A 56,686-nucleotide genomic window follows, 5' to 3' on the forward strand; every position below is an offset into this window, starting at 1 on the left:
CGTGATGCAGTTGTGAAAGCAGTAACTGACGCCGCTTCCGCTGCGAGCAGCGCTAATGTATCGTTCAGCGACGTCGGCAACCATTGGGGCAGCAGTTTCATTCAGAAAGCCGTCAAATTGGGCATCGTTACAGGCTACGACAACAATACGTTTAAACCAAATGCAGCTGTCTCAAGAGCAGAGTTCGCTGCACTGATCGCTCGTGCGTTCGCACTTTCGCCAGATGCAGCTTCTGCTAACTTCAACGATACAAGCTCGAACTGGGCTGCGGGCTACATCGGCACGCTGGCTGCAAAAGGCATCATTACGGGTTATCAAGATGGCAGCTTTAAGCCGAATGCACCGATCTCCCGTGCCGAAATGGTCGTCATCATCTCCCGTTTGATGAATCTTGACGTGTTGGCAGCTGGCGAACCAACCAACTTCACGGACGTAAGCAGCAGCAACTGGGCATCGAATGCAATTAAACAAGCTTCTTCGGCTAACCTGGTACAAGGCGTGTCCTCCTCCGAATTCGCACCAAACGGTACGACTACTCGTGCAGAAGCCGTGACGCTCATTATTCGCGCGCTGGAGAGCGACAGCTCGATCCAATCGCTGATTGAAGGTTTGTAAGAAGGAAACGAAAGGACTTCAAGTTCCACTGTACAGTGAAACTTGAAGTCCTTTTTGCCGAGAGAGATGTCTTATGGATAGTTTCCCATTCGGAGGGAGATATTCCGTAGAAACGCAGGAATACCTGCGATTATGCATCTTTTTCGAGTGAAAATGAAACTGAACGAACCTAAGCCTGCAAAATATGCAGGTTTCAAAGCGTAATAGACTACAACACTCTATCTTTGGTCGAAATACCTGCACATTCGCAGGTTTATTCCAACTAGTACGCAACCGCTCTGTCATTCCTGCATATTTGCAGGTTTCAACAGCAGATGTGAATTTAGACAGCGCTCCAGCAGCTCCGCGACACGTTTGGAACCACCTTTCCCTTACTCATCCATAAAAAGAGCAATACTACTTTTTCCTACATATTTACAAATCCTTCGGGATGCCATGACGATTCCATAATAATGTTCTGTTCTAATAGGCAAGTAACCACAATCATTCAGACAAGTTAGGAGGAACATTAAGGAGAGGAGAGGTATGTTCGGAAAGCTAATCAATCTTATTATTGGAGGAGAGAAATTAATGAACAAGCGCAAATTCGTGTGGACCCGTACTGTAGGCACTTATCTATTAGCGTGTTCGATTCTTGTTAGTATCTTCAGTATTCCGGGGTCTGTATTTGGCGAAGGGCCTGCCGATACTGCTCCTGTCTTGCAGCCGACTGTAACAGCCAATGGGAAGAAAATTTTGTTCGACAATACGCATGGTCAAACGGCTGGTTCTGCAGACTGGGTCATCGACGGCGGTTTCTCCGACTACGCGACAGCTTTGGCTGGACAAGGGTATTATGTCAAAGAGCTGCGCAAAACGACTCCGATCACGCTAAGCGATCTGTCCGGATACAACGTCCTCATCATTGGCGAAGCAAACATTCCTTATAAGTCGTCCGAGCAAGCCGCGATGCTGCAATACGTTCAGAACGGCGGCAGCATCTTCTTCATCGGTGACCATTACAATGCGGACCGGAATAAGAATCGTTGGGATGCTTCGGAAGTATTCAATGGATACCGCCGTGGAGCATGGACAAACCCTGCCAAAGGGATGAGCACAGAAGAAGCCAATTCAGACGCTATGCAAGGTGTCGTCAGCTCGGATTGGCTCGGTACGAACTTCGGCGTTCGGTTCCGCTATAACGCCATCGGCGATGTAACAGCGAACAATATTGTTTCCTCTTCGCAAGCATTCGGCATTACGCAAGGTGTATCGACAGTTGCTATGCATGCTGGCTCTACGCTTGCCATTATGGATCCGACCAAAGCAAAAGGAATCGTCTACCTTCCTTCCACGACGACCAAATGGTCGAGTGCCGTTGACCAAGGCGTCTATGCAGGCGGCGGCGTAAGTGAAGGACCGTTCGTCGCCGTTGCGAAGGTTGGCCTCGGCAAAGCAGCTTTCATCGGAGACTCTTCCCCTGTTGAAGACGCTACGCCGAAGTATAAACGTGAAGAAGACGGCTCCACGAAGACGACTTACGACGGCTTCAAGGAGCAAAATGATGGTACGCTGCTCGTCAATCTCGCCAACTGGTTGTCCACGCAAGAATCTTACACTTCTTTAAGCCAAGTAAGCGGCCTGACGCTGGATACAGCAACCTCCCTGCTTGCAATGGAAGATCCGGCTGCTTCGACAGAACCGCAATCCGAACCATGGGCAACACCAGCGGCTGGCTACAAATGGTGGGATCGCTGCACGTTCAAGACGGGCTCTTATGGCGGCGACTCTTGCACTGCGACGACCCCATCCACAACGATAAATGAAACCTTTGAGACTGGCACGAAAGCTGCATATACAGCTGCGAGCGTTACGCTCAGCTCCGGCTCCTGGACATTCGACAACGCCCTGATCGGCGACTTGAGCACCGACAAGAAGGTTGGAACGCAATCCGCACGCATTAAATCAGCTGGTTCCATCTACATGAACTTCGACGTCGCAACAGCGACAACCGTTAAGCTGAGTGTTGCCAACTTCAGCACCGATACGGGCGCGACTTGGAAATTGCAGAAGTCGACCAATGCAGGCTCGACCTGGACCGATGTTACGACTGCAGCAACTGCGACAACAACGCTGACCGAGCAGACCATTACCGTCAATTCGACGGTAGCTGTACGATTCAAGGTCGTCGTAGCCGGCACGTCCAGCAGCCGCATTAACATCGACAATTTCACGGTGAATTAATTGCTCAACCATTACGAAAGGCAAGCTTCCGATATTTATCGGGGCTTGCCTTTTTCATTTCATTTCCACTAGTACTGTAACTTGCGCTTCAGCTCTACATTCATGATTAGCAGCAAGTGTAGATTTGCCTGCCCCGCTTCCCCCATCCAAGGACACTACTATAGGATATTTATCTATCATGTGGTAATTTATTGCAGAGACAATGGACTGAACGGCTATTAGTGAATGATGTGACAAATGGTTCTTTTCCAGATTTAACACTTCCAAACTTTACACGATTTTTGAGCTATACTAACTGCTTATCCTTGCCGTCTGCAAATTAAAACGCACTTCATGATTTAGCCTGTCCACCAAGTAGATTTAAGTAATTTTTCAATCTCTTCAGCATTTTGTTGGTTTTCAGGGAAACTATGGCGCTGTGCAATTTCCAAAGGTGTGCCAAGTGCAGACTCTACTGAAGGACCAGCACCATTTTCGCATTTGTCTGGTCGGTGAGATTCTAGATGAAGTAAACACGTCAAAATAATTTTCAAATATTAGGATATTCCGATGTGGTTATTCGTGTTTATAAACGGAGGTGAAGAAATGGATGAAATGCCCCATTACGAATGGGAAGAGATCTATCGCCGCTACGTGAATACGGTCTATCGACTTTGTTTCATGTATTTACGTAATGTCGAAGATACAGAAGATGCCGTTCAATCCATATTTTTTAAACTAATTAGTCGTGAAAAGTCGTTCTCTGATTATGAGCATGTTAAGAGTTGGCTCATTGTCGCAACAAGAAATCATTGTAAGGATATATTGAAGAGCTGGTGGAGATCTCGCCGTGTTAGACTTGAGACACTGCCGGAACTTAAATTTCGAGTTGCAGTAGAGACAACTTCCAATGTGCTAGATAACCTGCTTTTGCTCCCAGAAAAGTACAAAACCGTACTATACCTTTATTACTATGAAGACTTCAATGTCAGAGAAATCGCTACCATGCTAGGACGAAAGGAAAGCACTATACAAACTCATTTGGCCACGGGGCGAAAACGGCTAAAACTTAATTTGGAGGATCAATATGCCACATTACCAAATAAATGATGCCATTGAGACATTAACGCCGAGTGAGACTCAAAAAAATAAAATGTTACAAGGAATCCAAGAACAATTAAATAAACAGCGCACTCGACCTGCCCAGGTACGTGGTCGCAGGATTATAACTTCAATAGCTGTATGTCTCCTTGCGCTTGTGCTATCAACATCCGTTTATGCCGCTACAAATAACCAAATCATGATCGCCATTAAAGAAGAAGTGATTCGGATCTTTTGGGCCGATGGCAACTCTACCCTTGTTGAAAAAACTGATGATAACAAAATCACTGTAGGGATCACGGGTAATCAAAGTGAATGGCTTGTAAAAGAAAAAGACAGTGAGCTACTGTTGACTGTAAATGGAAACACATTGGACATAACAAAGGAGCTATCAGATCAAGGCTACTATTTCTATGATTATCGAGATCAATCACAAAAACTACACAGGGTCTATATTGTAAAAAATGCAAGCGGGAAAAGCGATTCGCGGGAGCGCTGGTACGCTCAAATGGAGTGGTTCCCGGAATTGGGTATAGGCGGGAGCAATCGTGGCTTGAGTGGACCGCTCGCAGTAGCAATTATGGATGCTGAACAAAAGGCAAAAGAAGGCGGTAATCTTGCCGCAGAGCTGCAACTCTCCCTAGATCAATATTGGGAGAAGTACGGAAAATGAGCATAGCTCAATGATTCAGGTAGAGGCGATTGCCTTTACCTGTTATAGTCTAGTCATCAATTTTTTCTAATGGTTTTCCAGTGAAAAGATACCCGAGTCATCACGAATGGCTTGGCGTTATGCATTCGGACAGGTCTCGCCGACGCCCGAGAAGTTGATGCGCGTTAGAAAGGCCTCCGTATCAAGGAAGGTATGGTGTTCACGATTGAACTATCACGGCTGAAGGTCCACAAATTTTGACCGCGCAATAAAATAAAAAGAAGTCGATCAACGAATGGATCGACTTCTTTTGTCGTACTTGGCATTCATCATCGTATTTTCATAATGATAACGTACCCTTCGTAGACGGAATAACATCGCTTGTTATGCTGATTGCTTTCTTCAACGCATCGCCGAACGCCACGAAAATTGCCTCATTGATATGGTGTGTATTGTTGCCGTATTCCAAATTAATGTGTATGGTTATCCCGCTATTATTCGCTACAGCGTGAAAAAACTCTTCGGTAAATTCCGTTTCGTACTCGCCTACTCGTGTTGACGGCATCTCTACGTTAAACACTAAGAAAGAACGATTAGATATACTCAAATCTACTAATGCCAAGCTCTCATCCATAGGTATACGCGAACTGCCATAACGGTTAATGCCTCTTTTATCCCCTACAGCTTTTTTGATTGCTTGCCCTAAGCATATTCCAATGTCCTCAACCGTGTGATGCCCATCGATCTCTAAATCACCTTTGCAATCCACATTTAGTTTTATGCCTGCCCTGAAAGCAAACAGCGTGAGCATGTGGTTAAAAAATCCGATTCCCGTGTTGATGCTGCCTTCGCTGTATTCATCGAGATTTAGCTCCAGTTTAATAGCTGTTTCATTTGTTTTTCTGCTAATCAATGCCTCTCGCACCCTAACAAACTCCCTTCTTAACTGAGGTATTGCCTTCTGGTATTGATAGACGAATGAATTCAATTAAGACTATATCCTTTATTGCTTTAATTCTCTAATATATTATCGCAGTAAAGTGTTGATGTAAAGTTATGTAAGTCACCCGCACAAAACTGCCTGTTACCTTAACAGGTAAAGCAACACTAAGCGTTAACAAATCCTTTCAAAAAAAAATCCATCCCCCCATTCTTCCCTGACACACAGCTGTCAACAACGAAACCTTATGATGGTCTCAGATGATTGTTCAGCAATCAATTCAGGTACAAGAAGGGAATGGAAATGATATGACTAACAAATTACCAGCGATCGTTGGGGGACTGCTGCTTGCGATACTGATGGCGTCCATGGACAACACGATTGTGTCGACTGCAATGGGGACGATCGTCGGAGAGATGGGCGGACTCGACAAGTTCGTTTGGGTTACTACAGCTTATATGGTGGCAGAGATGGCCTGCATGCCGATCTTCGGCAAGCTGTCCGATATGTATGGGCGCAAACGCTTCTTCGTCTTCGGCATCATCATGTTTATGATCGGTTCCGCATTATGCGGATTCGCGCAATCGATCGTCGAGTTAAGCATCTTCAGAGCTGTGCAAGGGGTCGGAGCCGGAGCAATGGTTTCCATTGCATTCACGATTCTATTCGATGTCGTGTCGCCGAAGGATCGCGGGAAAATGATGGGGGCATTTGGAGCCGTGTTCGGTTTGTCGAGCGTAGTTGGCCCACTTCTAGGCGGGTATATAACCGATCATATTAACTGGCATTGGATCTTCTACATCAACCTGCCGTTAGGCTGCATTGCTTTGCTGATGATTGTCTTGTTCTATAAGGAGTCGGCTGCGCATTCGCGGCAGCAAATCGACTGGGCGGGTTCTATTCTTCTCGTAGGTGCTGTTATTTGCTTTATATTCGCGCTTGAACTGGGCGGCAAAACGTACGCCTGGGATTCGCCGCAAATTCTCGGGTTGTTCGCCGGATTCGTGGTGCTAGCTTTCTTGCTTGTCGTGGTCGAAAAAAGGGCTTCCGAACCGATCATCTCATTCGGCTTGTTCCGCAGCAGATTGTACACGACGAGTAACCTTGTCGCTATGCTGAGCGGTGCGGCATACATGACAGCGGCGATCTTTATTCCGATCTACGTGCAAGGCGTGTTTGGCGGCTCCGCCTCCAATTCAGGGTTGACCTTATTGCCGATGATGTTCGGTTCGGTCATTACCGCGACGCTTGGCGGGTTTCTGATGACGAAGCTGCAATATCGGACCATTATGATCGGGACGCTGGCAACGCTGCTGACAGGTCTTGCCCTTCTCTCGCAGATTACGGTAGAATCTTCTCGTCTTTCGATTACGGGAATTATGGTTCTAATCGGACTTGGAATCGGCGCTTCCTTCTCGGTATTAAGCACTTCTGTGCTTCATTCGTTCCCTCCGGCACAACGCGGAGCAGCGAACTCGACGCTCAATTTCAACCGTTCGCTTGGCATGGCGCTTGGCATTACGATCTTCGGCATTATCCAAAGCCACAGCATGCTCTCGAAGCTTACCGAATCGCTCGGCAAAGGCGACATAGCCGTACCGGCCGACTTGAACTTAAGCGATCCTCATTCGCTGCTGAACCCAGCGTTCCGTCAGTCTATCGATCCTCAGCTTCTGGATACCGTTACGGCTGGGCTGTCGGGATCGATTGAAGCAACGTTTGCTTGGAGCCTTATCCCTGCTGTTCTGGCGCTGATGGCAGCCTTCCTGATGACGAAGGATAAAATGGAACCCGTTGTCGAAGGCGAGGAAGTAGCAACCGCACATTAAATCATATAACGGCGAGCCGCGGCATGCCGAGCTAGGAGACATGAACATGAAGCTTGAACGATTAATGACCATTACGATATTGCTGCTCAATCGCAAACGGGTGCAGGCGCAGGAATTGGCAGATCAGCTTGAAGTATCTCTGCGCACCATTTATCGCGATCTCGATTCGCTTGGTCAAGCAGGCATTCCCATCGTCTCCTATACCGGCATGGAGGGCGGTTATGAGATTATGGACAGCTTCCGGCTGGACCGTCAGTTGTTGTCCTTCGACGAGCTGACCGCTCTCTCCACTGCACTTCGTGGACTTGAGTCTACGAAAGCTTATGATTCTTCAAATATGGATCTCCTCCTCAGCAAAGTTGGCGCGATGGTCGCGCAAGCTGAGCAAGGACGAGCAGGAGAAGGGCACCGCATTCATGTTGATTTCACCCCTTGGAAGAATAGCGAGGAAGATCAAACCCGGTACGATGCCCTTCGTCAAGCTGTAAATGAACACAAGCTCATCCGATTCAACTACACGAGCCGAACAGGCGATGAACAAGAACGAGAGGTAGAGCCGATGGCGCTCGTGCTCAAGAACTATGCCTGGTACCTACACGGCTATTGCCGCTTACGTGACGATTATCGGATTTTCAAGCTGACACGTATACGGGAATTGAATATACGGTCCGAGACTTTCATTCGTCGTGCGGAGTCGCTTGCGCAGCTGAATGACAGGTGGATGACACCCGAGCGGAACGAGGAGTTCTCAGTCGTTCTTCGATTTAAAGCATCCGCTGCCGTGAACGTCATGGACCATTTTGACCATAAAGATATTGAACGGCTGCCGGATGGACAGCTCATTGTGCGAACGACCTATTCAAGCGAACGTTGGTTGATACGGATGGTGCTCCACTATATGGCCGATGTCATGGTGCTTGAGCCTGCCGATCTGGCTGCGAAAGTGAAGACAACTGCGTTAGATATTGCAAGGCAATATGGCGGATTGGATACAGAGTAAGTTCAGGGAAGGCGGATTGCTTATGATGTCTTTGCATGGAAAAGTTGCCATTGTAACCGGGGCCGCTCAGGGGATTGGGAGGGCAGCAAGTATACAATTGGCTTCATTGGGTGCCAAGGTTGTTGTCACCGACGCCGGGAATGAACGGACCCTCCAAGCCATCGTCTCCGAGATTGCTGCCGCAGGCGGCGAGGCACTTGCAATTCCGGCGGATGCTCGCAGCAGGGAACAAATGGAACTGCTCGTGGATACCGCAAAGAACGCGTTCGGTCGAATCGATGTTCTCGTCTGCCACTCGACGCACGGCGCTAAAGCAGCGACCTTCGCGGAGCTCGCTTGGGAACATTTCGAACAGCGGCTGACAGATGAATTGAAGGCGGCATTCGAGTCAACGAAGGCCGTCATCCCTACCATGCAGGCACAGCATTTCGGTAGGATCATCTACCTTTCCAGCACAGAGGGCAAAGATCCTACCCCTCAATATATCGCATTCGGTACGGCCAAAGGCGGGCTCGATACGTTTGCACGCTATATTGCGCAGGAGTTTGGTCCTTATGGCATTACGGCAAACATCGTCGCTCCCGGCTTCGTTAGAGCCGATGCGTCATGTGGGATCTCAGAGGAGGAAGGCCGCGTGATCGGCAGCTTTACGCCGCTGGGCCGGATCGCCGGGCCGGAAGATGTGGCGGGAGTTATTTCATTCCTCGCAAGCGATAGCGCTGGCTTCCTGACGGGAACCTACACGCCGGTTACCGGCGGACTTGTTATGGAGTAATTACGTGGGTACAACAGCAACTGCCTGCTCCATCGTTACCTCAAGGTGCTTATATGACTTCAAAGTGCGTACTTCTCAGCTCCTCTTCCCTGCTGCACAATTAGGAACAAGAAGAAGAGGAGGAATGCAGGATGAATCGAAATGAAAATCAAGCACGCAAAACAGCACTTGTCATTGGAGCCAACGGGGTAATCGGACGGAATCTAATCGAGCATCTGTCGACGCTCGAAGAATGGGGAATTATCGGGGTCTCACGGCGCGGAGGAGAAGACACGAGCCGAATACGTTATTTGACAGTGGATTTGCTTAATAGAGAAGATACCCGAGCGAAGCTAAGTCATTTAACGACCGTTACCCATATTTTCTACGCAGCTTATCAGGATCGTCCTACATGGGCTGAGCTCGTCGCCCCCAACCTGGCTATGCTTGTGAACGTCGTCGATGCAATCGAGCCCATCGCTGTGAATCTGCAGCATATTAGTCTAATGCAAGGCTATAAGGTGTATGGCGCGCATCTGGGTCCCTTCAAGACGCCCGCACGAGAAACAGACGCTCATCATATGCCGCCCGAATTCAACATCGATCAGCAGCAATTTCTCGAAAGACGCCAGCCGGGCAGCAGCTGGACGTGGTCTGCCCTTCGCCCTTCCGTCGTCTGCGGTTTTGCATTAGGCAATCCGATGAACTTGGCGATGGTTATCGCCATCTATGCTTCCATATCGAAGGAACTGGGCTTGCCGCTTCGTTTCCCAGGAAAGCCAGGGGCTTACAACAGCTTGCTGGAGATGACCGACGCCAACCTGCTCGCGCAGGCGACGGTCTGGGCAGCTACCGATGAACGTTGTGCCAATCAGGCATTTAACATCACCAATGGCGACCTCTTCCGCTGGAACGAGCTGTGGCCGAAGATCGGCGCGTTCTTCGGGCTTGAGACCGCCCCTCCATTACAAATGTCATTAGATGTCGTCATGGCGGATAAAGAACCGCTCTGGAATAGCATGGTTGAGAACTATGGTTTGGAGAACAATAGTTACGCAGACGTGTCGTCTTGGCGTTTCGGGGATTTCGTATTTTCATGGGATTATGACTTCTTCGCGGATGGGACGAAAGCCCGTCGATTCGGATTCCATCATTTTATCGATACAGAGAACATGTTTATCGACATATTCCAAGACTTGCGCCGCCGCAAAGTCATTCCTTAATGGTTTAATTGGATAACGGCGGCGGCTCAAAGAGGATCTTGCCTCTCTCGCCATATACTTTATCAACATGAACATCTCCCCATCTGCACATCAGATGAAGGATCTCTTTCAAGCTCCACCCATACTCCGTCAACTCGTATTCCACTTTCGGAGGCACTTGGTTATAGGCGATACGGTTCACGATTCCATCCCTCGTCAATTCGGACAACTGCTGAGTCAGCACCTTTTGCGACATCGTCGGAATCAGGTGCATGAGTTCACCGTTGCGTTTCTTGCCGAATGTCAGATGGAACAGAATGACCGGCTTCCATTTGCCTCCGATCACTTCGAGCGTCGCTTCAACCGCCGTATTATACACTTTCTCTTCATTCTGCATCACTTTGAATCGCCTCCCATGACTTACTTTACCAAGTGAGGCCCAATACTACAATCCGGAAGGATACAGAGTATAATAGGTAATGAATAATGGGTAGGTATACCATTCAAATATCGTGTAGATGAGGTTAGAAATGAGTACGAAGCATTTCACAGATTATCAACTAAGCGAAGAGATCGTAAGGGCTCTAAGCAGCTTAGGCTATGAGACGCCAACAGAGGTTCAGACGGAAGTTATTCCTGTTGCGCTCGGGAAGAAGGATCTCGTTGTCAAATCGCAGACCGGCAGCGGCAAAACAGCCGCTTATGGGATTCCGCTCTGCGAGCTAGTCGACTGGAACGAGAATAAACCGCAGGCTTTAATTCTTACGCCAACCCGTGAGCTCGCCCTGCAGGTCAACGAAGACATCATGAATATTGGCCGCTACAAGCGAATCAAGGCGACGCCTCTCTTCGGCAGACATCCTTTTCATATGCAAAAAGCGGAGTTAAAGCAGAGAACGCATGTGGTCGTAGGTACGCCGGGCCGTGTGTTAGACCATATTGAGCGAGGCACGCTGCCGTTGAATCGGATTGCCTATCTCGTTATTGACGAAGCCGATGAGATGCTGAATATGGGCTTTATCGAGCAAGTGCAATCGATCATTCAAGCATTGCCTGGCGAGAGAGTTACCATGTTATTCTCCGCTACGTTTCCTGAGGATGTGGCCAAGCTTTCACGTAAGTATATGGACCATCCTGTTGAAATCGAAATCAAAGCGAGCGGCTTGACGACAGCAACGATCGAACACTCCCTCATTCAGGTGACGGAAGCGGACAAGCTCGCTGTGCTGCAAGATGTACTCATCGTTGAGAATCCGGACAGCTGCATTATTTTCTGCCGTACGCAGGAGCATGTCGATAAACTCTTCCGGGCAATGGCTGATCTCGACTATCCGTGTGATCGTATTCATGGCGGTCTGGAGCAGGAAGAACGGTTCGAGGTGATGAATGCTTTCAGAAGAGGGCAATTCCGTTACTTGATAGCGACAGATGTTGCCGCACGGGGTATTGATATCACGAATATCACCCATGTCATTAACTATGATATTCCTCTTGAGAAGGAAAGCTATGTGCATCGCACAGGACGTACGGGACGCGCTGGCAAGACGGGCAAAGCGATTACCCTCGTTACATCCAAGGACGGACATCGATTAGCCGATATTGAAGCATATATTGGTTTTGCCATTCCGAGAGTCAAGGCTCCCGCTGAAGAGGCTGTTGATCAGCGCAGAGAGGCATTCGAGCGCAAATTAAACATCGTGCCTGAGTTGAAGAAAGATAAACGCGAGCAATTAAATAAGCAGATTATGAAGCTCAACTTCAACGGCGGCAAGAAGAAGAAATTTAGAGCCGTAGACTTTGTCGGAACGATCGCTAAGCTTGATGGCGTGTCCGCGGACGATATCGGCATTATTACGATTCTCGATCATGTAACCGATGTTGAGATTCTTAACGGCAAAGGTCCGCTTGTGCTTGCATTGATGCAGGATACGACGATTAAAGGCAAGCTGTTAAAGGTGCGCAAAGGAAACAAATAACCGAAGCTATCAGACCACAGAAGCGTCAAGGACATGGAATTGTTCTTGATGCTTCTCTTTGAGATGAGCTTTATGTGTACTTATGGTGCGGCTCAAGGCAAGCTATGATCAAGCAATTTTATTTTAGCAGAAACTGAACAATTTCATTATTAATGACATCCGGCTGTTCATGGTTGATGCCATGCCCTGCGTTAGGTATCACTTTGTATTGAAAGCCGCCGTTGTCCAGAATCATGATGAAATCCTTCTTGTGATTAATTCCATGTTCTCCTATGAGGAAGTACAGTTTATCTCTTACAGAGGCTGCTTTTTCACTATCATACTTCTCGATTTTGTGAGCAAACATCGCTTGTTGATTATGATTTTTCATTAAAAGAACTAAGTGTTCCGCAAGTGAGGGGTGTTTTTGAAAAACATCGGAGTTAGGCGAACTTAGCTTCTTAATGACTTTTAATAGGTTTTGATGCGTTGGAATCAGTATTTCAGGAAACATCAATAGCAGGGTCTGTATCATAGTTTTGAGGGGTTTGGTAACCATTCCACCCTCCATACAAACCACTTTATTAACCCTTTCACTATTAACGGTCGTAAAGTTGTAAGCCATATATGCACCATTAGATACGCCCGCGATATTAAAATTATTAATTTTAAAATGATTAACAATTTCATTAATCCATTCAACTTGGTTAAATGATTTCTTCTTGTAATTTACGTTTGGAATACTTTTTCCAGGCCCACCCAAAGTATCAACGGCTATGCAATAAAAAGACCTAGATAACTCCTTCATATTTAAGATCCACATGATGGCAGAGTTATCTCCAACTCCATGAAATAAAAGAAGGGGCGGATTCTCCCTACTTCCTGAAGTTATACAGTGGGTCGTTCCAAACCTTCCAATAACATCGTGTTCTTGAAAATCTACGGACCACTTTTCAAGGATCCGATTATAGGAGTCCAGCACTTGAGTTTTTCGAATCTCATTCTTAAAAACTTTCACCATGATTCTTCCCCCAGACTTTAATTGATTTGCCTATTTCCTTATCATAACTTGCAAAACCATCTTCATTTGAGCCTTCCAGCCTCTCGATAAGATTAACGAGCCGGAATTTGCAATAGACCGTTCATTTCTTTCCAATGATAAATCATGACTTTGTCGGATTGATGATTTACGGCATTGCGCATTGCTCGAGCGATGTTTCTGGCATCCATACCTTTGTAGCGGCTCATTCCCGCCACGAACAATGGGTTTAACAACTGCCAGATCGTCAAAATCGTTTTTTCTATCAGACGAACTCCCTTTCGCTTTCCCATGATCATGCAAGGACGAAAGATATGCGTATGTTCAAAATCCAACGCAATCAACTTCTGCTCTATTTCGCCCTTGACTCTTAAATAGGACAAACGCGAACGAAGGCTAGCGCCGACCGCGGTAATCACACATACTGACTTGGCTCCCTTTTCTTTGGCGGTTTGGGCAGCCAGAACGGGATAGGCTAGATCAATCTTTGGCGTAGTTCCTCCTAACGCAATGAACACATCATCCGCCGCTATCTGATCTTTCAAATCAGGCAAAGCATAATAATCCCCTACCAGCATGGTTAGCTTCGGATGCTGGATAGACAAAGGTTTCCGGACTATGACCGTTACTTGTTCATAAGAGGAATGGTTGAGCAACTCGTCTAAGAGATTTGATCCAACAAACCCGCTTGCTCCGAAAATGACTGCTTTCTTCATAATGAATGACCCCTTTCTTTACTCCCCGCCGGCGCAGCACCGCTAGTTTTTTCTTCAAAAAAATTGTATCACAGGATACAGCCCCCTACGCTAGTCGTAATTGCAAGTATTGTCTAAAACAGAACAGGGCGCTCTTTTGAGCGCCCTCAGCCTAATCAGCTTTAAAACATTACTTCACTTTTGGGAGTCCAAGAATGGTAACCCCTCCTTATTAGAAACGCGTGGCAGCTTCTTTAGCATGCGCAATTGCTTTTTCTTTAATGGCTGGAGCTCGCTCTGAAGATGCCGTTCCTTCAGCAAAAATAGCCTCCAAAGATTGAATCCCATAGAACTGCAAAATCTTTCTCAGATAGCTGTAGCCCATTTCTATTTCAGCAAGAGGACCTTCCGAATAAACAGAACCGCTAGCTTGAATGTGCAAGGCTTTCTTGCCGGACAACAGACCTATCGGACCATCCTTCGTATACTTGAACGTCTTGCCTGGAATTGAAGTCGCATCCGTGTATGCTTTCAAAACCGGCGGGACCGAGAAATTCCACATGGGGGAAACATACACGTACTTATCGGCAGCCACGTATTGATCGACAATTGCGTCAAGACGAGCTACTTTTGATTGCTCGGCTTCGGACAGTTGATCGAAAGACGAACCCGACCGCAGCTTTTCCCAACCACGCAAAACATCTGCATCGAATGGCGGAATGTTCTCTTTGTACAGATCCAAATGAACAACTTCATCTGTTGGATTAGCTTCGCGGTACGCTTCAATAAATTCTTTACCTACCGCGAGGCTAAACGATTCCTGAGGATCAAGGGGATGTGCGGTGATGTACAGTACAGTTGCCATAAATCAAAACTTCCTTTCTGTAATTCGATTAAGTTCACTTTCTAAACTGATCATATATTATGAACTTACTTATTTAAAGTAGGCACAATAATGTGGTATAGTATTAAAAAAGGTACTGTAACGGGAGGCCAACGTATGCAAAAGAGCCCTGTCCAATGTCAATTCGTTGCGGCGCTGGATTCGATCGTCGGCAAGTGGAAGCCGATTATCCTTTATCATTTGCTTCAAGGTAATCCTCTGCGGTTCAATGAGCTAAGAAGATTGATACCCGATATCACGCAAAGGATGCTTACGCTCCATCTGCGCGAATTGGAGGAGGAAGAGCTCGTTCAACGAGTTATTTATCCGCAGATCCCGCCGAAAGTGGAATACTCCATCACGGAATACGGCATGAGCCTGTCCCCGATTCTGGAAACCTTACATCAATGGGGAAAGGCCCATGTCGAGCGAAAGCAGCTCAAAAAAGAGAATAATGAACAAACAGAAACGGACTAGCGTTCGAAATAACGCTAGTCCGTTTCATTCACCTAATCATAAACTTATCTTCCTAGATCGGAAAACCCGGAATCCATCGTAATATACCTCATACCGAAGCAGATCGATAACCGAGAAGTGAGGCGACAGGATCTCCGTTCCGTTGTCCAGATGGAACCTCTCCATTACATCGTCCAGCACACGCAGATCCGGGGCGAAATCCCTCGCGAGCTGCTCCATTTCCTGAAGGTGGGCCTTGCTCATCGTAGAGGTATAGAACAAGCCGTCATGTTTGAGAACCCTATTTCGTGATCTGTCCTGTCGTCCAATATTCGTTATCTTCCATTCTACAGACGCTCCTATACGATTCGAGGAATATCCTTTAGCTTGCTATAGACGATCTTCCCCATTCCTTGCGCGACTCTCACCATTTCATCAGCGCCTTGGGAAGGTCCTCCGATCCGCAGAACCGCATCGCAATGCTTCAAGAGTCGAATAGAGGATGGGTGAAAAATGTGATTGAAAATATCGTCTCCAATATTCAGCGACCCGGCCTTCCTTATGAGTGGAAGTGCATACCACTCGCCTAACACAGGCATATGGCCCGCCTCGTATACCTGAAGCGCGGTTTTTTCCGTCTTTGATCTCTCCTGTTTTAATCATCTCGAGCGCCTGCTCAAGGGATATTCCAGCACTTCGAAGTGCCGCCGATTTTTTGTATTTTGTCTACCTTATATCCGGTTTCCTCTTCGGCCTCTCGATCAATGAAGGAGCTTCCATATCGGAAAGTTTTAAAGCCAAGAATCTCCTTCTGCAATAATAGAACAAATCGTATCTGCCATCCGTTCTCTTGAAATGGTTAACGGTTCTTGACTCCATTGTAAGGCTGTCCCGAATATCGCCCAGCTGATTACGCGGGCCGACGTCTCCAACATGTCAGAGTCCTGAGCATGTTCGCGTCTTTTTAACCAGGTTATTAGGAGAAGAGTCATTTCATCTTGAACCGAACCTTCGAGGAGGGTTGACGGGATACGGGAGGATGGGTGCCTGTGTTGATACTTGCTCTCGAATCGTTCTAATACGGCCAAGACAAGCAACCTTAACGTGTATCGATCCCATCTAGGCTCAGCGGGAAGGACTTCCGCGAGCTGCCGTCCGAAATGACTTCGAACTACTGCATCCAATAGGGCGTATTTATCGGCATAGTGAAAATAAAAAGTTCCCCGGTTTACGTTTGCCCGATCGGTGATATTTTGAATGCGCGTCGCCTCGAAACCTTTTTCCCGAACAACTTCAATGAATGCCTGTTGGAGCAGCTGACGCGTACGCTGAACTTGCCGGTCCTTTCCTTTCTCCAAGTCATTCATCGACTTCCTCCTAAGCATATACAACCGTTTTCTCATATCGTTCGATATTCAACATTATGGTAAATTTGTTCATTGCTTGTCGGGCTAACCGTTCGTAGTATTTATTGTATATATGAATTGTATAAACAGGAAGGAGCACTTTGAAATGTCTTTACCGGAACATCCCGAAACTCTGTCTCACAATTACGCGACTGCGATACTCGCACTCTGCGACATCACCGCAGCACACCACCTGAAAGGAGAAACGGAAGAAGCACATCGTATAGCTCGTGTTTGCCTGCAATTGTCGGAGACAAACGAAGTGCGTCCCCTCGATCGTCTTAAATCATATCTTCAATATGCGAGAGTCCTCGTAGAGGATTACCTTCTAACGAATGAACATTCAGAATTTATGTTCTCTATTTTGCAGCAAGCAAAGGAGCTGGCTGAGTCCGAGTCCGAGTTGCACAGTCTTGCCGATACATTAAGTTTGCTTGGGCAGGGACGCTATTTTGAGATGTTGAACAAGGGGCAGTCGTTGGAAGCTTCGGAATCGTTGGCTATCATTCTCGGTTTGCAGCACAAGGCTCTTAAAATTCGGGAGGATATTCAAGATACGAGAGGAATTAGCGAGTCGCGCTTCTATATCGGCCAAATATACGAGCGTTTGCAGGACCTAGATCAGGCGCTAGAGCAACATGCAGCTTCTCTTAAGGTAGCAGAACTGCACGGACACCGATATGAACGAACCGAGCCATTGCGTCATTTGGCCGTTGTTTCTATTTCAAACGGTGATTTGGATCAGGCACTCGTCTATGCTCTTCAAGCCTTGTCTAATCGCGAAGAATGCGGGTTAAAATCTTACCTGCCTTTAGATCATCGGTTGGTTTGTGATATCTACCTAAAGAAAGGAAACGTAGAAACGGCCTTCCACCATGCAAGAGAAGCCGTCTCCATTTCTGAACAATTGGGGTCAAAAGGAGCCCTCGCTTCTGCCCTCTTAGGTGTCGGCGATGTTTGCTTAGCCAGAAAAGAGGAAAACGAAGCGCGCGTTTATTATGAGCGTTCCCTAGCGCTTGCACAACAACTTCATCATGCTATGTTCACCGCACTGGCGAATGGACGTATCAAGAGGCTGACCATGCACTAAGTAAGAGACATTAGTCAGGCCCCTTACATGCTGGAGCTTGCACACAAGAAAAAAGCATCACCACGGGCTCCCCGTGTAAGGGGACATGCCTCATGATAATGCCTCTAACGAATCACTTCGCACTCGCTTATTTATCGTTCTCAGCCAAATATTGCTCCAGTTGATCGAACGTACCTCCGAAGCCCTGCTGCATCGAATCAAACATGCCCTCGAAGAAGCTTCGCTCCTCATCGGAGGCGTTGAACGGTTGGCTGCGAAGGGTCATGTTGGTTGTACCGTCAGAATTGTCCGTGAAGATGACCTCGTTGCGGATCGCCAACGGAATCAACTCGCTGAATGGCGAGCGGACGATATCGCCTGCCTCATTCGAGAAGCAATTATGCCAAACAATCTTCTCGGGAGCGTGGATTTCCTGGTACACAAACTTTCCCCACATTTGCGTGCCGTCAGGCGCATTCATGCTGTAGTGAAAATAACCGCCCGGACGGAAATCCATCCCCTTCACATGGATCTCGAACCCTTTGGGTCCCCACCAGTGCTTCAGATGCTCGGCCTCGGACCAAACTTTAAACACAAGCTCGCGCGGCGCTTGAAGCACACGCGTAATGACTAAATCCTTGCCCTCTGCGTTGATCGTCATAGCGTTACTTACTTTCCATCACAGCGAAGTAGTTCTCTTCGTCGTCTGCGAAGTTGAACACGCGGCCTGATGGAAGATTAACGATGTCGCCAACCTTCACGTTCTTATTCTTCAAATCGCTGTACAGGTTATCGAAGCTGTCCGTGAAGAACATGAGGGACGGCGTTCCGAGGTTCATGCCCGGGTTCATCTTCGCAACGGCTTCCTTGTTATGAAGAATGATCGTGGTTGCAGCCCCCTTCGGTGCAATCTCGATCCAACGCATCTCGCCCATGTTGACTTCGGATACCACCTCGAAACCAGCTTTCTCCGTCCAGAAATCGCGGCAAGCGTCTTGGTTATTGACATACAGCATAATTTGACCGACTTTATTGATCATTGTTCGATACACTCCTTAATATTGTAGGTTTTATTGGTTTGATGCTAATTATTTCAGCGAATCCAAACGTTCGCTCAATCGGTTCCACGTTTCCGTAATGCCTTGCAGCATGCCCATATCGAGCACCGTTTGCAGCGCTTCTGCCGAACCATATACCGCGCGGTTAATAAGCTTCGTGCGACCGCCAAGATCGATGAATTCGAGCGTAATTTCAGTTGAAGGCAGCGACTCGTTTACATTGCCCTCCGCATCCGAGAAGTAGTCCGTGTACACGATTTTCTCCGGCTCAACGATTTCGCCGTACACGCCTTTGCCCCAGGACTCCATACCGAAGAAATCGCCTTGGTTCTTATCGACGCACTTCATACAGTAATGCCATACGCCGCCCGGACGAAAATCAATCGTGCAAATCGGCAGTTCCCAGCCTCTCGGTCCCCACCAATGCTTCAGATGCTCCGCTTCCTTGAACATTCGGAACACGAGCTCACGCGGCGCGTCGAACTCCCGCTCCAGCACCAGCACGCGATCATTTTCTACCGTAGAAACAATAGTTTGATTAGTCATTGCAATTGCCTCCCTAGGCTCTATTTATTGGTTATCCTTGCTCTGCAGTTCTCGCAAGTAGTTGTCTAAGTTATCGAAACGCTCTTCCCATACGTGACGGAACGATTTCACCCACGATTGAAACGTTAGGAACGGCTCTGATCGCAGCTTGTAAATCCGACGATTCGCATCCGCCTTCACCTCTACCACCCCGCTATCGCTGAGCACCTTCAAGTGCTTCGAAGCTTGGGGCTGGCGCAGCCCTAACCGTTCGGCAATTTCCCCTACTGTCAGAGGACCCTCGCGCAGCAGCTCCACGATCTGCATCCGATTCGGCTCAGCCAAGGCGCTGAGCGCTGCCATATCGATCCCTGGATTTCCGTCTGACATGCTGTTCACCTCGTTATACTAAGAATCGTTCGTGCAATCATCCCCTTCATCTGTGAGGATTAACTTCCTGTGGCTATAATATACCCCATAAAGAATATTCCTGTAAAGGAATATTTAAAAACTTCTTAGTCCTGTATTCTTTAGCTGCACCGATCTTTTTTCTCTTCTCCATGTACAAGCGGTATAGTAAGGTTATAGGGGAATAAGCAGAAATGGAGTGACTCAACATGGCAACGATTGAGGAGTTCATGAACCTCGACATTCGTATCGGCACCGTCATCGCGGCGGAGTCTTTCCCTGAAGCACGCAAGCCAGCGATTAAGCTGACGATTGATTTTGGCGAACTTGGCATCAAGCAGTCATCCGCCCAAATCACGCGAAGATATACGCCCGAGCAGTTAATTGGCACGCAAGTGGCCGCTGTCGTCAATTTTCCGGTAAGACGCATTGCCGGCTTCAAGTCTGAGGTGCTCGTCCTCGGCGGCGTTCCGGAAGAAGGCGATGTTGTGCTCCTGCGCCCAGATATGCCGGTGAGCAACGGGACGCCGATTGCGTAAGGAGATACTGTTGTTGCGAAAAAGGAGAGCGATCCGCATATGGATCGCCCTCCTCTGTCGCCTACCTATTTGATCAAACTAGCACATTTTGTTCCGACTGTGACTGGGCTGCACTTGAAAGGTGATTCACGATCTCATGCAGGACAGCCAGTCCTGACACCTCGGCTTCCCTCGCGTCATGCAGCAGCCGAATGGCTTGCGCCTTCAATTGTGGATTCGTCGTATCCGCCCCATGCGGGAACGGGAACAGCTCTCGCAGACCCACCCATGCCCGGTAGCTGGACATATACACCTCTGCCGCCTTCAGCATGAATTGCTGAAGGGTGATGTCCTGAATCGACATGCAATGCGTTATCGCCGATTGCATGAAGAACGGCGCGAGGTACTGCCTCGACGACGTGATCCACAGCAGGTTATAGCTCGTATCGAACGGCCTTGCCGATCCTGATTCGAATGCCTCGATCCATGCGTCAATGGCGGCAATGCCATTGCAGCGCGAGGAGTCTTCCATACCCTCGTTCTTGATGTGCCGGATGGCTAACGATAATGCCGTACATAAGGTTCGACGGTAGCTGACATCCTCTTCCTCGGTATATCGCGTGGCACTAAGATGCGGCCTTTCCTCCCTATCCTTCAAGACAAGCACGAACATCTCAGGATTGATAGGTTCTCCATTCAAAGGCCGCTTCCCAAAATCATCGTAAGCGAGCTCGTCGCCCTCACGCGCATTAATATCATGAATGTTCAAGATCTGACGCTTGTCGTCGAAGCCATAAATCAGGCCGTGCTCATAGTTGTCGAGGTTCCAGCCGATAGCGGCGCAGCCGCGCTGGATGCTTTCTCCGACCATCAGCAGCGCAGTTTCGATCGTATTGTCCGTCCAGTCTCCGCCATAGATGTTTCCCGCAAGCACGTCCATGTCGTAGCCGAGATTGTCGAGCGCTGCACGAAGCAGACTTCCGTCTCCGAATACATTCATCGGCACGATCTGCTTCTCGTCTGTGTTTATAACAAAAGCTTGTCCGGTATAGACCAATGCCTGCGGCAGGCTAATTGACTTGTTCGAATATTGCATAGCACCGTACACCGCTAAGGCAAGCGAGTTATAGCAGTCATTCCAGTTGAAGGCTTGGCGTTCGAGCAACTTCCGAACAGCCCCCTTCTTTCTCGCTGACCATTTCTTGCGCGGCGCCCCTTGTGGAACAGGGATAAGGTTCGGATCGCCCTCATAGCCATGCTCGGCATACAGCTCCGATATTTCTTGTTCGAGCAGTGCCCGATTATAGATTCGAATATCGTCTATTGCTCCATTGAACCAGAAGCGCGGCTCATTCGAGTTTTTCTTCCCGATATAGATTGGCTCATCGGCATTCGGCTTGAATGTACCCGCTTGGCTGTCATTCAACTCACCATTCACGTACAGCTTATGCTCGCAGCCATCGAAGCAGGCAACTACGTGATACCATACGCCTACTTGAATCGGATATTTGCCGAATGCATCACGTCCTCTGCCCATTCGGTGCCATACCAATCGATCGCCTTTGGTACTCAACTGAAACACTCGCCGCGATTTATCTGCCTCAAGACCATGGTCGTCTTGTGAAATAATCGCATTACTCCAACCCTTGCGTGCAGCGTTCTGATCATATTTCACCCAGACAGAAACGGAGAATGCTTCCGGATTGAGCGCAGCCGGCGGATCGAGCACGATATGATCCCCTTGACCTGAGAAAGCATACGCACGGTCAGCTTCGCCGAACCGATTCACGGTTAAAGCAGCGCCTTCTATCCGACCATGTTGACCTTGTCCGCTCGTATCCTCCGAGCCTCCATCAAACAAATATTCGACTGCTAACCCTTCTCGCAAATGATTCAAGCGAGCGCCTCCTCTATTCCAAATCTCAGAACAACAATCTCCTATATTATTCCTGTTTAATATAGCACATTTTGGTAGAACTAAGTGTAATAAGAAAAGACCAAACCTCCGTATCCCCCTCATTGAGTTGGATATGCAAGGTTTGGTCTTTATGCATAGCTATCCGTATACTACAGCAGCTTCTCCGGATCGATGCGCGGAACGAGTCCTTCGTCCGCTGCGCGGCCGAGCAGCGCGCGAATCGCGCCGTAACCATCTTCGCCTAAATTGCGTGTAAACTCATTCACGTACAGCTCGATGTGCTGCTTCGCAACATCCGGCGACATTTCCTGTGCGTGGCACATAATATATTCGCTCGACGCCTCAGGATGCGCCCACGCATATTCAACGGATGCGCGAACCCAGTTCGTGATCGCTTCGCGATCGAGCGAGCGCTTCACAATGATTGCGCCAAGCGGGATCGGGAGGCCTGTGTCTGCTTCCCACCAGCTGCCAAGATCCTGCATAAGCGTCAGCCCGTAGTTCTGGTACGTGAATCGCGCCTCGTGAATAACGAGACCTGCGTCGATTTTCCCATCGCGAACGGCTGGCATAATCTCATGGAACGGCATAACGATAATGTTCAAGCTCGCGCCGCCGCCTGGCACATTGTCTGCCGCCCACAGGCGGAACAACATATAAGCGGTCGAGCGGTCGCTTGGTACCGCAACCGTGCGGCCTGCGAGCGAGGCTGGATCAGCGCTGCCGCCATTCGTCAGCACGAGTGGTCCACAGCCGCGGCCCAATGCGCCGCCGCAAGGAATGAGCGCATACTCATCGAGTACATACGGAAGTGCCGCGTACGAGATTTTGAGCACCTCGGGACCTTCGCCCTTCGCAGCCCATTTGTTCGTAATATCGATATCTGCATACGTCACATTCAAGCTTGGTGCGCCTTCTACTAAACCGTGCGCCCAAGCATGGAAAACGAACGTATCGTTCGGACATGGGGAATAAGCAATGTTCATCGTCGTCATGATGCTAGAATACCTCCTTCAATACGGCACTCGCTTGTGCCAATCTGCCAAGCGCCTCGCCGATTCGCCATGCGGACTTGTCCCTTGGACCAACCCGATTCGAAATCGCGCGAAGCTCTAATACCGGAATACCCGCCAGCTGTGCAGCCGCCGCTACTCCGTAGCCTTCCATACCTTCAGATGCCGCTCCCGGCACGCGTGCTGCGAGTCGAGCCGCCTGCTCTGCAGAGCCCGTTGCAGTCGAAACCGTCAGTGCTTGTCCAGCAATCGCGCGCATGCCCGCCGTAAACAGCGCATCGGTCAGACGGTGTGCCTGCGCCACATCCACTGCTACACGCGCAGAGCCGAAGCCCAGCTCGTCCACGCTAAGAAACCGCTCGCCGTCCGGCGTCTCTGCGCCCAGATCAGCAGCGGTAATGCCCGTCGAGACGACGATATCGCCGATATCCGCTTGTCCGTCGAAGCCGCCGCCAATGCCGGCGCTAATGACGAGCCGATAGCTCCCAGCCGCTGACGTTAAGGCAGCCGCTGTACTTGCTGCGATGATAGCAGGGCCAACGCCGCCAGCTATTACGACGAATCGTTCGTCGCCTTCCAAACCGCGCAATACTGCATCCCGTTCAGCATCGACTGCGGTTACGATTAATATTTTGTTACCCATAATTCCATCTCCCGTTGCCTATGTCTACACTGTTGAGTTTACAGGAATACGGCGGATGAGACAAGAAACGACGATCCTTGATGGCAGTGGATAGCTGATTCTGACTAACGAATGCTACGCTTACATTGGCCATCCTATCATACGCCAACAAGGCCGAAATTCCGGCTGCAAGTATACGATAACTGTCTCGCTTGCGGTTGCCACAGCGCTTATTCAGCTTACATTGCCTTGATCCGGACGCTAACGGTTGCAATCGAGCTTATTGATCCAATTGTCGAGAAAATAACGCCCTTCAAACCAAATAGCCTCTGCCACAACCGTTACAATTCAAAAGACGGCCGACAAACCGCAATAAGCACTGCTGCAACCATTACAACCTTTGTCCCCCTCCTCGGCATGGTTTGACAAACGATGCCTCACGCCGTAAGTCCATTTATTCACTGTCTGCCCTCTGCCGGCAATCCATCTCCCGCTGGTGGTTCTATCGCATGATTAGCGCATTTTACCATATACTATGGAAGACTCAAGCTTGTTCATGGCATTCACGACCTCGGTCAGGTCGCTTGTTGCCGCCTTTCGCGTTACAATAGAGCTATTGGCAAGATAGTACCTACATAACGAATAACCTTATTATGCAGCGTGACTTTGAGCTCCACTCAAAGATCCAGACGTCAGGAGGAATACGAATGCCAGTTACAACACAACAATTGGAACAATACGCGGAGCTGATCGTCAAGGTCGGCGTCAACATTCAGCAAGATCAGGAGCTATTCGTTACCTGCTCGATTGAACTCGTAGAGCTTGGCAGACAAATCGCGGCGCAGGCTTATGCAGCAGGCGCATCGAACGTTCATATCGACTGGATAGACGACGCAACCGCTCGACTGAAATATGAGAAGGCAGCCGATTCTGTATTCAATGAATATCCGGAGTATGAGAAGCTAAAGCGCAATACGTTCGTCGACCGTGGTGCCGCGTTCGTTGCGGTCGTATCGGCAAGCCCAGATTTGCTCAAGGGCATTAACCCAGCACGGATCGCAGCGTTCCAGAAAGCGTCCGGCGAAGGTCTCAAGCACTATCGCCGCGCCATCCAATCCGACCAGAACAGCTGGACGGTAGTTGCAGGTGCTTCCAAAGCATGGGCGGCCAAAGTGTTCCCGGATGCCTCTCCCGATGAAGCAGTCGACAAGCTGTGGGCGGCGATCTTCGAATCCGTGCGACTCAATACGCCGGACCCCGTTGCAGCTTGGCAGGCACATAACGAGAATCTGCATGCGAAGGTTCATATCCTCAATGAGCGCAAATATCGCAAGCTCCACTACCGTGCGCCGGGCACCGATCTGACGATCGAGCTGCCGGATAAGCATCTGTGGGTTGGCGCAGCGAGCGAGAACAAGAACGACATTCCGTTCATGGCCAACATGCCAACGGAAGAAGTGTTCACCGTTCCTTATCGCAATGGCGTGAACGGTTATGTATCAAGCACGAAGCCGCTCAGCTACGGCGGCAACATTATCGACGGCTTCAAGGTCACGTTCGAGAATGGACGTATCGTGAAGGTTGAAGCTGAGCAAGGTCAGGATATTCTCCAAGGTCTGGTCGATACCGACGAAGGTTCGCACTACCTCGGCGAAGTAGCGCTCGTCCCGCATCAGTCGCCGATTTCGAACTCGAACATCTTGTTCTATAACACGCTGTTCGATGAGAATGCCTCAAATCATCTCGCAATCGGCAGCGGTTATGCATTCAACGTCGAAGGCGGCAAGACGATGTCTTCGGAAGAGCTCGCAGCTGCAGGCGTCAATGCAAGCATTACGCATGTCGACTTCATGATCGGTTCGGCCGAGATGGACATCGACGGCATCCGTGACGACGGTACCGTGGAGCCGGTATTCCGCGGCGGCAACTGGGCGTTCTAATTCGATTGGATTGGAGAAAAGGGCCTCGATCCAGCATGTAAGCATACATGCTGAAATGAGGCCCTTTTTTTATACCGAAACCCTGCTCGCCAGGTACGATTCGAATTGTTCAATGCTTGCGAAACGATGAATCAGCACTCCTTCGCGCGCAGATGCTCTTCAAGCCGTACGCTGAGCCGCTCCGTCGCATGCTGCAACGGCGACAAATCTGAAGGATCAAGGATATCTGCCAATTCCGGAAGTCCATAGTCTGCCTTTGATCGGCCCCCTGCATCGCACTTGTCTTATCCCGCGTAAGCTTATTTCTTCAATTTGCCCCCTTATCGATAAGCTTCTTTTATTAAAAGAAAGTTCCAGAATTTGTAGACTGATAAAATTTACGCGAAAGAAACAACATTTTAAGCTGAATTAAAGGTTATGTTCATCCCCCGTTCATATTGACAGGGTAAATTAAGGATGTTCATGAACCTATTTCTTGTGTTGGTTAACCAATCACAACATTTCCACACGAAAGGCGGTAGACAATGAAATCACGTTCCGAAACCATTCGTCGCTATGGAAAAACGCTTAGTGCGTTAGTCCTCACTCTCACTCTTAGCGGAGGCGTAATCGCTACGAACAGCGTATTCGCAGCCTCTGACGATTCCAACGCAACCTCGTCGCAATCGACCAACAAGTGGAGCAAAGGCTTCAACAATAATGGCAAGCGCGGAGGCCAGGGCCAAGGCTTCCAGACACCACAAATTGAGCAAAAGATCGCTGACTACTTGAATCTCAGTCTGGAAGATCTCCGTGAAAAGCAGAAAACGCAGACGCTCGCTGAAATTGCAGCTTCACTTAATATTAGCCGTGACACGCTTAAGGCACAGCTCGTCACTTGGATTGAAGCGGCTCTGCCGACCAACACGTCGTCGTCGACATCCTCGAGCGAAGACAAGCCTACAATTGATGCTTCTACGTTTGCAGATAAAATGCTTGACTCGAAGGGCTTTGCCCTCCAAGGCGGAGGCTTTAAAGGCGGCAGAGCGGGCTTCGGTATCGCATCCGACGAGCTTGCAAGCCTGATCGGCATTACGGCTGACCAGTTGAAGGAAGAACAAGAAGCAGGCAAGACGGTAGCTGAGATCGCTGAAGCTAACGGCGTTACACGCGACGCGCTGAAGGCGAAGCTCGTTGCATGGCTGGATGAGAATAAGCCAACTGCCCCTGCCACTAACTCGGATAGCACGACAGCCGATACGACGAAACAGCCGACTTGGGACTCGTCCGCGATTGCAGACCAAATTCTTGACTCCGTCCCTGGCAAGGATGGCGGACATGAGCGTGGATTCGGCGGCGGAATCGGTAAAGCATATGATTCCGCAGCCATTGCTGCGGCACTTGGCATAACCGAAGATGAACTCAAGACAGCGCGCGAATCCGGCCAGTCCATCGCAGACGTAGCAGCTAGCAAAGGTGTTGCGGTTGATACGGTCGAAGCAGCACTCGTTGCAGCTCTGACAGCCCAGCTCGACACGGAGCTGAGCAACGGCTCCATCACGCAAGAGCAGTATGACAAGCAAGTAGAACAGCTCGCTTCCTTCGCGGACAAAATCGTTAACGGCAAGTTCGATGAGCAAGCCAAAGGCGGCGCGCCTGGCGATCGTGGATATGGCGGCTTCGGTTTCAGTACGGCATACGATTCCGCAGCAGTAGCATCGGTACTTGGTGTAACTGAGGATGAGCTTAAGACAGCGCTGCAATCCGGCCAGTCCATTGCAGACGTTGCTGCCAGCAAAGGCGTTGCCGTAGACACGGTTGAGCAAACCATCGTTACTGCTCTCAAAGCAAAGCTCGATTCGGAGCTGAGCAGCGGCTCCATCACGCAAGAGCAGTATGATAAGCAGTCCGAACAACTCTCTGCGATCGCAGAGAAAATTGTAAACGTCACACTGCCTGCAGGCAACGGAAAACAGCATGAGAAACGCGGAACAAAGGCTGATACCGCCACTTCTACGGCGGATGACAGCACCCAAGCGTAATGAAGTCGCTCTCATTACTTTGGTGTGGATAGATACCAAACATAGAACAAAGCCTCAGACCATTGGTCTGAGGCTTTGTTGCATTTTGGCTGCCGCCAATGAATCTATGGCAGATCACGTCCGACTTTCCACGCCTATCGCCGCATATATATGTGCAATAGAGCAACGGACAGGAGGTCAGCCACTAATGGATTGGCAAGCGATTAACCATCGAATCAATCGCATGTCCGAGCAGCTGCAGGCTATGCAGTCGCCGGATGGCGCCTGGCGAATGTGCATCGACTGTGGTACGATGAGCGACTGCTATTTTCTAACGACGCTAAGGCTGCTGGATGTTCGGGATGAACCACTTATCCGCGCGTTAGCTGATCGGATCGTCTCCCGTCGCGAACCAGAAGGCTCTTGGAAGCTGTTCCCTGACGAGCATGAAGGCAGCCTCGATACAACGACGGAAGCACTGCTTGCGCTGCTCATCTCCGGCCACTACCGGGATGGCGATCCCATTATCGATCAAGCGAAGCAGTTCATTCGTTCACGCGGAGGGTTGAATAACGTTCAGTCCCTGCTTACTCAGTCTCTACTCTGCGTGACCGGACAGGCGGAATGGCCGCAATCGTTCCGCATCCCGCTTAATGCGATGTTCGCAAAGGACGGCCCACTGCCGACCTTGTTCCAAATGTCTGGTCATGCCCGGGTCCATCTCGTGCCGATCATTATGATGGCGAACAAACGATTTGCGCTGCGCACGGCACATACGCCGGATCTGTCCAGCCTATTCCTCGACGGAAGCCGCCGCTTTCAGAACGATGCTTCCATCATCTCCGTATTAAACGGCTTGTTCGGTTCACTGATCGGCTTGCTGTCACCAGACGATGAGAGCCTGTACCGACAAGCTGAATCATTCCTGCTCGAACGGCTCGAACCTGACGGTACACTGCTTACTTACTCCACAGCGACGGTACTTATGCTGCTTGCCCTCGTCTCCATCGGCCGCTCGCCGTCTGATCCGATCATGAATGAAGGCATTCGCGGCACGCGGACATTGCTCTGCAGCGACCCGCCAATGGTCCAGATTGCAACGCCTACGGTGTGGGACACAGGCATGCTGGCCTATGCACTCGGCAAAGCAGGCCTTCCTTCTACGCATGATACGATGCAGCGTGCAGCCCGCTACCTGCGGCTTCGTCAGCATACTCGCTACGGCGACTGGGCCATTCGTGCGCCGAACACACCGCCTGGCGGCTGGGGCTTCTCGAACGTCAGCACGCGCTATCCGGACTGCGACAGTGCAGCAGCCGCTCTCCGCGCCTTCGTGACAGACCCATCCGCTACCCTGCCTCATAAACCAGCCTCAATACCGGCAGACGACTGGGACCGCGGTCTTCACTGGCTGTTGGCCATGCACAACGACGATGGCGGCTGGCCTGCCTTCGAGCGCAACGGCAAACCGCTGCCTGTCGGCCTGTTCAACTATTCCGGCACAGCGGATATCGTCAACGATCTGTCTCATGCCGACCTCACTTCTCGTGTGCTCCACTTCCTCGGCGAAGATCTGGGCATGACGACCAAGCAGCAGTGGCTGGACCGCTCAGCCCGATGGGTACTGTCCCAGCAAGAGAAGAACGGCAGTTGGTTTGGTCGTTGGGGCATTACGTATACGCACGGCACGGGCACCGTCATGCTCGGATTAACAGCGGTAGGTGTAAAGCCGGATCACCCTGCCATTGCACGGGCGCTGCGCTGGCTGCTCTCGGTGCAGAACGCCGACGGCGGCTGGGGAGAGTCGTGCTACAGCGACCAGCAGCGCCATTACATCCCGCTCGGCGCCAGCACCCCGTCACAGACCGCGTGGGCGCTTGATGGACTCATTGCAGCGCTGCCGTCCCCCACGAAGGAATTGGAACGTGGCGTCGACGCACTGCTTCACTCCCTCGACGTGCAGCCTGCACAGCTGAACCGCTATCCGACAGGCGCAGGGCTAGCCGGTATGGTCTATGTCCATTATGAAAGCAACAACTGGATTTGGCCGCTGCTTACGCTCGCTAGATTGCGGCGCAAATTCCACTCTTAACGCGTACATGCTACAATGAAGCCATTCCAGGCGTGCGGAATGGCTTCTTCAGCCTGCGCCTACTTGAAAGGAGCTTACACTATGCCACACCTATTATTCCGTGGATTACAACCTGAGCAGCTTCGTGAGGCAGCAGCACCGCTTGCCGAGGAGCTCGCTGTCATCTGCGACTGCGGAACCGACAACTTCACGATGGACTGCTTACATACGACTTCTGTATTCGGAGGAACGGGAGCTCGTTCATTCCCGTTCGTTGAGGTTTCTTGGTTCGAGCGCGGCAGCGAAGTGCGCGACAAATTCGCCGCTGCGGTCACCGCGCAGCTGGCCAAGCTCGGCTTGACCGAGATCGAAGTGGCGTTCCGAACGTATCGTGAGGACAGCTACTACATTGACGGACAGCCATGCGGCTAAGCTGGCGCTGTTCGATCGGTAAGCTAGTGCCAGACAACAAAGCGGTCCGCAGCAAGCGCTTCATGCGCCGCTCGGACCGCTTTTTTTTGCCCGCAAGCATCCTCACCTGTTAGATCGAATCAGTAAGTACACAATTAACCCGATAATCGGGAAGAAGAAAATGAGCGCGGCTACACCAAGGGCATAAATCGGCTCATTCCCCCGTCGAACTGCATCCCGATAAGCCCATACGATCGAGACGATATGAAGCACGAAGAACAACAAGCTGAACAACACGAAGATCACGAACATGAATGCAAAGCCATTCCCGATTCCGCTCACAGCCGATGCCCCACCATTCAAACGTATCACCCCCTTCATTTAGTTTCCATATGAAAGGGTTATACGACCAAAATCAGGAAAAGGTTGCAACAGGCTTCAGCCGGTACCAGTACCGATACGCTTCGGCAAACCCGACCTTCCCGTACAGACGAACTGCCGGTGCGTTGTCCAGCACAACAGCGAGATAAGCCTCCGTTGCACCGCTCAGCTTCGCCCACTTCAGCAAATTCAGCACAAGCTGTTCCCCATACCCCTGGTTCCGGTATGCTGGCGCAGTGACAATGCTGTACAGCCCGGTGTATCCGTCCTCCAGCACCGCATAGCCGCAAGCAACGTCCTGATTTCCCTCGTACAAAATAACAAAGCATGCCGGCTTCTCCAGCCGTGCCAGCATCTGCTGCATGACCGCCATATCCAGCTTGCTGCTGCCGCTCATCTCCGCATAACGAGCCAGCCACCGATCCGTTGGCTTCAAACTCATCTCAACGGTCTGCTTCGCAGGCTCAGAGACGTTGGCAAGCGAGCAGGTCATTACCGCCGTCGCCCCCTCCTTCTCATATCCGCTAGCCGACAGCTGATGGTCGAGCGGCGACAGCCGCGGTTCATCCGTCATTTTGAATATCGATGGCAGTCCTTGCTCCGCATACATCCGCTCAACCGCATCGATCTTGCCGGCCCAATCCGACACACCCGTCGTCTGATCATGCAGCGGATATACAGAATTCGCCCGTTTCGTATACCCGCACGTGAAGCAGACCTTCCAACCTTCAAAATCGACCGTATGCAGCGCCGGCCAAGCATTCATCATCATTTGCTCCACCTTCAATTGCTTAGTCAATTGCCTCATCCTCCGTGGCTTATTATGAATACATTATACATATCAATGAATAAATATTCAACCCAAAAAGGAGAGCAATCGTCCCCCTTGACCTTCGCTTCAAGACATGCTATCGTTCCATTATTAAGACGTTGACAAAGGAGTACCCTTATGAGCGAACCTATCGAACCAGCAGCAGAGAAGAAGCTGTCGCAGGCAGAGAAAGCGAAGGCGCTTCTCGCACAGAAGAAACAAGGCAAGAACGGCGGCCAACAACAACATCAAGGTTCCGGCGGCGTATCGGCGATGAAAAGCCAGAACAATGCGAAACCACAGAACCATCGGAGAAAAATGGGTGTGTAGCGAATGCTTCACACCTTTTTTCTGCCTATAGCTCGATATCCCTATATGCGTGGGCAATTGTCCGTGTTATAATGTAAGCGCTGACAATACTTCCGACGAGGGGGCTTGAGGAAGAATGCGTGTAGCGCCAAATTCTATTCGTAATTTGTATGACTTTGAGGTCGAGCGGGATATTTTATTTTTCAAAGTCAACAGGCAGGGACTTGTTAGCTTCCACGGGGTCAATTACAACCTAAAAAAACCAATGACGCGGGAACAGCTAACCAAGCTGACGAAGGAAGGTACTTTCGCAGAGGTGGCATCGAACTGCTACGTCAATCTGCTAAAGGTGCTCGCAATGAACGAAGACAGTGTATGTCTAGGTGCTGATTCGACTGGTGCAAAGAACTTGCCGCTAACGAAGCGTCAACTGCAAGGATTGAAGTCGAGAATGATGGCTTCCCGCCGCATTCCGTCCTAGTTCGAAGAGGTTACGCATAACCGTATCGCTCCACAACAAAAAGCTGCTCCGCAGGCCATGGACCCATGACCTACGGGCAGCTTTTTTCAATATCTTCAACTATCAGGAACCTCTTCAGAATCCGGACGTATTAACGTATAATTAACGTTTATTCACCAGCAGGAGGCGTAAAGCTGCGTGCCGCGAATGCTTCGTCCATCATATAGAAAGCATTGCTGTCTTTATCGATGCGCTTCAGCTTCTGAATAATACCGTCGAACAGCGCTTCCTCTTCTACTTGCTCATCGATGAACCACTTCAAGAAGCCGATCGTCGCATGCTCGCGGTCGTTCCAAGCAAGGTCGGACAAGCGGTAGAACCGCTGCGTATTTACCTGCTCATGATGGTAACCGTCCTCGAACGCCTCAATAATCGAGCCGTATTCGTTCTTTGGTGCGCCAAGTGCATCCAGCGTCGCACGTTTTCCGCGGTCGTTAAGAAACTTATAAATTTTCATCGCATGGAACCGTTCTTCCTCGGCTTGTACGATGAAGAAATTAGCGAATCCGTCAAGGCTCTCTCCCGAACAATAAGCTGCCATTGCCAGGTAGACGTGTGCAGAGTAGAATTCGAAGTTCATCTGCTCATTAAGTGCTTCAACTAACGTATCTTTCATGGTGAATCAGCTCCTTCCAATCTTTTCTTGCGCTTGCTTGAACCTAGTATAGTATATGCCAACAGCAATCGACAATGAAAAATGCCACAAATCAGACAAAATTCATAGATGAAGAGAAGTGTTATCATTGCTTCATAAATGATAAATTTAGTTAGGCTAATTAACCAAGTTTTGAGGTCTGCTTACAATTCCGTACCGGACTGGTAGTTTTAAAATGTTGACATGAGTGGCCGGAGTTGTAAAATACACTATAGACATTTGGCAAAGAGCAAGGAGTGCATACAAGTGGCCTTATTAAATCGAATACTGCATCGAAGGTTTTTTTATTTTACCATTCTCATTATGATCAAGAGCATCATCGCCTGGTTTGTCGTGTTCAACGAAGGTCCGTCGATTATGACGCTCGTTACGGAAATCCCGTTCTTCTGGGCGGTGTTCTGTGTCATTGAATGGTTAGCAGGCAAACGCAAGCTGCTGTACTACATGATAACGAACCTGTTACTGACGCTGCTATATTTTACAGTGCTCATGTATTACAAGTATTACGGCGTCATAGTCACGTATCATGCGATCGCTCAGGCAGACAAGGTAACGAAGGTCGGCAACAGTACGTATTCGCTGCTTGATCCTTATTATCTGCTTATTTTCATCGATATTATCGTTCTGGCTATTCTCGTCTACAGACCGAAGTACAAGTCGATTCGTCAATCGATCAGCACGAAGCCTGTTAACCGCAAAGTACTGACTTACGTCTTCGTCTTCTCGGTTGGTCTGTGCTTGTTCAACATCTGGCCGAACCGTGCAAGCATGAACGAGAACAAGCAGGCTGAAGAAATGGGCATTCTCAACTATGAGGTGTACACGATCTTCGCCGATACGAGCGGAGACGACGAAATCGTTGATCAATCCGAAATTACGCAAGATGCCATTAACGAGCTCAAAGGCGTGGCGCCATCGCTCAACCCACAATATTATGGCACTGCGAAAGGCAAGAACCTGATCATTCTTCAGATGGAATCGTTCCAAGACTTCCTGATCGGACTGAAGATTGACGGACAAGAAGTAACGCCGAACATGAATAAGCTCGTTAACGAGACGCTTCACTTCGATCACTTCTATACGATGGTTGGCCAAGGTACAACATCGGATGCTGAATTCGTCGTCAACACGTCGATGTATGTTCCGAAGCACGAAGCTGCAACGGAGCATTATGTGGACAAAGCACTGCCAAGCTTGCCGAAGCTGCTGCAAGCGAACGGCTATACAACCGCAACGTTCCATACGAACAGCGTAGAGTTCTGGAATCGCAAAGAGCTGTACCCTGCCCTTGGTTGGGAGAAATATTATGATCAGTCGTTCTTCGGTGACGATGATCACGTAGCGTTTGGCGCTTCCGACGCTATCCTGTACGAGAAAACGCTGGCGAAGCTGACCGAGATGGATCAAAGCGAGCAGCCGTTCTACGCACAGGTCATCTCGATGAGTGCGCACCATCCGTTCGATATTCCAGAAGAGAAGTATCACATGACGCTTCCGGAAGAGATGGAAGGCACGCTCGTCGGCAACTACATCCATGCACAGAACTATGCGGACTATGAGCTTGGCAAGTTCCTTGAAGGACTGAAGAGCAGCGGCCTGTGGGATGACAGTGTCATCATGTTCTATGGCGATCACCAGGGCTTGTCCCTCTACTCGCTGAAGAACAATGAGAAAGATATGCTCAAGGAACTGCTTGGACACGAGTATGGCTATACGGATATGTTCAAAATCCCGCTCGTCATTCACGCGCCAGGCGTTACTTCGCAAGCGACGATTGAGAAAACCGGCGGCGAGATCGACATCGCGCCAACGGCTGTAAACCTGCTTGGTATCTCTTATGACAACCAGATTCATTTCGGCCAGGACCTGCTTAACAATGATTCGAACGTCCTGCCGATGCGGCACTTCCTGCCGACTGGCTCCATCGTAACGGATTCCACGATGTTCCTCACAGGCAAAGCATTCGAGGACGGTACGGATTACAAGCTTGAAGACAGCACGGAAACGACTGAAGACACGGCGTCAGAACAGCAGTATTTGAACGCGCTGCGTCTGCTTCAGCTGTCGGACAGTTACGTGAAGCAGCTCCCTGACAAATCAACAACGACCTTGATTACGAAATCCGGCGTGGAATAATACCTTTATATCGAAAAGCCAAACGGCGGTGCAGATTGTAGTCTGCACCGCCGTTTTTGTTTGTATGCTGTATGCCAAATGCGAATAGCTCGCTGCGTTATTTTGTGCTGCTCTGGCTCGCACTTGAGTCCGTGATCGAAGCGATTAGACCCTTCAGCAGCTCTGAACCCTTCTGCTCCTGATAGTCCTCCTTCTTCAGCTTCTCCTGCAGCTCCTCCATCAGCTTGTTCATCGTACTATCGGCCGTCTCGCCGTTCGCTGGTTCGATGCCTTCAGCCTTCTGGAACCGGATAACAGCAGACTTCGTTGCCTCATCATAGACACCATCCGCCGCCCCTGCTGGATCGTAACCAAGCGCTTTGAGCATTTGCTGGAGCGTCTTGACAGAGTCCCCATAGTCACCCTGCTTCATGATCGTACCCGTCGGCAGAGCCGTCAGCTCCGTATAATCCGGCAGCGATACCTTCACGTCAGGCTCTACGCCCTTGCCATTAATCCAATTCCCCTTCGGTGTACGCCACTGCGCTTCCGTCAGACTAAGCACCGATAGGTCCTTGAATTGGCTGAAGCGCTGCACGACCCCTTTGCCGTACGTCGTCTCGCCGACGACTGTTGCACCTGCCGACTCCTTCAACGCGGCTGTAAGCACCTCTGCAGCGCTTGCTGAGTGACGATTCGTCAGCACCACGATCGGAAGCTTCCATTCCACTGTCTGTTTCGACTTGTACGTCTGCGTGCTTTTCTCTTCCTTAGAGACGACCTGAAGGATCGTCTTGCCCTTCGGAATGAGCTGGTCAGCAATCGTAATCGTCGGTACGAGGAGCCCGCCTGGGTTACTTCGAACGTCGAGCAGGAGCCCTTTCATTCCCTGCTTCGTGAGGTCGGCAATCGCATCCTTGAATTGATCTGCCGTCTTCTGCGCGAATCGCGAGATGACTACATAGCCGATACCATCGTCCTTCATCTCATACGTGACGGTCAGGACTGGGATCGTTGCGCGTGTCATCGTCACGGTAATCGGCTCCGTCTGCTCAGGACGGGACACCGTAATACTTACCTTCGAACCGATTTCACCGCGAAGCTGCTCAATAAGCTTGTCCAGCTCCATCCCTTTAATGGAGGTTCCTTCGACAGCCTGCAGCGTATCGTCTGCCTTCAGCCCTGCCTTCTCGGCCGGTGAGTCTTTAATGACGGAATCAATAATAAATGCGTTGTCTTCTTGACGAAGCTGAATGCCGATGCCGACAACCTCGCTCTCATAGTTCTGCACATAAGCTTCGCCGTTGTCACCGATGAGATACTTCGAGTATTTGTCGTTGAGCGACTTGACCATACCCTCCGTAGCGCCATCGATCAAGGCTTTCGGTTCTGCGCCGTTCAAATACTCCTTCATAATTTCATTGTAAGAGGCCGACAAGTTGTTGAAGGTCGCTTCCTTCAGAATCGGATGGCGTTCCCGCGTCCATACGACGCCGCCCGCGAATCCCGCTGCACCCGCCAGCACTGCGCCGAGCAGACAGATAACCGCAAAGCGCTGACGCGCGATTTGTGATGCGAATATTTTCATAAGTCAAACCAGCTTTCTTCTATATCTGATCTCGATGACACTGACACTTTGAGCTCATTAACCGTTCAAGACAACACGTGTACGCATACGCGCCGATTGCAGGCACGCGTCCACCAGCTTCATGTTTGCGATGGAATCCTCTGGCGGGTAAGGATATGGCGCCTCGCCGAACACCGCCTGTGCAAAATGGTCCGCTTGCAGCGTATAGTTATTGATGCCCTCGAATGGACCTTCTGAACGAGCGCCGTCCTTCGTATGTACGATGAATGGATCCGCGTCCGTGAACGCGCCTTTCAATTCAATCCGGCCTTCGGTGCCGAGAATCTCGATGCCTTGGCGATAGGCTGCCCACATGCCACAGTCGAACGTCATGCCGACGCCGCCTGCGAACTCGATAAGGCCGGAAGCCTGCATATCAACACCGCCATGCTCATCCGAGAAGAACGCATGCACCGTAGCCGCTTCAGGCTCCGCGCCAATGATCCAACGCGCTGCTGTGAGCGGATATACGCCGACGTCATAGATCGAGCCGCCGCCCCACTCCTGACGGTAGCGAACATTGCCGGCATCTGCCGCATTATTAAACGTGAAGCAGCTGTTAACAGCTCTCAGCTCGCCGATCTCGCCGGATGCGAGTATTTCCTTCGCGCGCGCAACACGCGGGTGCAGACGGTACATGAACGCCTCTACGAACAGGACGCCCGCCTTCTTGCATGCTTCGATCATCTCGATCACTTCTTCGGTATGAAGCGCTGCCGGCTTCTCGCACAGTACATGCTTACCGGCTTCAGCCGCCTTAATCGTCCATTCCTTATGAAGATGGTTCGGCAGCGGAATGTATACCGCATCAATGTCTGGATCAGCCAGCAGCTCTTCATAGGAGCCATATGCCTTCGGAATGTTCAGCTTCGCTGCTGTCTCCTGTGCCTTCTCGATGCCGCGGCTTGCGATTGCGGCAACCTCGCCCCGCTCCGACTTCTGAATCGCCGGGATAACACGATTAACAGCGATATAAGCAGAACCAATAACGCCCCAACGTAGTTTCATTGCTAGCTCTCTTTCCTTTCCTATATGAATGAAGCCGGTTCAATTACCGGATAAAGCCAATGGCTTATTCCATTATAAAGGACAATCGGCGGATATAAAAATGTGAACGAATCGTTCACAGCGATAGGTGGATTTTCCATTTATAATAAAAATAATCGATGTCGAGAGTGAGGGATTACAAGTGTCAACAGCTCATGCATCCAATCCAAATTCCACTCGTTCACATGGCAGCCTGCTCTTGTTCTTCGTGTTAGCCTTATGTATTTATGTCGTGGACATGCTGCTCGTCCGCATTGTACCTGTTATTCCATCCGAATCATCCGACCGATGGCTGGTGGGGGCGATTTGCTTTGATTTTGTGATAGTCGTTCCTTTGCTGTATTATGCGCTTGTTATACGGAAAAGGGAGAAGCGCTCGGCTGCATGGATGCATGCTTTACCGATCGCAGCACTTGGCGGCCTTCTTCTTCATGCAACGCTTCCTTCTCACTTACGAGGAGCTGTTGTCGTAGCTGAGGCACTGCTGCTGCCTATCGAGGCTGTATTCTTGATCGTGGAGCTTCGCATGGCGCTGTCCGTCTATCGCAGCGTTCGGCGCATGAAGCGTGAAGGCAGCTCATTCCCTGAAGCCGTGCAGCGTTCGCTAGGTCCAGGCAAGCTTGCCGCCTTTGTCCGTCATGATCTGTTCGTCGTTTATTATTTATTCGGTTCGTGGAGGGGACGCAAGGAAGAACGATCGTTTTCTACAGCTTCTGCACCTGTCCATCTATCGAATGAAACTTTCACCTATCATCGCCAGACATCTCTATTTCTGTTCGCAGCTATGCTGACGAAGGTGCTCGTCATCGAGAGCATCGTCGTTCATCTATTCGTTCGCATGTTGTCCGACTATGCGGCATGGATCATGACGGCTGGCTCTCTCTGGATCATCGCACTGCTCTGGGCGGACTGCCGTCGTTCCGTGCTCGAGCCGATTCGTCTGACGCAGGATGGTGTGGATTTGAAGTATGGGCTGCGGCTGAACGGTCCTATTCTTTATTCCGAGATTGCCAACGTGCAGTCCGGCATGGATCTGCAGCCGTCGAAGGAAGAGCGTAGGCGCTCCGCTGTTGCTCCAATGGTTACGCCTAACGTACGTATTACGATGCGGAATTCCGTGACGCTTGAAGGAATGCTTTTTCAGCCAAGGGAGGTTCGGGACATCTATATCGCAGTTGACGATCCAGTTGCATTCGCAGAATCGCTTCGGAGACGGTTATCATCGTCAATAGATTCCGTTTAATAGGTGCTTTTACCAACGAAGTTCCACTCCGATCAGAGAATCACTATTGCTGTAAGCGCAGCACATGCGCTACAATCTCCGTAACCGTAATAAGTAGAGAGGGAGAAACCGATCGACGATGTACAAACTAATTGCAATCGATATTGACGATACGCTGCTGAGCGACGAATTGGTTGTTACCGAAGGAACGAAGCAAGCGATGGCCGCTGCCATCGAGCAAGGCGTTCTCGTTACACTGGCAACAGGCCGCATGTACGCATCCGCGCGTAAAATTGCGAACCAGATTGGTCTGAACGTGCCGATTATTACGTACCAAGGTTCACTTATTAAGACGCTCATCGACGGAGAAGTGCTCTATGAGCGCAGCGTACCAACTGACGATGCGAAGCTGCTGAATGAATACTGCCTGAAGCATGGCCTCCATCTTCAGCTGTATGTAGACGACGTACTCTATGTACGCGAGGACAACGACAAGGCGAAGATGTACTCGAATTTGTCCAAAATCCCTTACGTTGTCGCTGCAGACTTCGACGAACTGCTGAACAAGCCGCAAACCAAAATGCTCATCATCGACGATCCCGATCTGCTCGATCGCGTAGCGGAACAACTCAAGCCGATCATGGGCGAACGTGTACACATTACGAAATCGAAACCGCACTACTTGGAATTCACACATAAAGAAGGAACGAAGGGCCACGCGCTTCGCTTCCTCGCTGAACATATTGGCAGCACTTCCGAGCACGCGATTGCGATCGGAGACGCTTGGAACGACCGCGAAATGATCATAGAAGCAGGCCTCGGCGTTGCGATGGGCAATGCCTTGCCCGCACTGAAGGAAATCGCGAACTACGTGACGCTCACGAACAATGAGGAAGGCGTCCGCCACGTCATTGAGAAGTTTGTGTTGAACGCTGAACGTGAAGCAGTTCATTCTTAGAACGAGAAAGCCCGTCCTTGGGGGACCGGCTTTAACAACAATTTGCGGATTGATCCAAGCGTATGGTTTCAACACACATCCCGGTTCACTTCTTTTTCCAGTTGTGTTATCATACTACTAAAGAAGAAGCCGAGTGCTGGTACACTCGGCATAACAATTGGCTTGGATGGGATATCCCTTCTAAGTTATCCAGAAAAGAAACCCACCTTGGGCGGCAACCTTCGGGTGGGTTTTTACTTTTTCTTGTTGTTTGAATTAATGTATGTTAAAAGTGCAAGGATAAACGATCCAAATAGAAACATGATCGTTAACGCATCCTTAACCTCCATGGCCTCACCTCCTTTCGAAGGGAAACCATGCCCACCCAAGATTCAATTGTCTTTGCTATTGTACCATTATATTCCACAATGAAAAAGAACGATTGTTCGATGATTTGGAGTTATTAACTTAACTCCACACCTTAACCAAGCCCAAGCTCCTTCGAATCTGCCACTCGCATAATCTTCCCTTGATACGGCTTCAACCTTGCTTCAAACTCCGCTCTGTTTCGTTCGAAATCGTTCGTCCACTGATACATATTGCGAAGCATCTTCAGATCCGACTTGTAATGGCATTTTTCTATTCCGATCTGCTGCTTCACATAACGAGCGAATATGCGATATCGTCGCTTCCACAGCGGCGGGTCAAGCACAATGATCGTATCCGCCATCTCGTAGAGACAGCGATATGACGATCGATCCACGCCTTCGAATATCCAGCCATCACTGCTCTGATCGATGTCCGCGATGACCTCCTGCTGCTTCTCTGGCGTCCGCTTGTAACGCCCCTCATCGGACTGGTGGTATACGACGCAGTCCAGCTCATGCCACGGGATGTTCAGCTGTTTCGATAACCGCTTTGCCAGCGTTGTTTTGCCGCTTGCGACGATGCCGATAATGTAGATCTTGCGCATCCCATATCGCCCTCCTAGACCAACATGCATGCAACTGAGCTCAGACTAGACTGTTTGCTCGGATCACCGTATAGTTCCGCCACTCCGTCGGCAGCAGCCGATTGTAAGGCTGCGCCAAATAGCGGTCATCAATTAACAGCAGTCGGCCTCGATCATGCTCCGAACGAATCAGTCTTCCACCAGCCTGCAGCACCTTGTTCATCCCAGGATACACATAGGCATAGTCGAATCCATTCCGTTCCGATCGTTCGCAGTACTCGCGAATCATATCTCGCTCCAGCCCCACCTGCGGCAGCCCTACGCCAACGACAGCGACAGCCGTCAGCCTGTCCCCTGCCAAATCTACGCCCTCTGAGAAAATACCGCCCATAACGGCGAAGCCAACCAGCGCCTCTGTACGGCCCACTCGGAAGGAGGCAAGGAATGCCTCACGCTCCTCTTCGCTCATTACGCCAGTCTGCACGATCGTTCGAACGGGTAATGGCGGCGGCTCAACCGCAAGCAGCGACATGAACGGCTCGTACACCTGGTTCATATACTCATAGGACGGGAAGAACACAAGCGAGTTCCCCGCCTGCTTGCTAACCAAGTCATACAGCGCCCGCGCAATCGGCTGGTAGCTTCGATCCCGATCTCGGTAACGCGTAGAGAGCGGCATGATCTTGACCTCTAACTGCTCATGCGTGAAAGGTGATGGAACAGACACCGAATAGTCCTGTTCGTTATCCCCGCCAAGCAGATCAATGTAATAAGGCATTGGCGACAAAGTAGCAGAGAAGAAAATGTGCGCACGGAACCCTTTGCCCGCTTGCCGCAGCAGATGCGACGGATCAAGACAGAACAGCTTGAGCCGCACCTCGCTCTTCCAATGCTCGACGATTGTAATGTATCGCTCATCGTAGAGCTTCGCAATGCGAGCCAGCTGCTGTGCCGCATAGTAGGCATCCAGCAGCAGCGCTGCAGCCTCTGGTGCGACGGCGGATGCAGCACCTCCAGAAGATGAGGCAAGCTCCTGCGCAGCCTCCTCCGCGAACGACTCTACTCGTCCGATTAGGTCAGCCGGCATCCCCAGAGAGACGGCTTGTCCATTGCCAAGCGACGTCCAGGAGACTGGCGCATTCTCCTTCGCAGCAGATGCATCGTCCGATGCATCTGCCTTATTTTCCGAGAACAAATCGCCACTTCTAAGTTCCTCAATCGCATCTACACGAGCTCCGTTACCGTCACTCGACAAGCTTTTGCGCAGCTCAAGCAGCCAGTCATTGACCGCCTTCGCAGCCTTATGCAGCCCCGTATTAACTCCCTTATAAGCACGCGTCAGCTGCAAATATGCATCCTTGTTCAACGCTGCCGAGTACATCTCGCGGCCCCGATCGACCAAATTATGCGCCTCGTCCACGAGCACCGCCGTCTGCTTCTTCCGCTCCTCGAACATGCGCTTCAAGCTGATTCGTGGATCAAATATGTAGTTGTAATCGCCAATTATCGCATCAGAGGCATAGGCGGCATCGAGCGACATTTCGAACGGACAAACCCGATGCTTGCGTGCATACTGCTCAATAACCGCTCGCGTCATGATCGTCTCATGGCCCAGCATATCGAGCAGCGCCTCATTGATTCGGTCGTAATACCCCTCTGCAAAAGGACAATGCTCCTTCGAGCACCGCACTTCCTCTTGGAAGCAAATCTTGTCCTTCGCCGTCAGCGTGACCACATGCATATGAAGACCACCCGCCTGCATAAGACGGAATGCATCCTCCGCAGCAACCCGTGTAATCGTCTTCGCCGTCAAATAGAACAAATGCGAGAGCCGCTCCTCACCGATCGCTTTCACCGCTGGAAACAGTGTCGATATCGTCTTGCCGATGCCAGTTGGCGCCTTCGCGAACAGCTTGGCCCCACCCGTCACCGCCTGATAGACCGCAGCTGCGAACTTCCGCTGACCCGCCCGATATTCGGGAAAAGGAAACACCAGCGCCTTCGCGCTCTCCAGCTTCCGCTCCGTATGCTGAGCCATCAAGCGCGCATAAGGCGCATAGAGGCGCACAGCGTCCATAACCGTATCAAGCAGCCGGCTGCGGTTCAGCACCCGTACGAAGGCACGCCGCTCGCCTGTCGTCGAGCTCACGTATGTCAGTCGAACCCGCATCTCATCCAGCTGATGATCAAGTCCGTATATGTAAGCATAGCAAATCGCCTGTGCCCAATGGACGACAGGCGCCTCTTCTCCGTTCTCTGGCAGCATGCCCGACATCGACTTAATTTCATCGATCATCATGCCGTCATCCGTGTGCAGAAGACCATCGCATCGGCCCTCGATAAGGAAACGGATGCCTTCATAATCAAGCTCTGTCTTCAGCTCGTACTCCTTCACATCTTGAGGACCATATTCGATTTGAATCGCTTGGTGGATTCTCGTTCCTTCAGCAAGTGCAGCCGCTGAGCGAAAGCCGGATACGATATCTCCGCTTCGATAAGCATATTCGACGAGCTGTCGAACAGACAGCTGCACGGATGGTAGGTTATGAACCTGCTCCTGCTCCACGATATACACAGCTCCTAACGGCAGCTAGCCAGAACATTCGTTCCTCCCATTGTAGCACGCCGTCACTTGAATGTGCACATCTTGGTTAAGCGCTCGGGAAGCTCACTGACTCGACATAACTGAGCACGACATACTCCGCATCGCCATCCGCCTTCCGTATCGTCGCATACGACTGCTGTACAGCCTCCAGAATGCCCGTAACGACTACGGCTGCCGTGGAGAGGACCGTCGTGTCTCCAATATGATTGAGCAGCAATTTGTAGATGGCTGTACCCGATTGAGCCGCCATGTTGTTGAATTCAACGCCCATCCGAATACCTCCCTTCCGATAAAATGGTCCAGATAACGTCAATCCCATCCTTACGATTCAACCGAGGGCATCCCTATCACTTCAACATTGGTTATAAAATAATAAGGAATCGTCATCGTCGTCTGCGTATTGAACAAAAGCTGCAGATCACCTAACGATGAGACCGTCCCAATGGCGCCGCCAATTGGCTGGCCAGGTGTCGTTATGACAATATCTGTTCGAGTGGAATAAGCGTGCATTCCTTTCTTCTATGACGAACGATCCGCTGAACATAAGGCTTAAGCCGTCGAGCCGCCATCCGTTTCCTCCGGTGCACTTTCGTACGTCCACATGCCCGCACGCTGCCGCTCCGTCTCATCCGCCGTTTACGGTTTCTTAACCGGCTGCGCAGCTGAATTCCATATATGGTCACGCTTACTCTCCTCCGCCTTTATATGCTGTTATTATAGGATATGGGGAGGGTTAGCCGATGGAGTAGGGGAATGACAGTAGGCCATACCCTGTTTTTGTGAACGACAAAAAAGCTCCGACGCGGCTTAAGCCAAGCATCAGAGCTTTCAATATACCTATATGACAAATCTAAATTCCATGTCGAGGCAGGTCATTAGATACCCGCAAGTACCTGATACCATACACCCTTCTTGGAGTAAAGCGTATCGCGAACGCTGCTCCAGCCGCCCAAGTATTCGATATCGAACAATCCCTTCGGCTGCTCGAACTGATCCTTGACCTTCTCAGCCGTCTTCGCGTTCACTGGACGGAACCCGTACTCTGCGAAAATCTGCTGTGCTTCTTCCGACACCAGATAGTCCACGAATGCCTGCGCCACTTCCTCGACGCCATGCTTCTTCGCATTCTTGTTCACGACTGCAGCCGGATTCTCGATCAGAATCGTGTCATCTGGAATGACAATCGTATACGGCACACCTTGCCGGATACGCGCACGAAGCTCGTTCTCATACGTCACGATCACATCGCCAACGCCATATTCGAATGCCGCCATCGATGCACGTCCGCTCTTATCAAGCGACTCTACGTTTTGATGGATGCTCTTCAAATACTGCTTCGCGTATTCAGGATCTTTGACACCTGTCTCCCGTTCCGACTTCTTCAGACCCGCACCGTAGATCGCATTAATGTCCCACTGTGCGCCGCCTGACGTTTTCGGGTTCGGATACAGTACCTTCACACCTTTGTTGGTCAGATCATCCCAGCTTTTAATGCCGAGCGGATTGCCTTCACGCGTACCAAGTACAACGACAGAGTCGGTAATCATCCCTTTATACGCATTGTCGGCCCAGTTGTCATCGATAAGTCCAGCCTTCTGGATTTTCTCAATATCAGTTGACATCGCCAAGGCAGCAACATCCGCATCGAAGCCGCCGATAATCGAACGTGCCTGTGTACCCGAAGCTTCATATGACTCTTGGAATACGACCTTCTGTCCTGTCTTCTTCTGCCACTGCTCTTGGAACTTCGGCAGCAGATCACCAAAGGCATCCTTCACAACCGAGTAAGCCCCGATAACGAGCGTAACATCGCCTTTATTCGATCCGTTCTGCTCCTGATCTGCACTAGTATTCGTCTCAGAACCACCACCGCAGGCCGTCAGCAGAAGGAGTATGCTGATTCCCGTCAATACGATCTGCACCCGTTGACGGGCAGCTTTGTTAGCTATCCATTTCCACATGAATATTGCCCCTGACCGCATTCTAGTAAACCGCGCCAGATTAAATGAAAATCGGCATCGGATCTTCTTTCAGCTTGTTCTCCATAATCCAGCTGTCATTGTCGTTGAACAGATAGGCGCGATGCACAAGTACGCTAAGCGCGTCGCCTGGATGCAGCACTTCCTTCTCCAGCGAACGGTACGTAATCAGCTTTGCATTGCCCACCTCGATCTCAACCATCCATTCGCTGCCGCGGAAGTGAAGCTGCTTCACACGCCCCTCCATTGCAGCAGATGCAAGACCAATCTCGCCTGGCTTGCCGATCTCGATATATTCCGGACGAATGAGAGCTTTTGTGCCCTGCCATGCAGCAGCCTCTTCAAAACCGCGAATCGCCCCGATATTTTCAATAATCGTAGATTCACCGATGAAGCCCGCCACGAACGGCGTCTCAGGGCTTTTATAAATATCCCAAGGCGTCCCTTTTTGCTCCAGACGGCCCTTGTTAATAATCATAATTTCGTCCGCAACCTCGATTGCTTCCTCTTGGTCATGCGTAACGAAGATCGACGTAATGCCTACACGTTCGATCAACTCTTTGAGCCATGTGCGCAGCTCGGTACGAATCTTCGCATCGATTGCTGCGAAAGGTTCGTCGAGCAGCAGCAGCTGCGGCTCAGGTGCAAGTGCACGAGCGAATGCAACACGCTGGCGCTGACCGCCAGAGAGCTGGTGCGGATAGCGATGCTCGAAGCCAAGCAATCCAGTCAGCTCGACGAGCTCCATAACGCGCTTTTTGATTTGCTCTTTGGATTGCTTCTTGATCTTCAGACCAAATGCGATATTATCGAATACCGTCATATGCTTGAACAGCGCATAGTTCTGGAATACAAAGCCGATGCCGCGCTCCTGTGGAGGCAGATCGTTCACGCGCTGGCCGAGAAACTCGATATCGCCAGATGTCGGCGTCTCGAGCCCTGCGAGCATGCGCAGAATCGATGTTTTGCCGCCGCCGCTTGGTCCGAGCAGACCGATCAGATGTCCCTTCTCAATCGTGAAGCTGACATCGCGCACCGCATGAAAATCGCCAAACTGTTTGTTTAAATTCCGCACCTCGATATGCATCGTCTAATGCACTTCCTTTCGTTTCTTCGCCCATTCCATGAGCAAAAGCAAGCCGACAGAGAAAGCGGCCAATACGAGTGCAACGCCGTTGGCTGCTGTCACATTAAAGTTCTCTACATCCTGATAGACGAGCGTTGTCGCTGTCTGGGTCTTATTAATAATGTTACCGGAAACGACCAGAACCGCACCGAACTCACCGAAACATCGTGCGACCGTCAGGACGACACCGTAGATGACGCCCCAGCGGATCGCTGGCCAAGTTACTTTCCAGAACGTGTACCATGAGTAAGCGCCCAGTGTTGAAGCCGCTTCCTCTTGGGAGGAACCAATCTCCTGCAGCACCGGCATAATCTCGCGAACCATCATCGGGAACGTCACGAACAGCGTTGCGATAACCATCCCTGGGAATGCGTATACGATACTAATGCCTGCATCATTAAGCAGAGAGCCAATCGCCGTGTTCGGACCAAGCAGCAGGACGATCATGAGACCGCCAATGATTGGCGATACGGCGAAAGGCAGGTCCAAAATACTGTTCAACAGCTGCTTCAGCTTACTCGGCAGCCACTCCGCTCGAACGAGGTAGAGCGACAGCATAACGCCAAACAGCGTATTGATGAGTGTAACTACGATCGTGATGAGTCCCGTCATCATGAGCGCATGTAGTGCTTCCGGCCGGCTTAATGCATCCACGAAGCCGCCCCAGCCATCGCCCATCGCTCCGGTAAAGATCCGAATTAACGGGATAATAATTAGAATGATAAAGATGATATACGTAATCGGAATCCAAACTTTTTTCATTTGCTGCTCCTCCTCGCTTGAACCCTGCTAACGATCCAAAGAATGAGGAAAGAGAAGGTTAACAAAAGAATGGATACCGCAGCTGCGCCTTGCGAATTATCGCTCTCAATTTCACCGTAGATATAGACGGAAGCGATAAGCGTTTTACCCGGAATGTTGCCAGCTACCAGTACAACTGCGCCAAATTCGGCGAGTGCCCGGGAGAATGCAAGCATGCCTCCGCTCAATACGCCAGGCAATATGGAAGGGAAAATGATTTGAATAAACGTCTTCGCCTTCGTTGCGCCCATCGTGTAGGCCGCTTCTTCCTCCGATTTGTCCAGCTCCTCCAGCAGCGGCTGTACGGCGCGAATAACAAATGGGAAAGTAACGAACACCATCGCCACGACGATCGCAGGTTCATGAAACACGATCTCGAAGCCCAGCTTCTCGGCAATCGACCCAACCGCACTATTCGGTCCGAGCAGCAGCAAAATCATTAATCCGCCTACTGCAGTCGGCAATGCGAACGGAAGATCGACGAGACTGTTGAGCAGCCGACGTCCGGCGAACTTATACCGGTTCAGCGTCCAGCCAATCATCGTGCCTATGAGAATGTTAATGATCGCTGCTATGAAAGCCAGCTTGACGGTTAACAGCACAGCCTTCCAAGCGAGTGGATCGGATATGCTTTCGTAGAAAGGCGTCCATCCTAGCGAGAATGATTGTGTGTAGATTCCAATAATCGGGATAACGATCAACAAAATGAAGTAGAGCATGACCGTGCTGCGGAAGCCGAAACTCCACCATCGGCTGCGGAACTTGAAATTCATATCAGTGGACAGACCTCCAAACCATCGGCTCGAGCCGTAGGACAACGTAGCTTGCCATTCTTGATATAACAATTCCTATTAAAGTACTTGGTATTCTTAATTTAGCAGACGAATCGGCACTCCGTCAATCCTTTATCGACAAAATTGATGCTTTGTAAAAAAATAGACATCTATGTAGACAAAGAGCCGCTCCATCCGATTGCGCATCGGAATGGAGCAGCTCTTCCGCATCCTGTTACTTGCTTAACGTTATTCACCGTCGATTCGATAGACTGCCTCGCCTTTCATAATGACGGCCTGCCCTTGCGTCAGATCCGTCACCCAAGCGATGAACGTATCTGCCTCTGACTCGATCGGCAGGCAGGTTACGGTCACGCGATCGGTAAAGTCAGTGCCTTCAACGCGCAGCTCGCGGCCGCGGAATTCATTCTCCAGCTTGCCGTACCACGTATAGTCGACATCGACGATGACTTCACGATGCAGGACGTACTCGATCGCTTCGCCAGCTTCCGTCGCTGCAACGGCACCGTCCGCGTAAGCGCGGATTAAGCCACCTGCGCCGAGCAGAATGCCCCCGAAGTAGCGAGTGACGACGATGGCGACATTTTTGAGACCCTGATTCTTGATGACCTCAAGAATAGGCTTGCCAGCTGTACCGCTTGGTTCGCCATCATCTGAGGCCTTCTGAATCTCGTCCCGCTCGCCGATGACATAAGCTGAACAGTTATGTGTTGCCTGCCGGTGCAGCTTCTTAATCCGCTCGATAAAAGCGATCGCCTCCTCCTCGGAGGCGACCGGCGTGCCATACCCGATAAAACGCGACTTGCGGATAACGATTTCTTTGTCGCCCTCGCGTCTTAACGTTCGATATCTAGGCAGCATTACAGACGAGCTTCCAGCTCCGCTTTTTCTTTCTCGTAGCCAGGCTTGCCGAGCAGTGCGAACATGTTCTTCTTGTATGCTTCAACGCCCGGTTGGTCGAACGGATTAACGCCCAGCAGGTAGCCGCTGATGCCGCAAGCTTTTTCGAAGAAGTATACCAGGTAACCAAACGTGTATGGCGTCATGTCCGCAATGTTGACAATCAGGTTCGGCACTTGACCGTCCGTGTGCGCAAGCAGCGTGCCTTCGAACGCTTTTTTATTAACGAAATCAAGCGTTTTGCCTTCGAGGAAGTTCAGACCGTCAAGGTCTTCTGCATCGCGCTGGATCGTGATGTGCTCCGCAACTTCCTTCACTTGGATAACCGTCTCGAAGATGTTACGGTTGCCCTCTTGGATGAATTGGCCCATCGAGTGCAGGTCCGTCGAGAAGTCTACGGATGCTGGATAGATGCCTTTATAGTCTTTGCCTTCGCTCTCGCCGAACAGCTGCTTCCACCATTCCGATACGAAGTGAAGCGATGGCTCGTAGTTTACGAGAATTTCAGTTGCTTTGCCTTTACGATACAGGGCGTTACGAACTGCAGCGTATTGGTACGCTTCGTTCTCTGCCAGGTTCGGGTTGCTGTATTCAGCTTGCGCGTCAGCAGCGCCTTTCATCATCGCGTCTACGTCGATGCCCGCAACTGCGATTGGCAGGAGGCCAACAGCCGTCAGAACGGAGTAACGTCCGCCTACATCGTCTGGAATGATGAACGACTCGTAGCCTTCAGCCGTTGCCAGCGTTTTGAGTGCGCCTTTAGCTTTGTCCGTCGTTGCGTAGATGCGTGCGCGAGCCTGTTCTTTGCCGTATTTTTTCTCGAGTGCGTCTTTGAAAATACGGAATGCAATAGCTGGCTCCGTCGTCGTGCCGGATTTGGAAATAACGTTAATCGACCAGTTGCGACCTTCAAGCAGCTGCAGCAGGTGCGTTACGTACGTCGAGCTGATGTTGTTGCCTGCGAAGAAAATTTGCGGCGTTTTACGGTTAGCGTCCGTCTGAACGTTGTAGAACGAGTTCGACAGCATCTCGATCGCTGCGCGAGCGCCAAGGTACGAACCGCCGATACCGATCACGATCAGCACTTCGGAATCGGATTGAATCTTCGAAGCCGCTTGCTTGATGCGCGCGAATTCTTCTTTGTCATATGCCGTTGGCAGGTCGATCCAACCAAGGTAGTCCGAGCCTGCGCCCGTGCCATTGTGCAGCTGCTCATGCGCAAGCTTCACTTGGCTTGTCAGGTAGTCAACCTCATGTTGGCCGACGAACGTCAATGCTTTGCTGTAATCAAATTGAACTGTTTTACTCATTAGTAAAGCCTCCCTATTCAAATCATGGTTTGAGGATGTGTTACAATTAGATTAGATCACTTAGAAAGCAGGTTATCGTTATGACAACATCTATCGGATTTATCGGCCTTGGCACGATGGGCTATGCAATGGCAGCCAATCTGCTGAACAAAGGCTTCGACGTTACCGTCTACAATCGCACTGCCGCTAAAGCAGAACAGCTTCGCGAACTAGGCGCAGCGGTCGCTGCATCGCCGGCTGACGCGGCACGCGGCCGTTCAGTCGTTATTACGATGGTCAGCAATGATGACTCGATCCGTGACGTCTACGATGGCGAACAAGGCATCTTCTCCGCCGTATCCGAAGGAACGGTAATCGTCGATAGCAGCACGATCTCGCCTGATCTCGCTCGCCGGTTAGCGGTCGATGCAACAAGCCGCGGCGCCATTTTCTTGGACGCTCCGGTCACTGGCAGCAAGCCAGCAGCCGAAGCCGGCATGCTCGTCTTCATGGTCGGCGGCAGCGCCGAGACGGCACTTGCCATTGAACCGGTACTGCTCGCGATGGGTCGGAAAGTTATTCCGATGGGACCAAGCGGCAGCGGTGCTGTCGCAAAGCTGGCACACAACACGGTCGTTGGCATCAACACAGCTGCGCTGATGGAAGGCTTCGCCATTGCAGCCAAAGGCGGCATTGAAGGCAGCTCGTTCCTTGAACTTATCCAATCAGGCGGTGCCGCTAGCAGAGCAGCAGAGCTGAAGGGCGGCAAGCTGCTCGAACAGGATTACAGCGTCCAATTCGCACTCGAGCTGATGCTCAAGGATTTGCGACTATCTTCCGTCCTGTCCGATAAGCTTGGTGTACCAACCCCTCTGCTCGAGGCTTCGAAGAGCTTGTACCAAGTCGGCGATGCGGCCGGCTATGGCCAGCTTGATCTATCCGCTGTTGCAAAAGTGTACGAGCAGTGGATTGGACGAGCGATCGGTGAAAAGAAGCAATAAGATAATCCCGCAGCAAATAACTTATAGCGTCTTATATTTTTAACGAGAAGGCCGCATGCGACAGGCATGCGGCCTTCTCGTCCGCTGTCGAATCCGACCTCATGCGTCTTCCTCCACTCGCGCTGTACAAGTTCAATACTTGATGTTATTCGTGGATATAAGAGCAGATATAATCTGTTACCGTTGCGATTTGAAGCTTGAATTTCGTATTCGCAGGTACGGTGAATTCACCTTTACCTTGGATATGTAGCCATTCTGTTTCGCCTGGCAGCAGCACCTTCAGATCGCCCGCCTGGATCTCCATAATTTCGATGCAGTCCGTGCCGAACTCATAGTCGCCTGGCATCATGATGCCGAGCGTCTTTTTCGTACCGTCCGCGAAAATAACTGCGCGACTCGTTACTTTGCCATCGAAATACACATTTGCTTCCTTCACTACCGATACGCCATCGAATTGAGACATTATAAACAACTCTCCCTTGCTTGAATGGATGCTATATATGCTTACAGCAAAGGCGCGGCGCGGGTAGCGCTGCGCCTTATGCATTAGCGTTAAGACTATTTCAACAGACCTTTAACTTTGCTGACAACATTCTCAACCGTGAAGCCGTACTCTTTGATGACGCGGTCGCCAGGAGCGGATGCGCCGAACGTGTTGATGCCGAGTACTGCGCCTTGGTCGCCAACGTAACGTTCCCAACCAAACGAGTGAGCCATTTCGATTGCCAGACGAGATTTAACATTCGGCAGCAATACGGAGTCTTTGTACTCCTGCGATTGCTTGTCGAACAGATCCCAGCTTGGCATCGAAATAACGCGAACTTGGATACCTTCTGCAGCCAGCGCTTGTTGAGCCGCTACAGCCAGTTGAACCTCAGAGCCCGTTGCGATGAGTTGAGCGACCGGTTGGCCGTTCGCTGCATCGGAGATAACGTAAGCGCCTTTTTTGATGCCTTCGCGCGCTTTATCAGCCGTACCTTCGAGAACCGGAAGGTTTTGACGCGACAGCACGAGCGCAACTGGGTTCGATTTGTTTTCAACCGAGTAAGCCCAAGCAGCGGACGTCTCGTTAGCGTCAGCCGGACGGATAACCGTCAGATCAGGGATGATGCGCAGCGAAGCGAGCTGCTCGATCGGTTCGTGTGTAGGGCCGTCTTCGCCGACTGCGATCGAGTCATGCGTCAGGACATACGTTACTGGCAGTTTCATCAGAGCCGACAGACGAACGGCTGGACGCAGGTAGTCCGTGAATACGAAGAACGTACCGCCGTATACTTTGAGGCCGCCGTGCAGCGTGATGCCGTTCATTGCAGCAGCCATACCGAACTCACGAATGCCGAAGTAAATGTTACGGCCGTCGTATTGACCTGCTTTGTACACCGGCAATCCTTTGAGATGCGTCATCGTCGAGCTTTCGAGGTCAGCGGAACCGCCCACGAAGTTCGGGATGTTTTTCGCCAGGCCGTTCAGAGCGTTACCGGAAGCAACACGCGTCGACAGCGGCTTGTCTTCCGACGTGTACTTCGGAAGGTCAGCGTCCCAGCCAGCAGGCAGGTTGCCAGCGGCAGCCGTCTCGAATTGAGCAGCCAGCTCTGGGAATGCTTTTTTATATTCAGCGAAGTTCGCGTCCCAAGCAGCGTTGGCTTTCTCGCCTTCTTGCTTCACTTCGCCAAAGTGTGCAGATACTTCAGCAGGAACTGTGAATGGCTCATGCTCCCAGTTATAGAACTGTTTCGTCAGAACCGTCTCGTCAGGACCGAGTGGGGAACCGTGCGGGCCAGCATGGCCGCCTTTACCGCCTTTGTTCGGGCTGCCGTAGCCGATAACCGTTTTAACTTCAATCAGTGTTGGCTTGGATGCTTCTGCTTGCGCTGCTGCGATCGCTTTGGAGATTGCCTCCAGATCGTTGCCGTCCTCTACGCGCAGTACTTGCCAGCCGTAGCTTTCGAAACGCTTCTGTACGGATTCGGAGCTCGACAGGTTCAGTTCGCCGTCAAGCGTGATGTCGTTCGAGTCAAACAGTACGACGAGCTTGCCGAGCTTCAAGTGGCCTGCAAGGGAAGCTGCTTCATGGGAGATGCCTTCCATGAGGTCGCCGTCGCCGCAGATGGAATACGTATAGTGATCAACGACTTTAAAGCCGTCTTTATTGTAAGTAGCGCCGAGCTGCGCTTCCGCCATCGCCATACCGACAGCCATTGCAAAGCCTTGGCCGAGTGGGCCTGTCGTAGCGTCTACGCCAGCTGTGTGACCGAACTCTGGGTGACCAGGTGTCTTGGAGCCCCATTGACGGAAGTTTTTGATCTCATCGATCGACAGGCCGTAGCCGGACAGATGAAGAAGGCTGTAAAGCAGCATCGAACCATGACCTGCGGACAGGACGAAACGGTCCCGGTTAATCCAGGATGGGTTCGAAGGATTGTGTACCATCGTTTTTGCGAACAATTGGTAGCCCATTGGTGCAGCACCCATCGGCATGCCCGGGTGGCCCGATTTCGATTTTTCGATCGCATCGATCGCCAGTGTGCGAATCGTATCGATCGAAAGCTGTTCGATGGACTTTTGCGTAACTGTCATTTGCTTAATTCCTCCTATTTGCCCATTATAATGCCTTTTATTATCTCTCTTTATGGATAATGCGCGCTTGTACTAGCGTGCGCAATGGCTTTGAAATATTGTACCACTCTCCAAGGTGCATTACCATATCTAAATACGGCCTGGAGTGATTACGATATCCGATGCCATTCATAAAAATATATTATATGGACGCGCAAATTCAAGCTTAAACCGAACATTCTTCGAAAATTAATGAAAAACTTTCGTAAAGTCCGATAATCTCGATTGTTGACATATACACACAAAAGGGCTCTATGGACATCGGCGCTTGTGCAAAATATTCAAGTGCCGTATCGATAGAGCCATGTATATGTGAACAGGTTGCCGGACAACATGCTTCCCCGGCAGAACCAGCCAATATTAGCGTTGCCAGACACAGCATGATTTAATCGTAAATGAAGCTAGGAGATGCAAAAAGCTTTCGCCGTGGTTAGTGCACATTAACGTATCTTAACCTGACGGTTATCGGTTTGCTGGCCGGATAGCATACATTTTTGTGCTCTAACTGGCGCGAAGCCAGCCTTCCAGGGGGATAGCACACATTAATGTATCTTAACGACGCGCGCGCCCCGCTGGTTTATCAGCAAAACGGTGAGGCGGTTTACTCGCAGCAAATTGAAAAGGCTATCCAGAGGTCATTATGAATGACCATCCGGATAGCCTTTTCACAAATTAGTTAAACACAACCGTCTTGTTCTGATGCACGAGAATTCGATCCTCGATGTGCCACTTCACCGCACGAGCAAGAACGACGCGTTCAATCGTACGGCCGATACGTTTCAGGTTATCGACGTTGTCGCGGTGCGTTACACGTTGCACGTCCTGATCGATGATCGGACCACCGTCGAGCTCCTCCGTTACATAGTGTGCCGTAGCGCCGATGATTTTCACACCGCGCTGGTACGCTTGATGGTACGGCTTGCCCCCGACGAATGCCGGCAAGAACGAATGGTGGATGTTGATGATACGGTTCGGGAACTGCTCGATGAACTTCTGCGGAATGATCTGCATATAACGTGCGAGCACGATGAGGTCGATTTTGTCCGCCACAAGCTCCATCTGCTTGCGTTCTGCCTCCGGCTTCGTATCCGGCGTAACCGGAATATGGTGAAACGGAATGCCGAAGCCTTCGACCAGGCCGCGCATATCGTTGTGATTGCTCACAACCATCGCGATCTCCGCATCCAAATCTCCTGCCTGCCACTGCCAAAGCAGTTCCAGCAAACAATGGTCTTCCTTCGATACGAAGATTGCAATCCGCTTCTTGCGGCTTGCACGGAACGTGTGCCATTTCATCTCGAAGCGGTCCGCTACCCGTGTAAAATCCTCTTGAAGAATCGGGAGCTCGCGCTCCATATCGTTCAAATCAAATTCAAAGCGGATGAAGAACATGCCGCCTTCCGGATCCATCGTATATTGATCCGATTGTACAATGTTCGCGCCGTGTTCATGCAAGAAATGCGACACAGCCGCTACGATACCCGGACGGTCCGGGCAGGAAATCAGCATCCGCGCGCGCTTGCTTGTGTCGCTGCGCTGCTGGGACTGCTGAGGTTGATAAGGTTGTTGCATAGCGAACCATTCATCCTCTCGCTCACTTACTAAATCACTATTTTCAATCAAGGCATTACGCGTTTACGAGCGCCGCCTTGCCTGCGAACCAGCCGATCAGACGGTGGTTAATATGCTCCTCGGACAGTTCCGGGAACACGTTATGTTCCATAATGATGTCATACAACCGATCCATCGGCTCGCGTGGATCGGCTTTCTTCGCCTTCGCGTCGTTCTTCAGTACGTCCCATACGTTCAGTACATATGGACGCGCCTCGATCGACATATCGGAGAAGAACCGTTGCAGACGTTCTACATCGTCGAAATACGATGCGCCGAAGCGTTCAGCAGCGTCACCACGAAGCAGCGCGATCTCCGCTTCATACATTGGACGCTCCTTCTTGTCGTTCTTACCGATCCAAGGCGTCTCCAGAATGAACGGACGACCAGCGAGCGCCTCATGATGGACGACTCCGCGAATGCCTTCGTATCCAATCCAGCCAGCACCAACCGGAGCATGGCGGTCTTTGCCTGCGCCGCGTGGGTTCTTACTGTCGTTCAAGTGAACGACCGCAATGCGGTTCAAGCCGACAATACGGTCGAATTCTCCGAGTACGCCATCCAGATCATTGACGATATCGTAGCCGGCATCGTGAATGTGGCAGGTATCCATGCAGACCGTCAGACGCTCGTTGTCACGTACTTTATCGATGATCGCTGCGATCTCATCGAAGCTGCGGCCAATCTCGGTACCTTTGCCCGCCATCGTCTCAAGCGCAATGTTAACCTTCGTCTCCTTCGTGCCTTCAAGCACGAGGTTGAGTCCTGCAGCAATTCGATTAATACCGTATTCCGCATCCTTGTCCGTGTAAGCACCAGGGTGAAGAACAATGTTGCTTACGCCAAGGTAATCCGTGCGGCGGATTTCCTCTTGAAGAAAGTTAACCGCAAGCTCGAACGTATCGTCCTTGTACGAGCCAAGGTTTACGATGTACGGCGCATGCACGACGATTTCGTCGATGTTCGCCTTACGCATTGCTTCGCGTCCTTCTTCAATATATAGAGTCTCAATCGGCTTACGCCGGGTGTTTTGCGGTGCGCCTGTGTAAATCATGAATGAGCTGGAGCCGTAGGATACCGCTTCTTCAGCTGCCGTCAGCAGTCCT

56 protein-coding genes and 1 pseudogene (2 of these 57 only partly in view) are annotated in these 56,686 nt (G+C 50.6%); 22 read left to right on the plus strand and 35 right to left on the minus strand.

The genetic code is table 11. The annotated features are described in order from the left end of the window. Both DFQ01_RS13780 and DFQ01_RS13785 read left to right on the plus strand, forming a co-directional pair. On the plus strand, positions 1-615 hold the 3' portion of the coding sequence (locus tag DFQ01_RS13780) for an S-layer homology domain-containing protein (protein ID WP_110044606.1). 1,947 nt of this gene lie to the left of the window's left edge; the window shows 615 of its 2,562 coding nt (coding positions 1,948-2,562); its start codon lies off the left edge, out of view; the stop codon is at positions 613-615. A 630-nt stretch (positions 616-1,245) separates the two neighbouring features. Continuing rightward, positions 1,246-2,380, plus strand: a pseudogene (locus tag DFQ01_RS13785) (Ig domain protein group 2 domain protein); the annotation flags it as partial. Between the two features lie 796 nt (positions 2,381-3,176). On the opposite strand, the gene DFQ01_RS30840 reads toward DFQ01_RS13785, so the two are convergent. Then, complete coding sequence (locus tag DFQ01_RS30840; RefSeq protein ID WP_146216869.1) at positions 3,177-3,371, minus strand: hypothetical protein; 195 nt, start codon at positions 3,369-3,371, stop codon at positions 3,177-3,179. A gap of 52 nt (positions 3,372-3,423) precedes the next feature. On the opposite strand from DFQ01_RS30840, the gene DFQ01_RS13790 reads away from it, so the two are divergent. Continuing rightward, positions 3,424-3,927: an RNA polymerase sigma factor gene (locus tag DFQ01_RS13790; RefSeq protein WP_110044471.1), complete on the plus strand. Its 504-nt coding sequence runs from the start codon at positions 3,424-3,426 to the stop codon at positions 3,925-3,927. Next, positions 3,905-4,591, plus strand: a complete 687-nt coding sequence (locus DFQ01_RS13795) for a hypothetical protein (RefSeq protein WP_110044472.1) — start codon at positions 3,905-3,907, stop codon at positions 4,589-4,591. The genes DFQ01_RS13790 and DFQ01_RS13795 overlap by 23 nt, the downstream gene beginning before the upstream one ends. A gap of 319 nt (positions 4,592-4,910) precedes the next feature. On the opposite strand, the gene hisB is transcribed toward DFQ01_RS13795, so the two are convergent. Further along, on the minus strand, positions 4,911-5,495 hold the full coding sequence (gene hisB / locus DFQ01_RS13800; RefSeq protein ID WP_110044608.1) for an imidazoleglycerol-phosphate dehydratase HisB: 585 nt from the start codon (positions 5,493-5,495) through the stop codon (positions 4,911-4,913). Positions 5,496-5,818: 323 nt separating this feature from the next. Here hisB and DFQ01_RS13805 point away from each other — a divergent pair, with 323 nt between their 5' ends. The 4 genes from DFQ01_RS13805 (at position 5,819) to DFQ01_RS13820 (ending at position 10,316) form a co-directional block, all read left to right on the plus strand. Further along, positions 5,819-7,339: an MDR family MFS transporter gene (locus DFQ01_RS13805; RefSeq protein WP_110044609.1), complete on the plus strand. Its 1,521-nt coding sequence runs from the start codon at positions 5,819-5,821 to the stop codon at positions 7,337-7,339. 46 nt (positions 7,340-7,385) lie between these two features. Then, entirely contained in the window at positions 7,386-8,339 is a 954-nt protein-coding gene (locus DFQ01_RS13810; RefSeq protein ID WP_110044473.1) for a helix-turn-helix transcriptional regulator, read from the plus strand. A 22-nt stretch (positions 8,340-8,361) separates the two neighbouring features. Further along, a complete protein-coding gene (locus DFQ01_RS13815) occupies positions 8,362-9,114 on the plus strand; it encodes an SDR family NAD(P)-dependent oxidoreductase (protein WP_110044474.1) in 753 nt (250 codons plus the stop codon). Positions 9,115-9,245: 131 nt separating this feature from the next. Then, positions 9,246-10,316 carry an SDR family oxidoreductase gene (locus tag DFQ01_RS13820; protein ID WP_110044475.1) on the plus strand — a complete coding sequence of 357 codons (1,071 nt, stop codon included), beginning with the start codon at positions 9,246-9,248 and terminating at the stop codon, positions 10,314-10,316. A gap of 4 nt (positions 10,317-10,320) precedes the next feature. Here DFQ01_RS13820 and DFQ01_RS13825 read toward each other — a convergent pair whose 3' ends face one another. After that, complete coding sequence (locus tag DFQ01_RS13825) at positions 10,321-10,692, minus strand: winged helix-turn-helix transcriptional regulator (RefSeq protein ID WP_110044476.1); 372 nt, start codon at positions 10,690-10,692, stop codon at positions 10,321-10,323. 133 nt (positions 10,693-10,825) lie between these two features. Between DFQ01_RS13825 and DFQ01_RS13830 the strand changes: the two genes are divergently transcribed. Next, on the plus strand, positions 10,826-12,271 hold the full coding sequence (locus DFQ01_RS13830) for a DEAD/DEAH box helicase (protein ID WP_110044477.1): 1,446 nt from the start codon (positions 10,826-10,828) through the stop codon (positions 12,269-12,271). Positions 12,272-12,389: 118 nt separating this feature from the next. Here the strand turns inward: DFQ01_RS13830 and DFQ01_RS13835 are convergent, their stop codons facing one another. From DFQ01_RS13835 to DFQ01_RS13845, 3 genes are all read right to left on the minus strand, one after another. Next, a complete protein-coding gene (locus DFQ01_RS13835) occupies positions 12,390-13,271 on the minus strand; it encodes an alpha/beta fold hydrolase (protein ID WP_110044478.1) in 882 nt (293 codons plus the stop codon). 92 nt (positions 13,272-13,363) lie between these two features. Further along, positions 13,364-14,005 carry an NAD(P)H-binding protein gene (locus DFQ01_RS13840; RefSeq protein ID WP_110044479.1) on the minus strand — a complete coding sequence of 214 codons (642 nt, stop codon included), beginning with the start codon at positions 14,003-14,005 and terminating at the stop codon, positions 13,364-13,366. Positions 14,006-14,216: 211 nt separating this feature from the next. Then, positions 14,217-14,849 (minus strand): NAD(P)H-dependent oxidoreductase, encoded by a 633-nt coding sequence (locus tag DFQ01_RS13845; RefSeq protein WP_110044480.1) that lies wholly within the window; start codon positions 14,847-14,849, stop codon positions 14,217-14,219. 135 nt (positions 14,850-14,984) lie between these two features. Between DFQ01_RS13845 and DFQ01_RS13850 the strand changes: the two genes are divergently transcribed. Then, positions 14,985-15,344: a winged helix-turn-helix transcriptional regulator gene (locus DFQ01_RS13850; RefSeq protein ID WP_110044481.1), complete on the plus strand. Its 360-nt coding sequence runs from the start codon at positions 14,985-14,987 to the stop codon at positions 15,342-15,344. 338 nt (positions 15,345-15,682) lie between these two features. On the opposite strand, the gene DFQ01_RS13860 is transcribed toward DFQ01_RS13850, so the two are convergent. Then, entirely contained in the window at positions 15,683-15,922 is a 240-nt protein-coding gene (locus DFQ01_RS13860; RefSeq protein ID WP_245946674.1) for a hypothetical protein, read from the minus strand. Positions 15,923-16,114: 192 nt separating this feature from the next. Next, complete coding sequence (locus tag DFQ01_RS13865; RefSeq protein WP_174812810.1) at positions 16,115-16,690, minus strand: TetR/AcrR family transcriptional regulator; 576 nt, start codon at positions 16,688-16,690, stop codon at positions 16,115-16,117. Between the two features lie 145 nt (positions 16,691-16,835). Here DFQ01_RS13865 and DFQ01_RS13870 point away from each other — a divergent pair, with 145 nt between their 5' ends. After that, positions 16,836-17,819, plus strand: a complete 984-nt coding sequence (locus DFQ01_RS13870) for a tetratricopeptide repeat protein (RefSeq protein ID WP_174812811.1) — start codon at positions 16,836-16,838, stop codon at positions 17,817-17,819. A 127-nt stretch (positions 17,820-17,946) separates the two neighbouring features. Here the strand turns inward: DFQ01_RS13870 and DFQ01_RS13875 are convergent, their stop codons facing one another. From DFQ01_RS13875 to DFQ01_RS13890, 4 genes are read right to left on the minus strand one after another with little or no spacing between them, the layout of a single operon-like run. Continuing rightward, positions 17,947-18,459, minus strand: a complete 513-nt coding sequence (locus DFQ01_RS13875) for an SRPBCC family protein (protein ID WP_110044485.1) — start codon at positions 18,457-18,459, stop codon at positions 17,947-17,949. Positions 18,460-18,463: 4 nt separating this feature from the next. Further along, positions 18,464-18,838 (minus strand): VOC family protein, encoded by a 375-nt coding sequence (locus tag DFQ01_RS13880; protein WP_110044486.1) that lies wholly within the window; start codon positions 18,836-18,838, stop codon positions 18,464-18,466. 48 nt (positions 18,839-18,886) lie between these two features. Then, positions 18,887-19,402, minus strand: coding sequence for an SRPBCC domain-containing protein (locus DFQ01_RS13885; RefSeq protein ID WP_110044487.1), 516 nt, complete (start codon positions 19,400-19,402; stop codon positions 18,887-18,889). 24 nt (positions 19,403-19,426) lie between these two features. After that, entirely contained in the window at positions 19,427-19,771 is a 345-nt protein-coding gene (locus DFQ01_RS13890; protein ID WP_110044488.1) for an ArsR/SmtB family transcription factor, read from the minus strand. Positions 19,772-19,998: 227 nt separating this feature from the next. On the opposite strand from DFQ01_RS13890, the gene csaA reads away from it, so the two are divergent. Continuing rightward, entirely contained in the window at positions 19,999-20,328 is a 330-nt protein-coding gene (gene csaA / locus DFQ01_RS13895) for a chaperone CsaA (protein WP_110044489.1), read from the plus strand. A gap of 73 nt (positions 20,329-20,401) precedes the next feature. Here csaA and DFQ01_RS13900 read toward each other — a convergent pair whose 3' ends face one another. From DFQ01_RS13900 to DFQ01_RS13910, 3 genes are all read right to left on the minus strand, one after another. Further along, a complete protein-coding gene (locus DFQ01_RS13900; RefSeq protein WP_174812812.1) occupies positions 20,402-22,204 on the minus strand; it encodes a LamG domain-containing protein in 1,803 nt (600 codons plus the stop codon). Positions 22,205-22,374: 170 nt separating this feature from the next. Continuing rightward, on the minus strand, positions 22,375-23,211 hold the full coding sequence (locus DFQ01_RS13905) for a 1,4-dihydroxy-6-naphtoate synthase (protein ID WP_110044610.1): 837 nt from the start codon (positions 23,209-23,211) through the stop codon (positions 22,375-22,377). A 13-nt stretch (positions 23,212-23,224) separates the two neighbouring features. Further along, positions 23,225-23,881: a futalosine hydrolase gene (locus DFQ01_RS13910; protein WP_110044491.1), complete on the minus strand. Its 657-nt coding sequence runs from the start codon at positions 23,879-23,881 to the stop codon at positions 23,225-23,227. Between the two features lie 686 nt (positions 23,882-24,567). On the opposite strand from DFQ01_RS13910, the gene DFQ01_RS13915 reads away from it, so the two are divergent. The 4 genes from DFQ01_RS13915 to DFQ01_RS13930 all read left to right on the plus strand — a co-directional run bounded on the left by DFQ01_RS13915 (position 24,568) and on the right by DFQ01_RS13930 (position 30,303). Beyond that, entirely contained in the window at positions 24,568-25,800 is a 1,233-nt protein-coding gene (locus tag DFQ01_RS13915) for an aminopeptidase (protein WP_110044492.1), read from the plus strand. A gap of 524 nt (positions 25,801-26,324) precedes the next feature. Next, on the plus strand, positions 26,325-27,821 hold the full coding sequence (locus tag DFQ01_RS13920) for a hypothetical protein (protein ID WP_110044493.1): 1,497 nt from the start codon (positions 26,325-26,327) through the stop codon (positions 27,819-27,821). Between the two features lie 187 nt (positions 27,822-28,008). Next, positions 28,009-29,892, plus strand: coding sequence for a prenyltransferase/squalene oxidase repeat-containing protein (locus DFQ01_RS13925; RefSeq protein ID WP_245946675.1), 1,884 nt, complete (start codon positions 28,009-28,011; stop codon positions 29,890-29,892). 81 nt (positions 29,893-29,973) lie between these two features. Then, positions 29,974-30,303, plus strand: coding sequence for a DUF1904 family protein (locus DFQ01_RS13930; RefSeq protein ID WP_110044494.1), 330 nt, complete (start codon positions 29,974-29,976; stop codon positions 30,301-30,303). A gap of 102 nt (positions 30,304-30,405) precedes the next feature. On the opposite strand, the gene DFQ01_RS13935 is transcribed toward DFQ01_RS13930, so the two are convergent. Both DFQ01_RS13935 and DFQ01_RS13940 read right to left on the minus strand, forming a co-directional pair. Next, a complete protein-coding gene (locus DFQ01_RS13935; RefSeq protein WP_245946676.1) occupies positions 30,406-30,645 on the minus strand; it encodes a PLDc N-terminal domain-containing protein in 240 nt (79 codons plus the stop codon). Positions 30,646-30,697: 52 nt separating this feature from the next. After that, positions 30,698-31,462: a GNAT family N-acetyltransferase gene (locus DFQ01_RS13940; RefSeq protein WP_174812813.1), complete on the minus strand. Its 765-nt coding sequence runs from the start codon at positions 31,460-31,462 to the stop codon at positions 30,698-30,700. Positions 31,463-31,612: 150 nt separating this feature from the next. Between DFQ01_RS13940 and DFQ01_RS13945 the strand changes: the two genes are divergently transcribed. Next, positions 31,613-31,804 (plus strand): hypothetical protein, encoded by a 192-nt coding sequence (locus DFQ01_RS13945; protein WP_110044496.1) that lies wholly within the window; start codon positions 31,613-31,615, stop codon positions 31,802-31,804. Positions 31,805-31,919: 115 nt separating this feature from the next. Beyond that, complete coding sequence (locus DFQ01_RS13950; protein ID WP_110044497.1) at positions 31,920-32,264, plus strand: hypothetical protein; 345 nt, start codon at positions 31,920-31,922, stop codon at positions 32,262-32,264. Between the two features lie 148 nt (positions 32,265-32,412). On the opposite strand, the gene DFQ01_RS13955 is transcribed toward DFQ01_RS13950, so the two are convergent. Next, on the minus strand, positions 32,413-32,919 hold the full coding sequence (locus tag DFQ01_RS13955) for a ferritin (RefSeq protein WP_110044498.1): 507 nt from the start codon (positions 32,917-32,919) through the stop codon (positions 32,413-32,415). A 342-nt stretch (positions 32,920-33,261) separates the two neighbouring features. On the opposite strand from DFQ01_RS13955, the gene DFQ01_RS13960 reads away from it, so the two are divergent. Then, positions 33,262-35,094 carry an LTA synthase family protein gene (locus DFQ01_RS13960; protein ID WP_425452399.1) on the plus strand — a complete coding sequence of 611 codons (1,833 nt, stop codon included), beginning with the start codon at positions 33,262-33,264 and terminating at the stop codon, positions 35,092-35,094. Positions 35,095-35,191: 97 nt separating this feature from the next. On the opposite strand, the gene DFQ01_RS13965 is transcribed toward DFQ01_RS13960, so the two are convergent. Continuing rightward, a complete protein-coding gene (locus tag DFQ01_RS13965) occupies positions 35,192-36,661 on the minus strand; it encodes a S41 family peptidase (RefSeq protein ID WP_110044500.1) in 1,470 nt (489 codons plus the stop codon). A 57-nt stretch (positions 36,662-36,718) separates the two neighbouring features. Next, positions 36,719-37,708: a Gfo/Idh/MocA family protein gene (locus DFQ01_RS13970; protein ID WP_110044501.1), complete on the minus strand. Its 990-nt coding sequence runs from the start codon at positions 37,706-37,708 to the stop codon at positions 36,719-36,721. Between the two features lie 181 nt (positions 37,709-37,889). Between DFQ01_RS13970 and DFQ01_RS13975 the strand changes: the two genes are divergently transcribed. Further along, entirely contained in the window at positions 37,890-38,990 is a 1,101-nt protein-coding gene (locus tag DFQ01_RS13975) for a hypothetical protein (protein WP_110044502.1), read from the plus strand. Positions 38,991-39,108: 118 nt separating this feature from the next. Further along, the gene (locus tag DFQ01_RS13980) at positions 39,109-39,927 is read left to right on the plus strand and encodes a Cof-type HAD-IIB family hydrolase (protein WP_110044503.1); all 819 of its coding nucleotides are present in this window, start codon (positions 39,109-39,111) and stop codon (positions 39,925-39,927) included. A gap of 233 nt (positions 39,928-40,160) precedes the next feature. Here DFQ01_RS13980 and comI read toward each other — a convergent pair whose 3' ends face one another. The 11 genes from comI to DFQ01_RS14030 all read right to left on the minus strand — a co-directional run bounded on the left by comI (position 40,161) and on the right by DFQ01_RS14030 (position 50,373). Continuing rightward, positions 40,161-40,256, minus strand: coding sequence for a competence inhibitor ComI (gene comI / locus DFQ01_RS31380; protein WP_219993697.1), 96 nt, complete (start codon positions 40,254-40,256; stop codon positions 40,161-40,163). Between the two features lie 131 nt (positions 40,257-40,387). Further along, complete coding sequence (locus tag DFQ01_RS13985) at positions 40,388-40,879, minus strand: P-loop NTPase family protein (protein ID WP_110044504.1); 492 nt, start codon at positions 40,877-40,879, stop codon at positions 40,388-40,390. A 40-nt stretch (positions 40,880-40,919) separates the two neighbouring features. Next, positions 40,920-43,424, minus strand: coding sequence for an ATP-dependent DNA helicase (locus tag DFQ01_RS13990; protein WP_110044505.1), 2,505 nt, complete (start codon positions 43,422-43,424; stop codon positions 40,920-40,922). 85 nt (positions 43,425-43,509) lie between these two features. Continuing rightward, positions 43,510-43,734 (minus strand): hypothetical protein, encoded by a 225-nt coding sequence (locus tag DFQ01_RS13995; RefSeq protein WP_110044506.1) that lies wholly within the window; start codon positions 43,732-43,734, stop codon positions 43,510-43,512. A gap of 50 nt (positions 43,735-43,784) precedes the next feature. Next, the gene (locus tag DFQ01_RS14000; protein ID WP_110044507.1) at positions 43,785-43,973 is read right to left on the minus strand and encodes a hypothetical protein; all 189 of its coding nucleotides are present in this window, start codon (positions 43,971-43,973) and stop codon (positions 43,785-43,787) included. 365 nt (positions 43,974-44,338) lie between these two features. Beyond that, the gene (locus tag DFQ01_RS14005; protein WP_110044508.1) at positions 44,339-45,424 is read right to left on the minus strand and encodes a sulfate ABC transporter substrate-binding protein; all 1,086 of its coding nucleotides are present in this window, start codon (positions 45,422-45,424) and stop codon (positions 44,339-44,341) included. A gap of 40 nt (positions 45,425-45,464) precedes the next feature. Continuing rightward, positions 45,465-46,529 carry a sulfate/molybdate ABC transporter ATP-binding protein gene (locus DFQ01_RS14010; RefSeq protein ID WP_110044509.1) on the minus strand — a complete coding sequence of 355 codons (1,065 nt, stop codon included), beginning with the start codon at positions 46,527-46,529 and terminating at the stop codon, positions 45,465-45,467. A 3-nt stretch (positions 46,530-46,532) separates the two neighbouring features. Continuing rightward, positions 46,533-47,330 (minus strand): sulfate ABC transporter permease subunit, encoded by a 798-nt coding sequence (locus DFQ01_RS14015; protein ID WP_110044510.1) that lies wholly within the window; start codon positions 47,328-47,330, stop codon positions 46,533-46,535. After that, a complete protein-coding gene (gene cysT / locus DFQ01_RS14020) occupies positions 47,327-48,142 on the minus strand; it encodes a sulfate ABC transporter permease subunit CysT (RefSeq protein ID WP_110044511.1) in 816 nt (271 codons plus the stop codon). Before cysT ends, DFQ01_RS14015 begins: the two co-directional genes overlap by 4 nt. A gap of 249 nt (positions 48,143-48,391) precedes the next feature. Further along, complete coding sequence (locus DFQ01_RS14025) at positions 48,392-49,024, minus strand: YigZ family protein (protein ID WP_110044512.1); 633 nt, start codon at positions 49,022-49,024, stop codon at positions 48,392-48,394. Continuing rightward, positions 49,024-50,373 carry a glucose-6-phosphate isomerase gene (locus DFQ01_RS14030; protein WP_110044513.1) on the minus strand — a complete coding sequence of 450 codons (1,350 nt, stop codon included), beginning with the start codon at positions 50,371-50,373 and terminating at the stop codon, positions 49,024-49,026. Before DFQ01_RS14030 ends, DFQ01_RS14025 begins: the two co-directional genes overlap by 1 nt. Before the next feature lie 80 nt (positions 50,374-50,453). On the opposite strand from DFQ01_RS14030, the gene DFQ01_RS14035 reads away from it, so the two are divergent. Further along, a complete protein-coding gene (locus DFQ01_RS14035) occupies positions 50,454-51,353 on the plus strand; it encodes an NAD(P)-dependent oxidoreductase (protein WP_110044514.1) in 900 nt (299 codons plus the stop codon). A gap of 145 nt (positions 51,354-51,498) precedes the next feature. Here the strand turns inward: DFQ01_RS14035 and ppnP are convergent, their stop codons facing one another. The 4 genes from ppnP to DFQ01_RS14055 form a co-directional block, all read right to left on the minus strand. Continuing rightward, complete coding sequence (gene ppnP / locus DFQ01_RS14040; RefSeq protein ID WP_110044515.1) at positions 51,499-51,816, minus strand: pyrimidine/purine nucleoside phosphorylase; 318 nt, start codon at positions 51,814-51,816, stop codon at positions 51,499-51,501. Between the two features lie 95 nt (positions 51,817-51,911). Next, on the minus strand, positions 51,912-53,930 hold the full coding sequence (tkt, locus tag DFQ01_RS14045) for a transketolase (protein ID WP_110044516.1): 2,019 nt from the start codon (positions 53,928-53,930) through the stop codon (positions 51,912-51,914). A 711-nt stretch (positions 53,931-54,641) separates the two neighbouring features. Further along, positions 54,642-55,541, minus strand: a complete 900-nt coding sequence (purU, locus tag DFQ01_RS14050) for a formyltetrahydrofolate deformylase (protein WP_110044517.1) — start codon at positions 55,539-55,541, stop codon at positions 54,642-54,644. A 55-nt stretch (positions 55,542-55,596) separates the two neighbouring features. After that, positions 55,597-56,686: the 3' portion of a deoxyribonuclease IV gene (locus DFQ01_RS14055; RefSeq protein ID WP_110044518.1), read on the minus strand. 38 nt of this gene lie beyond the right edge of the window; the window shows 1,090 of its 1,128 coding nt (coding positions 39-1,128); its start codon lies off the right edge, out of view; it ends in the stop codon at positions 55,597-55,599.

Origin of the sequence: Paenibacillus cellulosilyticus (assembly GCF_003182255.1) — a bacterium.
GTDB lineage: Bacteria > Bacillota > Bacilli > Paenibacillales > Paenibacillaceae > Paenibacillus_T > Paenibacillus_T cellulosilyticus.

What these genes read in the sequence shown, in the direction of transcription:
- tkt (WP_110044516.1), bottom strand. Translation starts at nt 53,930, where the DNA reads ATGACAGTTACGCAAAAGTCCATCGAACAGCTTTCGATCGATACGATT.
- DFQ01_RS13965 (WP_110044500.1), bottom strand. Translation starts at nt 36,661, where the DNA reads ATGAAAATATTCGCATCACAAATCGCGCGTCAGCGCTTTGCGGTTATC.
- DFQ01_RS13810 (WP_110044473.1), top strand. Translation starts at nt 7,386, where the DNA reads ATGAAGCTTGAACGATTAATGACCATTACGATATTGCTGCTCAATCGC.
- DFQ01_RS13920 (WP_110044493.1), top strand. Translation starts at nt 26,325, where the DNA reads ATGAAATCACGTTCCGAAACCATTCGTCGCTATGGAAAAACGCTTAGT.
- DFQ01_RS13865 (WP_174812810.1), bottom strand. Translation starts at nt 16,690, where the DNA reads ATGAATGACTTGGAGAAAGGAAAGGACCGGCAAGTTCAGCGTACGCGT.
- DFQ01_RS13950 (WP_110044497.1), top strand. Translation starts at nt 31,920, where the DNA reads ATGCGTGTAGCGCCAAATTCTATTCGTAATTTGTATGACTTTGAGGTC.
- DFQ01_RS13985 (WP_110044504.1), bottom strand. Translation starts at nt 40,879, where the DNA reads ATGCGCAAGATCTACATTATCGGCATCGTCGCAAGCGGCAAAACAACG.
- DFQ01_RS13840 (WP_110044479.1), bottom strand. Translation starts at nt 14,005, where the DNA reads ATGAAGAAAGCAGTCATTTTCGGAGCAAGCGGGTTTGTTGGATCAAAT.
- DFQ01_RS13845 (WP_110044480.1), bottom strand. Translation starts at nt 14,849, where the DNA reads ATGGCAACTGTACTGTACATCACCGCACATCCCCTTGATCCTCAGGAA.
- cysT (WP_110044511.1), bottom strand. Translation starts at nt 48,142, where the DNA reads ATGAATTTCAAGTTCCGCAGCCGATGGTGGAGTTTCGGCTTCCGCAGC.
- DFQ01_RS14000 (WP_110044507.1), bottom strand. Translation starts at nt 43,973, where the DNA reads ATGCACGCTTATTCCACTCGAACAGATATTGTCATAACGACACCTGGC.
- DFQ01_RS13880 (WP_110044486.1), bottom strand. Translation starts at nt 18,838, where the DNA reads ATGATCAATAAAGTCGGTCAAATTATGCTGTATGTCAATAACCAAGAC.
- DFQ01_RS13955 (WP_110044498.1), bottom strand. Translation starts at nt 32,919, where the DNA reads ATGAAAGATACGTTAGTTGAAGCACTTAATGAGCAGATGAACTTCGAA.
- DFQ01_RS13995 (WP_110044506.1), bottom strand. Translation starts at nt 43,734, where the DNA reads ATGGGCGTTGAATTCAACAACATGGCGGCTCAATCGGGTACAGCCATC.
- DFQ01_RS13790 (WP_110044471.1), top strand. Translation starts at nt 3,424, where the DNA reads ATGGATGAAATGCCCCATTACGAATGGGAAGAGATCTATCGCCGCTAC.
- DFQ01_RS13930 (WP_110044494.1), top strand. Translation starts at nt 29,974, where the DNA reads ATGCCACACCTATTATTCCGTGGATTACAACCTGAGCAGCTTCGTGAG.
- DFQ01_RS13945 (WP_110044496.1), top strand. Translation starts at nt 31,613, where the DNA reads ATGAGCGAACCTATCGAACCAGCAGCAGAGAAGAAGCTGTCGCAGGCA.
- DFQ01_RS13875 (WP_110044485.1), bottom strand. Translation starts at nt 18,459, where the DNA reads ATGACGATCAACGCAGAGGGCAAGGATTTAGTCATTACGCGTGTGCTT.
- DFQ01_RS13980 (WP_110044503.1), top strand. Translation starts at nt 39,109, where the DNA reads ATGTACAAACTAATTGCAATCGATATTGACGATACGCTGCTGAGCGAC.
- DFQ01_RS13850 (WP_110044481.1), top strand. Translation starts at nt 14,985, where the DNA reads ATGCAAAAGAGCCCTGTCCAATGTCAATTCGTTGCGGCGCTGGATTCG.
- DFQ01_RS13805 (WP_110044609.1), top strand. Translation starts at nt 5,819, where the DNA reads ATGACTAACAAATTACCAGCGATCGTTGGGGGACTGCTGCTTGCGATA.
- DFQ01_RS13860 (WP_245946674.1), bottom strand. Translation starts at nt 15,922, where the DNA reads ATGCCTGTGTTAGGCGAGTGGTATGCACTTCCACTCATAAGGAAGGCC.
- ppnP (WP_110044515.1), bottom strand. Translation starts at nt 51,816, where the DNA reads ATGTCTCAATTCGATGGCGTATCGGTAGTGAAGGAAGCAAATGTGTAT.
- DFQ01_RS14025 (WP_110044512.1), bottom strand. Translation starts at nt 49,024, where the DNA reads ATGCTGCCTAGATATCGAACGTTAAGACGCGAGGGCGACAAAGAAATC.
- DFQ01_RS13795 (WP_110044472.1), top strand. Translation starts at nt 3,905, where the DNA reads ATGCCACATTACCAAATAAATGATGCCATTGAGACATTAACGCCGAGT.
- DFQ01_RS13825 (WP_110044476.1), bottom strand. Translation starts at nt 10,692, where the DNA reads ATGCAGAATGAAGAGAAAGTGTATAATACGGCGGTTGAAGCGACGCTC.
- DFQ01_RS13830 (WP_110044477.1), top strand. Translation starts at nt 10,826, where the DNA reads ATGAGTACGAAGCATTTCACAGATTATCAACTAAGCGAAGAGATCGTA.
- DFQ01_RS14035 (WP_110044514.1), top strand. Translation starts at nt 50,454, where the DNA reads ATGACAACATCTATCGGATTTATCGGCCTTGGCACGATGGGCTATGCA.
- DFQ01_RS13960 (WP_425452399.1), top strand. Translation starts at nt 33,262, where the DNA reads ATGATCAAGAGCATCATCGCCTGGTTTGTCGTGTTCAACGAAGGTCCG.
- DFQ01_RS14005 (WP_110044508.1), bottom strand. Translation starts at nt 45,424, where the DNA reads ATGTGGAAATGGATAGCTAACAAAGCTGCCCGTCAACGGGTGCAGATC.
- DFQ01_RS13885 (WP_110044487.1), bottom strand. Translation starts at nt 19,402, where the DNA reads ATGACTAATCAAACTATTGTTTCTACGGTAGAAAATGATCGCGTGCTG.
- DFQ01_RS14010 (WP_110044509.1), bottom strand. Translation starts at nt 46,529, where the DNA reads ATGCATATCGAGGTGCGGAATTTAAACAAACAGTTTGGCGATTTTCAT.
- DFQ01_RS13835 (WP_110044478.1), bottom strand. Translation starts at nt 13,271, where the DNA reads ATGGTGAAAGTTTTTAAGAATGAGATTCGAAAAACTCAAGTGCTGGAC.
- DFQ01_RS13970 (WP_110044501.1), bottom strand. Translation starts at nt 37,708, where the DNA reads ATGAAACTACGTTGGGGCGTTATTGGTTCTGCTTATATCGCTGTTAAT.
- DFQ01_RS13820 (WP_110044475.1), top strand. Translation starts at nt 9,246, where the DNA reads ATGAATCGAAATGAAAATCAAGCACGCAAAACAGCACTTGTCATTGGA.
- DFQ01_RS13910 (WP_110044491.1), bottom strand. Translation starts at nt 23,881, where the DNA reads ATGGGTAACAAAATATTAATCGTAACCGCAGTCGATGCTGAACGGGAT.
- DFQ01_RS13870 (WP_174812811.1), top strand. Translation starts at nt 16,836, where the DNA reads ATGTCTTTACCGGAACATCCCGAAACTCTGTCTCACAATTACGCGACT.
- csaA (WP_110044489.1), top strand. Translation starts at nt 19,999, where the DNA reads ATGGCAACGATTGAGGAGTTCATGAACCTCGACATTCGTATCGGCACC.
- DFQ01_RS14015 (WP_110044510.1), bottom strand. Translation starts at nt 47,330, where the DNA reads ATGAAAAAAGTTTGGATTCCGATTACGTATATCATCTTTATCATTCTA.
- DFQ01_RS13815 (WP_110044474.1), top strand. Translation starts at nt 8,362, where the DNA reads ATGATGTCTTTGCATGGAAAAGTTGCCATTGTAACCGGGGCCGCTCAG.
- comI (WP_219993697.1), bottom strand. Translation starts at nt 40,256, where the DNA reads ATGGAGGTTAAGGATGCGTTAACGATCATGTTTCTATTTGGATCGTTT.
- DFQ01_RS13915 (WP_110044492.1), top strand. Translation starts at nt 24,568, where the DNA reads ATGCCAGTTACAACACAACAATTGGAACAATACGCGGAGCTGATCGTC.
- DFQ01_RS13925 (WP_245946675.1), top strand. Translation starts at nt 28,009, where the DNA reads ATGGATTGGCAAGCGATTAACCATCGAATCAATCGCATGTCCGAGCAG.
- DFQ01_RS13905 (WP_110044610.1), bottom strand. Translation starts at nt 23,211, where the DNA reads ATGAACATTGCTTATTCCCCATGTCCGAACGATACGTTCGTTTTCCAT.
- purU (WP_110044517.1), bottom strand. Translation starts at nt 55,541, where the DNA reads ATGCAACAACCTTATCAACCTCAGCAGTCCCAGCAGCGCAGCGACACA.
- DFQ01_RS13890 (WP_110044488.1), bottom strand. Translation starts at nt 19,771, where the DNA reads ATGTCAGACGGAAATCCAGGGATCGATATGGCAGCGCTCAGCGCCTTG.
- DFQ01_RS14030 (WP_110044513.1), bottom strand. Translation starts at nt 50,373, where the DNA reads ATGAGTAAAACAGTTCAATTTGATTACAGCAAAGCATTGACGTTCGTC.